The 57,671-nt window shown below is 38.7% G+C and carries 45 protein-coding genes, 16 tRNA genes and 2 pseudogenes (2 of these 63 running past the window's edge); 42 read left to right on the forward strand and 21 right to left on the reverse strand.

The genetic code is table 11. From position 1 onward, the window contains the following. The 7 genes from lon to htpG form a co-directional block, all read right to left on the reverse strand. Window positions 1-1,074 carry the beginning of an endopeptidase La gene (gene lon, locus ACU5DF_RS14500; RefSeq protein WP_446713375.1) on the reverse strand. The gene continues 1,278 nt to the left of window position 1, outside the view, so only the first 1,074 of its 2,352 coding nucleotides appear in the window; its start codon is at window positions 1,072-1,074; the stop codon falls past the left edge of the window. A gap of 133 nt (window positions 1,075-1,207) precedes the next feature. Further along, window positions 1,208-2,494, reverse strand: coding sequence for an ATP-dependent protease ATP-binding subunit ClpX (gene clpX, locus ACU5DF_RS14505; protein WP_045101536.1), 1,287 nt, complete (start codon window positions 2,492-2,494; stop codon window positions 1,208-1,210). Window positions 2,495-2,580: 86 nt separating this feature from the next. Beyond that, on the reverse strand, window positions 2,581-3,204 hold the full coding sequence (clpP, locus tag ACU5DF_RS14510; protein ID WP_045101535.1) for an ATP-dependent Clp endopeptidase proteolytic subunit ClpP: 624 nt from the start codon (window positions 3,202-3,204) through the stop codon (window positions 2,581-2,583). Between the two features lie 105 nt (window positions 3,205-3,309). Continuing rightward, on the reverse strand, window positions 3,310-4,608 hold the full coding sequence (gene tig / locus ACU5DF_RS14515) for a trigger factor (protein ID WP_446713376.1): 1,299 nt from the start codon (window positions 4,606-4,608) through the stop codon (window positions 3,310-3,312). Window positions 4,609-4,959: 351 nt separating this feature from the next. Next, entirely contained in the window at window positions 4,960-5,925 is a 966-nt protein-coding gene (gene hemH, locus ACU5DF_RS14520; protein WP_446713377.1) for a ferrochelatase, read from the reverse strand. Between the two features lie 82 nt (window positions 5,926-6,007). Continuing rightward, entirely contained in the window at window positions 6,008-6,652 is a 645-nt protein-coding gene (adk, locus tag ACU5DF_RS14525; RefSeq protein WP_045101533.1) for an adenylate kinase, read from the reverse strand. A 265-nt stretch (window positions 6,653-6,917) separates the two neighbouring features. After that, complete coding sequence (gene htpG, locus ACU5DF_RS14530; protein ID WP_446713378.1) at window positions 6,918-8,816, reverse strand: molecular chaperone HtpG; 1,899 nt, start codon at window positions 8,814-8,816, stop codon at window positions 6,918-6,920. A 216-nt stretch (window positions 8,817-9,032) separates the two neighbouring features. Here htpG and ACU5DF_RS14535 point away from each other — a divergent pair, with 216 nt between their 5' ends. Together ACU5DF_RS14535 and ACU5DF_RS14540 are read left to right on the forward strand one after the other, a co-directional pair. Then, window positions 9,033-9,899, forward strand: a complete 867-nt coding sequence (locus ACU5DF_RS14535) for a winged helix-turn-helix domain-containing protein (RefSeq protein WP_446713379.1) — start codon at window positions 9,033-9,035, stop codon at window positions 9,897-9,899. Next, window positions 9,890-10,435, forward strand: a complete 546-nt coding sequence (locus ACU5DF_RS14540) for a regulatory protein ToxS (RefSeq protein ID WP_446713380.1) — start codon at window positions 9,890-9,892, stop codon at window positions 10,433-10,435. The genes ACU5DF_RS14535 and ACU5DF_RS14540 overlap by 10 nt, the downstream gene beginning before the upstream one ends. A 64-nt stretch (window positions 10,436-10,499) precedes the next feature. Here the strand turns inward: ACU5DF_RS14540 and yfcE are convergent, their stop codons facing one another. Next, entirely contained in the window at window positions 10,500-11,048 is a 549-nt protein-coding gene (yfcE, locus tag ACU5DF_RS14545) for a phosphodiesterase (RefSeq protein ID WP_446713381.1), read from the reverse strand. A 128-nt stretch (window positions 11,049-11,176) separates the two neighbouring features. Between yfcE and ACU5DF_RS14550 the strand changes: the two genes are divergently transcribed. The 3 genes from ACU5DF_RS14550 (at window position 11,177) to ACU5DF_RS14560 (ending at window position 14,186) form a co-directional block, all read left to right on the forward strand. Further along, on the forward strand, window positions 11,177-12,082 hold the full coding sequence (locus ACU5DF_RS14550) for a TIGR01777 family oxidoreductase (protein WP_446713382.1): 906 nt from the start codon (window positions 11,177-11,179) through the stop codon (window positions 12,080-12,082). Window positions 12,083-12,168: 86 nt separating this feature from the next. After that, entirely contained in the window at window positions 12,169-12,996 is an 828-nt protein-coding gene (locus ACU5DF_RS14555; RefSeq protein WP_446713383.1) for an SDR family oxidoreductase, read from the forward strand. A gap of 335 nt (window positions 12,997-13,331) precedes the next feature. Continuing rightward, the gene (locus tag ACU5DF_RS14560; RefSeq protein ID WP_446713384.1) at window positions 13,332-14,186 is read left to right on the forward strand and encodes a co-chaperone YbbN; all 855 of its coding nucleotides are present in this window, start codon (window positions 13,332-13,334) and stop codon (window positions 14,184-14,186) included. A gap of 30 nt (window positions 14,187-14,216) precedes the next feature. Here the strand turns inward: ACU5DF_RS14560 and cueR are convergent, their stop codons facing one another. Continuing rightward, window positions 14,217-14,618, reverse strand: a complete 402-nt coding sequence (gene cueR / locus ACU5DF_RS14565; RefSeq protein WP_446713385.1) for a Cu(I)-responsive transcriptional regulator — start codon at window positions 14,616-14,618, stop codon at window positions 14,217-14,219. An 85-nt stretch (window positions 14,619-14,703) separates the two neighbouring features. On the opposite strand from cueR, the gene ACU5DF_RS14570 reads away from it, so the two are divergent. Then, window positions 14,704-17,439 (forward strand): cation transporter, encoded by a 2,736-nt coding sequence (locus ACU5DF_RS14570; RefSeq protein ID WP_446713386.1) that lies wholly within the window; start codon window positions 14,704-14,706, stop codon window positions 17,437-17,439. Window positions 17,440-17,523: 84 nt separating this feature from the next. Then, window positions 17,524-17,962, forward strand: a pseudogene (locus tag ACU5DF_RS14575) (DUF411 domain-containing protein). Between the two features lie 47 nt (window positions 17,963-18,009). On the opposite strand, the gene ACU5DF_RS14580 reads toward ACU5DF_RS14575, so the two are convergent. The 4 genes from ACU5DF_RS14580 to ushA all read right to left on the reverse strand — a co-directional run bounded on the left by ACU5DF_RS14580 (window position 18,010) and on the right by ushA (window position 22,357). Beyond that, window positions 18,010-18,201 carry a hypothetical protein gene (locus ACU5DF_RS14580; RefSeq protein ID WP_446713387.1) on the reverse strand — a complete coding sequence of 64 codons (192 nt, stop codon included), beginning with the start codon at window positions 18,199-18,201 and terminating at the stop codon, window positions 18,010-18,012. After that, complete coding sequence (locus tag ACU5DF_RS14585) at window positions 18,173-19,891, reverse strand: GGDEF domain-containing protein (protein ID WP_446713388.1); 1,719 nt, start codon at window positions 19,889-19,891, stop codon at window positions 18,173-18,175. The genes ACU5DF_RS14580 and ACU5DF_RS14585 overlap by 29 nt, the downstream gene beginning before the upstream one ends. 454 nt (window positions 19,892-20,345) lie before the next feature. Beyond that, window positions 20,346-20,422: transfer RNA gene (locus ACU5DF_RS14590), tRNA-Pro, on the reverse strand. 273 nt (window positions 20,423-20,695) lie between these two features. Then, on the reverse strand, window positions 20,696-22,357 hold the full coding sequence (ushA, locus tag ACU5DF_RS14595) for a bifunctional UDP-sugar hydrolase/5'-nucleotidase UshA (protein WP_446713389.1): 1,662 nt from the start codon (window positions 22,355-22,357) through the stop codon (window positions 20,696-20,698). 406 nt (window positions 22,358-22,763) lie between these two features. On the opposite strand from ushA, the gene ACU5DF_RS14600 reads away from it, so the two are divergent. The 6 genes and pseudogenes from ACU5DF_RS14600 to cobA all read left to right on the forward strand — a co-directional run bounded on the left by ACU5DF_RS14600 (window position 22,764) and on the right by cobA (window position 32,451). Then, on the forward strand, window positions 22,764-24,638 hold the full coding sequence (locus tag ACU5DF_RS14600) for a methyl-accepting chemotaxis protein (protein WP_446713390.1): 1,875 nt from the start codon (window positions 22,764-22,766) through the stop codon (window positions 24,636-24,638). 301 nt (window positions 24,639-24,939) lie between these two features. Then, window positions 24,940-27,502, forward strand: a pseudogene (nirB, locus tag ACU5DF_RS14605) (nitrite reductase large subunit NirB). A 16-nt stretch (window positions 27,503-27,518) separates the two neighbouring features. Then, window positions 27,519-27,848: a nitrite reductase small subunit NirD gene (nirD, locus tag ACU5DF_RS14610; RefSeq protein ID WP_446713391.1), complete on the forward strand. Its 330-nt coding sequence runs from the start codon at window positions 27,519-27,521 to the stop codon at window positions 27,846-27,848. 115 nt (window positions 27,849-27,963) lie between these two features. After that, window positions 27,964-28,782: a formate/nitrite transporter family protein gene (locus ACU5DF_RS14615; RefSeq protein ID WP_446713392.1), complete on the forward strand. Its 819-nt coding sequence runs from the start codon at window positions 27,964-27,966 to the stop codon at window positions 28,780-28,782. A gap of 271 nt (window positions 28,783-29,053) precedes the next feature. Then, window positions 29,054-31,495 (forward strand): sensor domain-containing phosphodiesterase, encoded by a 2,442-nt coding sequence (locus ACU5DF_RS14620; protein WP_446713393.1) that lies wholly within the window; start codon window positions 29,054-29,056, stop codon window positions 31,493-31,495. Between the two features lie 170 nt (window positions 31,496-31,665). Further along, on the forward strand, window positions 31,666-32,451 hold the full coding sequence (cobA, locus tag ACU5DF_RS14625; RefSeq protein ID WP_446713394.1) for a uroporphyrinogen-III C-methyltransferase: 786 nt from the start codon (window positions 31,666-31,668) through the stop codon (window positions 32,449-32,451). 87 nt (window positions 32,452-32,538) lie between these two features. On the opposite strand, the gene kdsA is transcribed toward cobA, so the two are convergent. Genes kdsA through hemA form a run of 6 tightly spaced genes read right to left on the reverse strand, consistent with a single transcriptional unit; the run spans window position 32,539 to window position 37,856 of the window. Continuing rightward, window positions 32,539-33,393 (reverse strand): 3-deoxy-8-phosphooctulonate synthase, encoded by an 855-nt coding sequence (kdsA, locus tag ACU5DF_RS14630; RefSeq protein ID WP_045101516.1) that lies wholly within the window; start codon window positions 33,391-33,393, stop codon window positions 32,539-32,541. Between the two features lie 11 nt (window positions 33,394-33,404). Continuing rightward, complete coding sequence (locus ACU5DF_RS14635; RefSeq protein ID WP_045101515.1) at window positions 33,405-34,217, reverse strand: SirB1 family protein; 813 nt, start codon at window positions 34,215-34,217, stop codon at window positions 33,405-33,407. 2 nt (window positions 34,218-34,219) lie between these two features. After that, window positions 34,220-34,603, reverse strand: a complete 384-nt coding sequence (locus ACU5DF_RS14640) for a SirB2 family protein (protein ID WP_045101514.1) — start codon at window positions 34,601-34,603, stop codon at window positions 34,220-34,222. Window positions 34,604-34,606: 3 nt separating this feature from the next. Beyond that, window positions 34,607-35,473 carry a peptide chain release factor N(5)-glutamine methyltransferase gene (gene prmC, locus ACU5DF_RS14645; protein WP_446713395.1) on the reverse strand — a complete coding sequence of 289 codons (867 nt, stop codon included), beginning with the start codon at window positions 35,471-35,473 and terminating at the stop codon, window positions 34,607-34,609. Further along, entirely contained in the window at window positions 35,473-36,561 is a 1,089-nt protein-coding gene (gene prfA, locus ACU5DF_RS14650; protein WP_446713396.1) for a peptide chain release factor 1, read from the reverse strand. The genes prmC and prfA overlap by 1 nt, the downstream gene beginning before the upstream one ends. Before the next feature lie 38 nt (window positions 36,562-36,599). Beyond that, window positions 36,600-37,856 (reverse strand): glutamyl-tRNA reductase, encoded by a 1,257-nt coding sequence (gene hemA / locus ACU5DF_RS14655; RefSeq protein WP_446713397.1) that lies wholly within the window; start codon window positions 37,854-37,856, stop codon window positions 36,600-36,602. Window positions 37,857-38,023: 167 nt separating this feature from the next. Here hemA and lolB point away from each other — a divergent pair, with 167 nt between their 5' ends. From lolB to ACU5DF_RS14755, 20 genes are all read left to right on the forward strand, one after another. After that, window positions 38,024-38,650 (forward strand): lipoprotein insertase outer membrane protein LolB, encoded by a 627-nt coding sequence (gene lolB / locus ACU5DF_RS14660; protein WP_446713398.1) that lies wholly within the window; start codon window positions 38,024-38,026, stop codon window positions 38,648-38,650. Continuing rightward, the gene (ispE, locus tag ACU5DF_RS14665) at window positions 38,647-39,513 is read left to right on the forward strand and encodes a 4-(cytidine 5'-diphospho)-2-C-methyl-D-erythritol kinase (protein ID WP_446713399.1); all 867 of its coding nucleotides are present in this window, start codon (window positions 38,647-38,649) and stop codon (window positions 39,511-39,513) included. Before lolB ends, ispE begins: the two co-directional genes overlap by 4 nt. Window positions 39,514-39,551: 38 nt before the next feature. Continuing rightward, on the forward strand, window positions 39,552-40,499 hold the full coding sequence (locus ACU5DF_RS14670; RefSeq protein ID WP_122036154.1) for a ribose-phosphate pyrophosphokinase: 948 nt from the start codon (window positions 39,552-39,554) through the stop codon (window positions 40,497-40,499). Window positions 40,500-40,678: 179 nt separating this feature from the next. Continuing rightward, a complete protein-coding gene (pth, locus tag ACU5DF_RS14675; protein WP_045101508.1) occupies window positions 40,679-41,269 on the forward strand; it encodes an aminoacyl-tRNA hydrolase in 591 nt (196 codons plus the stop codon). A gap of 19 nt (window positions 41,270-41,288) precedes the next feature. Further along, complete coding sequence (ychF, locus tag ACU5DF_RS14680) at window positions 41,289-42,380, forward strand: redox-regulated ATPase YchF (RefSeq protein WP_045101507.1); 1,092 nt, start codon at window positions 41,289-41,291, stop codon at window positions 42,378-42,380. A gap of 307 nt (window positions 42,381-42,687) precedes the next feature. Then, window positions 42,688-42,764: transfer RNA gene (locus ACU5DF_RS14685), tRNA-Met, on the forward strand. Window positions 42,765-42,863: 99 nt separating this feature from the next. After that, window positions 42,864-42,948: transfer RNA gene (locus ACU5DF_RS14690), tRNA-Leu, on the forward strand. A gap of 50 nt (window positions 42,949-42,998) precedes the next feature. Further along, window positions 42,999-43,073, forward strand: a tRNA-Gln gene (locus tag ACU5DF_RS14695). 129 nt (window positions 43,074-43,202) lie between these two features. Further along, window positions 43,203-43,287: transfer RNA gene (locus ACU5DF_RS14700), tRNA-Leu, on the forward strand. Window positions 43,288-43,319: 32 nt separating this feature from the next. Then, window positions 43,320-43,396 (forward strand) — tRNA-Met (locus tag ACU5DF_RS14705). Between the two features lie 95 nt (window positions 43,397-43,491). Then, window positions 43,492-43,576 (forward strand) — tRNA-Leu (locus ACU5DF_RS14710). A 32-nt stretch (window positions 43,577-43,608) separates the two neighbouring features. After that, window positions 43,609-43,685 (forward strand) — tRNA-Met (locus tag ACU5DF_RS14715). 95 nt (window positions 43,686-43,780) lie between these two features. Beyond that, window positions 43,781-43,865, forward strand: a tRNA-Leu gene (locus ACU5DF_RS14720). A 50-nt stretch (window positions 43,866-43,915) separates the two neighbouring features. Further along, a tRNA-Gln gene (locus tag ACU5DF_RS14725) sits at window positions 43,916-43,990 on the forward strand. Between the two features lie 129 nt (window positions 43,991-44,119). Next, window positions 44,120-44,204: transfer RNA gene (locus tag ACU5DF_RS14730), tRNA-Leu, on the forward strand. 50 nt (window positions 44,205-44,254) lie between these two features. Then, window positions 44,255-44,329 (forward strand) — tRNA-Gln (locus tag ACU5DF_RS14735). 129 nt (window positions 44,330-44,458) lie between these two features. Next, a tRNA-Leu gene (locus ACU5DF_RS14740) sits at window positions 44,459-44,543 on the forward strand. Between the two features lie 50 nt (window positions 44,544-44,593). Further along, window positions 44,594-44,668, forward strand: a tRNA-Gln gene (locus tag ACU5DF_RS14745). A 129-nt stretch (window positions 44,669-44,797) separates the two neighbouring features. Further along, window positions 44,798-44,882: transfer RNA gene (locus tag ACU5DF_RS14750), tRNA-Leu, on the forward strand. A 50-nt stretch (window positions 44,883-44,932) separates the two neighbouring features. Then, window positions 44,933-45,007: transfer RNA gene (locus ACU5DF_RS14755), tRNA-Gln, on the forward strand. Between the two features lie 244 nt (window positions 45,008-45,251). On the opposite strand, the gene ACU5DF_RS14760 is transcribed toward ACU5DF_RS14755, so the two are convergent. Beyond that, complete coding sequence (locus ACU5DF_RS14760; protein WP_446713400.1) at window positions 45,252-46,409, reverse strand: 2-octaprenyl-3-methyl-6-methoxy-1,4-benzoquinol hydroxylase; 1,158 nt, start codon at window positions 46,407-46,409, stop codon at window positions 45,252-45,254. Window positions 46,410-46,624: 215 nt separating this feature from the next. On the opposite strand from ACU5DF_RS14760, the gene miaB reads away from it, so the two are divergent. The 5 genes from miaB to lnt all read left to right on the forward strand — a co-directional run bounded on the left by miaB (window position 46,625) and on the right by lnt (window position 52,303). Further along, window positions 46,625-48,049, forward strand: a complete 1,425-nt coding sequence (miaB, locus tag ACU5DF_RS14765; RefSeq protein ID WP_045101505.1) for a tRNA (N6-isopentenyl adenosine(37)-C2)-methylthiotransferase MiaB — start codon at window positions 46,625-46,627, stop codon at window positions 48,047-48,049. 147 nt (window positions 48,050-48,196) lie between these two features. Continuing rightward, complete coding sequence (locus tag ACU5DF_RS14770) at window positions 48,197-49,270, forward strand: PhoH family protein (RefSeq protein WP_446713401.1); 1,074 nt, start codon at window positions 48,197-48,199, stop codon at window positions 49,268-49,270. 16 nt (window positions 49,271-49,286) lie between these two features. Next, window positions 49,287-49,748: an rRNA maturation RNase YbeY gene (gene ybeY, locus ACU5DF_RS14775; protein WP_045101503.1), complete on the forward strand. Its 462-nt coding sequence runs from the start codon at window positions 49,287-49,289 to the stop codon at window positions 49,746-49,748. Window positions 49,749-49,817: 69 nt separating this feature from the next. After that, window positions 49,818-50,696, forward strand: coding sequence for a CNNM family magnesium/cobalt transport protein CorC (gene corC, locus ACU5DF_RS14780; RefSeq protein WP_446713402.1), 879 nt, complete (start codon window positions 49,818-49,820; stop codon window positions 50,694-50,696). Between the two features lie 101 nt (window positions 50,697-50,797). After that, on the forward strand, window positions 50,798-52,303 hold the full coding sequence (gene lnt, locus ACU5DF_RS14785; protein WP_446713403.1) for an apolipoprotein N-acyltransferase: 1,506 nt from the start codon (window positions 50,798-50,800) through the stop codon (window positions 52,301-52,303). 69 nt (window positions 52,304-52,372) lie between these two features. Here the strand turns inward: lnt and ACU5DF_RS14790 are convergent, their stop codons facing one another. Beyond that, a complete protein-coding gene (locus tag ACU5DF_RS14790) occupies window positions 52,373-52,855 on the reverse strand; it encodes a zinc ribbon-containing protein (protein WP_446713404.1) in 483 nt (160 codons plus the stop codon). Between the two features lie 166 nt (window positions 52,856-53,021). Between ACU5DF_RS14790 and leuS the strand changes: the two genes are divergently transcribed. The 4 genes from leuS to rsfS form a co-directional block, all read left to right on the forward strand. Beyond that, window positions 53,022-55,598, forward strand: a complete 2,577-nt coding sequence (leuS, locus tag ACU5DF_RS14795; protein ID WP_446713405.1) for a leucine--tRNA ligase — start codon at window positions 53,022-53,024, stop codon at window positions 55,596-55,598. Window positions 55,599-55,862: 264 nt separating this feature from the next. Then, window positions 55,863-56,390, forward strand: a complete 528-nt coding sequence (locus ACU5DF_RS14800; RefSeq protein ID WP_446714250.1) for an LPS-assembly lipoprotein LptE — start codon at window positions 55,863-55,865, stop codon at window positions 56,388-56,390. Between the two features lie 2 nt (window positions 56,391-56,392). Further along, on the forward strand, window positions 56,393-57,427 hold the full coding sequence (gene holA, locus ACU5DF_RS14805) for a DNA polymerase III subunit delta (protein WP_045101497.1): 1,035 nt from the start codon (window positions 56,393-56,395) through the stop codon (window positions 57,425-57,427). Window positions 57,428-57,481: 54 nt separating this feature from the next. Beyond that, window positions 57,482-57,671: the 5' portion of a ribosome silencing factor gene (gene rsfS, locus ACU5DF_RS14810; protein WP_045101496.1), read on the forward strand. The gene runs 128 nt beyond the window's last position; only the first 190 of its 318 coding nucleotides appear in the window; it begins with the start codon at window positions 57,482-57,484; the stop codon falls past the right edge of the window.

A 57,671-nucleotide genomic window follows, 5' to 3' on the forward strand; every position in this document is an offset into this window, starting at 1 on the left:
ACCAGGAGGACCAACCAAACATAGAATTGGGCCTTTAAGCTTAGTCACTCGACTCTGAACTGCTAAATACTCAAGAATGCGCTCTTTAACGCGTTCTAAGCCATAATGATCAGAGTTTAATATCTCTTCAGCTTTAGCTAAGTCTTTCTTCACCTTAGAACGTTTAAACCAAGGCACAGCAACCATACAATCAATGTAGCTACGCACTACTGTTGCTTCTGCTGACATCGGAGACATCATCTTCAGCTTCTGTAGCTCTTGCTCTGCTTTTTCTTGGGCTTCTTTTGGCATTTTAGCGTCTGCAATTTTTTTCTGCAGTGCTTCAAATTCATCAGGTGCATCGTCTAAGTCGCCAAGCTCTTTTTGAATAGCTTTCATTTGCTCATTCAAATAGTATTCACGCTGGCTCTTTTCCATTTGCTTTTTAACACGGCCACGGATACGTTTTTCGATTTGCAATAAATCAATTTCCGACTCCATCATTCCCATTAAAAATTCTAAACGAGCAATAACATCCGTTAATTCGAGTACTTCTTGCTTATCAACCAACTTCAACGGCATATGAGCAGCAATGGTGTCAGCAAGACGTGCAGCGTCTTCGATCCCATTCAGTGACGTAAGTACTTCTGGTGGGATTTTTTTATTTAGCTTAATGAAACCTTCAAATTGGTTAATTGCAGAGCGCATAACCACTTCTTGTTCAGCATCATCAATAATAGGTGTAAGTAAAAACTCAGCATCCGCCGTAAAGAAATCAGCTTCTAAAAACTGATGAATTTTCGCTCGCTGCTGACCTTCAACTAAAACTTTAACTGTACCATCAGGTAGTTTCAGTAGTTGCAAAATAGTCGCAATAGTACCAACAGCATGTAAGTCATCCAGTTGTGGTTCTTCTTTCGCGGCTTCTTTTTGTGCCACTAATAGGACTTGTTTATTCTGTTCCATTGCTGCTTCTAAGCAACGAATCGATTTTTCACGGCCAACAAATAATGGGATTACCATATGCGGATATACCACTACATCTCGTAATGGTAGAACTGGTATCTCAATGCGCTCGGAACGCTCCAGGTTCATATTATTCTCTCTTTTCCGTCAGTAACTATTAGAGATAATATGGGGGCAAGTCGCTAAGATTCAACATTATTTCTAATTAAAAATAAAAAAGGAGGCCAAGGCCTCCTTTTTGTCTGTTTATTAGCTAAATACGCTATTCAGCAGATATTGCTTTTGTTTCTGTATTTTCAAACATCAATAGTGGTTCTGATTCGCCATTGATTACAGATTCATCGATAACTACTTTAGATACACCTTCTTTTGAAGGTAATTCATACATAGTATCTAATAATATCGCCTCTAAAATTGAACGAAGACCACGAGCACCTGTTTTACGGTTCATTGCTTTTTTTGCAATCGCTCTCAACGCATCTTCACGGAATTCTAACTCTGCGCCTTCTAAATCAAATAACGCAGCATATTGCTTAGTTAATGCATTTTTAGGCTTGCTTAGAATTTGAATCAACGCTTCTTCGTCTAATTCAGTTAATGTTGTTGTTACTGGTAAACGACCAATAAACTCAGGGATCAGACCAAATTTAACTAAATCTTCCGGCTCAATTTGCTTCAATAAATCACCGACAGTCGCTTTGTCATCTTTAGAACGAACATCAGCAGCAAAGCCAATACCAGTTCCCGTTGCAACTCGTTGTTCGATTACTTTATCTAAACCTGCAAACGCACCACCACAGATAAATAAGATCTTAGAAGTATCTACTTGTAAAAACTCTTGTTGTGGGTGCTTACGACCACCTTGAGGTGGTACTGATGCAATTGTACCTTCAATCAATTTCAATAGTGCTTGCTGAACGCCTTCACCTGACACATCACGTGTGATCGATGGGTTTTCAGACTTACGAGAAATCTTATCAATTTCATCGATATATACAATGCCACGTTCCGCTTTCGCTGGATCGTAATCGCATTTCTGTAGCAGCTTTTGAATGATGTTTTCTACATCTTCACCTACATAGCCTGCTTCTGTTAGTGTGGTTGCATCCGCCATAGTAAACGGAACATCCAAGAAACGAGCTAGCGTTTCAGCAAGTAATGTTTTACCACTACCTGTTGGACCGATAAGTAGAATATTACTCTTACCTAATTCAACGCCATCTTTTGTAGTATCGCCATTACGTAAACGCTTGTAGTGGTTGTATACCGCTACCGCTAATACTTTTTTCGCGTGCTCTTGGCCGATAACATAGTCATCTAAATGCTCACGAATATTTTGCGGTGTCGGTAACTCTTCACTACTCTCTTTTGGAGACAGAGTATTATCTTTTAGCTCTTCGCGAATAATGTCGTTACATAAATCAACGCACTCATCACAAACATAAACAGAAGGACCTGCAATTAGTTTACGAACTTCATGCTGGCTTTTTCCGCAAAAAGAGCAATATAGTAACTTTCCACTATTTTCGTCTTTACGCTTGTCTGTCATTTGCTAACCTCTTAAACGTTGCCTTTATGCTGTAAGTTTATACTAACTTACCTTCTTTGCTGTAAACGTTACTGCTTTTTTATTAATTAGTCACGTTTATTTAACACAGCATCTACAAGACCGTATTTCACTGCATCATCTGCTGCCATGAAATTATCACGATCTGTATCATTTTCGATCACTTCTAGAGGCTGGCCTGTATGCTCAGCAAGTAACGTATTCAATTTCTTCTTAATCGTTAAGATTTCTTGTGCATGAATTTGAATATCTGATGCTTGACCTTGGAAGCCGCCAAGTGGTTGGTGGATCATCACACGTGAGTTAGGCAATACATAACGTTTACCTGGTGCACCACCTGCAAGTAAGAAGGCACCCATAGAACATGCTTGACCCATACATACTGTGCTCACATTTGGTTTGATAAACTGCATTGTGTCATAAATAGACATACCTGCAGTAACTGAACCACCTGGAGAGTTAATGTATAGGAAGATATCCTTATCTGGGTTTTCAGACTCAAGGAAAAGTAACTGAGCAACCACTAGGTTAGCCATGTGATCTTCAACTTGACCTGTTAAAAAGATAACACGCTCTTTTAACAGACGGGAATAAATATCATACGAACGCTCACCACGTGAAGTTTGCTCAACAACCATAGGAACAAGTGCATCCATAATAGAAGGCATTGCATTGTTTTCTTGATAGCTCATAACCGTATCCCTTATAAAATAAATGGTCCGAATGACGCTTCATTCGGACCATTATTAGCAGATCTTGTGAAACTAAGTCAACTAACTACTTAATTAATTTAGAAATTAAGCAGGTTGTTGATTCATTAGTTCGTTAAAGCGCACTTCTTTATCAGAAACTTGTGCTTTAGCAAGAATTGCTTCAACTGCTTGTTCTTCTAGAGCAACATTACGCATGTTGTTCATCATTTGCTCGTTACCTTCGTAATAAGCAACAACTTCAGTTGGATCTTCGTAAGCAGAAGCCATTTCGTTGATAAGTGCTTTCACTTTTTCATCGTCAGCTTTTAGTTCTTCAGACTTGATAACTTCACCAAGAAGAAGACCAACAACTACGCGACGTTTAGCTTGCTCTTCAAACAATTCACGTGGAAGTTCAGGAGCAGTCTCAGCGTTGCCGCCAAAACGTTGAACAGCTTGTTGACGTAAAACTTGAACTTCTTGATCGATAAGAGCAGAAGGAACATCAATGTCGTTTTGCTCAACTAGACCGTTAATTGCTTGTTCTTTGATCTTGTTTTTAACTGCTTGAGCTAATTCACGCTCCATGTTCTTACGAACTTCAGCTTTAAGACCTTCAACACCGCCTTCAGCGCCGAACTTAGTTACGAACTCATCGTTCATTTCTGGAAGTTCACGAGCTTCAACTTTAACTACTGTAATAGCAAATTGTGCAGCTTTACCTTTTAGGTTTTCTGCGTGGTAATCTTCTGGGAAGTTAACATCGATAGTTAGTTCGTCGCCAGCTTTCTTACCTTTGATACCATCTTCAAAACCAGGGATCATACGACCTTGGCCCATTTCTAGAGGGAAGTTGTCAGCTTTTCCGCCTTCAAATTCTTCACCATCGATAGAACCAACGAAGTTGATTGTAGCGCGAGTGCCATCTTCAGCAGCAACGTCAGCATCAGCCCAAGTTGCCTGTTGCTTACGTAGTGTTTCTAGCATTTCTGCTACGTCTTCGTCTTTAACTTCAACTTGTGGTTTTTCAACAACAACTTTGTCTAGACCTTGAAGTTCAACTTCTGGGTAGATTTCAAATGATGCTGTAAATACAAGATCTTGACCTGCAGCAAATTCTACTGGTGCAAATGTTGGTGTGCCAGCTGGATTAATTTTTTCTTTAACGATTGCTTCAATAAAGTGACGTTGCATAACTTCACCCATTTTATCGTTACGTACTGCAGCACCGTACATTTTAGCAACCATCTTCATTGGCACTTTACCTTTACGGAAGCCATCAAAGCGACGATTTTTAGCGATGTTACGAAGTTCTGCATTTACAGCATCTTCAATGTTTGCAGCTGGTACAGTAATAGTTAGAACGCGCTCTAGGCCTTCTTTAGTTTCAACAGTAACTTGCATGTTTATATAAACCTCAAAATCGACTCAGGTTCTCTGAGTTTGCGACAAAAAATACGTGCCGCATCCTTGTGTTACAGGCCTAGTAAAATAGAAACCGTAACCCCTATGATTCGTGATACCAAATTGGGTATCTTCTTTTATCTGCTTATTTTGAATAATAAGTAGATCGCGTATTTTATTAAATAAAACACGGCATTTAGCCAAGTGGCAAAATAAGACGCGATATTGTAGCGATCTGACCCATCTATGTCGAGGCTCACTACTCACGTAGATAATCTTTAATAAGAAATTGGGCAATGAGTTGTACTTTTCAACCCTTATAAATGCTTTTTTTCTAAAAAACAGACGGAATTACTGAGAAAACTTCTTATTAACGATATCCGCCATCATTTCAATATGTAATTGATCGTCATTTAAGCAAGGAATAAAGGTGTATTTTTGACCACCAGCATCCATAAATATCTCTTTACACTCTTCTGCTAACTCTTCTAATGTCTCTAAACAATCTGAAGAAAACGCAGGGCTAATGATATCTAAAGATGCAACGCCCTTTGGCGCCAATTCAGTTAATGTTTCTGACGTATATGGCTGTAACCAAGCTTCTCGTCCAAAGCGAGATTGGTAACTCATACCAATTTGTTCTGACGTCAGATTTAACTCTTTTGCTAGTAATTCTGTTGTACGTTCACAATGCTTTGCATAAATATCACCATTATCGACAAAGCGCTGCGGGATCCCATGATATGAACATAAAACGTAGTCCCCTTTTCCATTTTCTTCCCACGATCGTTTAATCGAATCAGCAAGGGCTTTTATGTAAAGTGGGTGGTCATGATAATTATGAACCAGTGAGAAATCAGGTAAGACCGGTGTGGTTTTATATTGCTTAGCAATTTGATCAAATACTGCTGCTGTTGTTGTTCGGGAATACTGGGGATACAAAGGTAGAATTACGATTTCTTCACATCCTTGTTCCTCTAATTGTTCAATTCCTGATTTAATCGTCGGTTGGCCATAAGTCATTCCTAACGCCACAGGAATGGAAAGATGTTCTTGCAACGCTCTCATTTGGCGCTGTGAATAAACCATTAAAGGCGAGCCCTCATCCATCCAAACACTTTGGTATAACTTTGCTACTTTAGGCGCTCGAATAGGAAGGATCACACCATGAAGCAAGGGACACCAAATAAAACGAGTCATATCGACAACGCGTTTATCATGCAAAAATTCTGACAAGAACGTTTTTACTGCCGATGCCGTTGGCGCTGTTGGTGTTCCAAGGTTAACTAATAGCACCCCTGCTTTTTTATTATTCACAATCATTATCCATTATTTTTATAAAAAAAGGCGACCAATAAGGCCGCCTTCAATATAACAATAAATTGTTCGTTAGGTAAGATTACGAAAGTGCTTTTTCGATCTCTGCGCTAACTTCTGCAACTAACTTAGTGCCGTCAAATTTAAGGTACTGAGTATTACCTGCTTCAGCTTCTTTATTGTAGTAAGCGATAAGCGGTGCAGTTTGCTCATGGTAAACACCTAAACGAGCAAGAACTGTTTCTGGTTTATCATCTTCACGAATAACAAGAGGCTCACCAGTTACGTCATCTTGACCTTCAACTTTAGAAGGGTTAAATGTAACGTGGTATGTACGACCAGATGGAAGGTGTGCACGACGACCAGACATACGCTCAACGATCACTTCGTCAGCAACGTCAAACTCAAGAACGTAATCAATTGATACGCCATTCTCTTTTAAGCCATCAGCTTGAGGAATTGTACGAGGGAAACCATCTAGTAGGAAACCTTTAGCGCAATCTTCTTGAGCAATACGCTCTTTAACAAGACCAAGGATGATCTCATCAGATACAAGTTGACCAGCATCGATTACAGACTTAGCTTGTTTGCCCATTTCTGTGCCTGCTTTAATCGCAGCACGTAACATGTCACCTGTAGATATTTGTGGAATACCAAATTTATCCATGATGAACTGAGCTTGAGTACCTTTACCCGCACCAGGTGCACCTAAAAGGATGATACGCATTGTTTTCCCCTTAAAATTTAATCTTGGAATTTATACCAAACCTTACAAATAGAATTAATCACTATCTATAAACTTAGGTATAAGTTTTATTTCTAAAAATAAGCCGTGAAAGATACACGGAACTGAGAACGCTATCAAGTTTGAGATGAAAATAGCAAAATCTATTGGCTCTAGAATGTAACGAATTCCAATAAAAAACAATGAGACCTTAGTGCACTATTGTCACTCAGATCTCATTCATTTTATTTTTACAGCTATTACTTAATTATTTTGATAATAATTGATTCATAGCACTTAAGAATTGTGATGGGTCATCTAAAGAACCACGTTCTGCTAACATTGCTTGACCAAGTAACATCTCAACCCAACGACCGAACGCTTCTTCATCCGCTTCATCAGCCATTTGCTTAATAAGAGCATGCTCTGGGTTTATTTCAAAAATGTACTTAACTTCAGGAGCAGCTTGACCAGCAGCTTCTAAAAGTTTCGCCATTTGTGTGCCCATTTCAAAGTCATCAGTAACGACAACAGCAGGTGTTGTTGCTAATTTAAACGTAGTACGAACCTCTTTAACTCGATCGCCTAAATAAGATTTAGTGCGTTCAACAACAGATTTAAACTCTTCTGCTGTTTCTTTTTGTTTCTCTTTCTCAGCATCATCTTCAAACTTGCTTAGATCTAAGCCCGCTTTTGTAATTGATTGGAATTGCTTACCATCAAATTCCGTTAAGTAGCTCATCATCCACTCATCGATGCGATCATACATCAATACAACTTCAATGCCTTTTGCTTTAAATTGCTCTAAGTGTGGGCTATTTTTCGCAGCAGCGTAACTATCTGATGTTAAGTAGAAAATCTTATCTTGATCTTCTTTCATGCGCTCAACGTAACCAGCTAAACTCATTGCTTGCTCTGAACTGTCTTTGTCTGTTGAAGCAAAGCGCAGTAAATTCGCAATTTTATCTTTATTTGCAAAATCTTCAGCCATGCCTTCTTTTAGAACTTGACCAAACTCTTTCCAGAAAGTTAGATATTTTTCATCGTCTTTCTTCGCTGTTTTCTCAAGCATACCTAGTACACGCTTAGTACACGCACCACGCAATGACTGAGTCACTTTATTATCTTGAAGAATTTCACGTGATACGTTTAGTGGTAGATCATTTGAGTCAATCAAACCTTTAACAAAACGTAGGTAACTAGGCATAAACTGTTCTGCATCATCCATAATAAAGACACGTTGGACATACAGTTTTAAACCACTTTTATGATCACGATTCATCATATCAAATGGGGCTTTCGCAGGAATATATAGAAGGCTCGTGTAATCATTTTTACCTTCTACTTTATTGTGGCTCCACGTTAGAGGGTCTGCGAAATCATGCGACACATGTTTGTAAAACTCTTGGTACTCTGTATCTTCAATCTCTGATTTGCTACGAGTCCAAAGCGCTTGAGCTTTATTGATTTGCTCCCATTTACCTTCTTTATCTTTTCCTTCTTCGTCTTTTTCAATACTCCAAAGAGAAACAGGAATACCGATATGATCAGAATATTTACCAATCACTTCTTTTAGACGCCATTCACTTAAAAACTCTTTACCTTCTTCACGCATATGAAGAATGATATCGGTACCACGAGTTTCTTTAGTAATGTCTTCAATCGTGTAATCCCCCTCACCTTCAGAGTGCCACTGAACCGCTTGGTCTTTTGCTGTACCCGCTTCACGAGTACGAACCGTTACTGCATCAGCTACAATGAATGCAGAATAGAAACCAACACCAAATTGACCAATAAGTTGAGAATCTTTACTTTGATCGTCTGATAGTTTTGAGAAGAAATCAGCCGTACCTGATTTAGCAATTGTACCTAAATGTTCAATAACATCATCGCGGTTCATACCAATGCCGTTATCAGATATAGTTAAAGTATTCGCTTCTTCATTGAAAGACAGTTTAACGCCAAGATCTGCATTTCCCTCATATAAATCACCATTTGACAGTGCTTTAAAACGTAACTTGTCTGATGCATCTGATGCATTTGAAATTAACTCACGTAAAAAGATCTCTTTATTTGAATACAAAGAATGGATCATTAGATGAAGTAACTGCTTAACTTCTGACTGAAAGCCGCGTGTTTCTTTATTATTAATTGTTTGTTCGCTCATCTATAAACTCCGATATAAAGACAAATGTATTGTTATATATTCACTTTAATAGGGCCTAAAAGATGAAAATCAAGGTAAAGCAATGTAAAAACACTGTTTTTTTTCTTTTTTTATACTGTAATATGATTAATGATAAATTTTGACATAAAATAGACATTCTAAAAATGATACTTAGATATCATCTAATATGAATCACCATTACTGAGTTAACAACCAATGAATATAGAAAATAAAAAAATTATTATTGGCGACCGGTTCCTATTTGATCCAAACGATAATAGTCTCATCGACACATTAAATGATGATGATATTATTCGCTTGGGTGGCAATGAAAGCCGTGTTTTAAGCCTGCTTATTCAAGAACCAGGGAAGGTTGTTAGTCGTCACGAATTACATGAATATGTATGGCGTGATCAAGGATTTGAAGTCGATGATTCCAGTTTAACACAAGCAATTTCTACATTACGGAAAATGCTACAAGATCCTACAAAGCTACCTGTTTATGTGAAAACAGTGCCTAAGCGTGGGTATCAGTTTATTTCAACAGCTGTCGCACAATTGGACCCAGAAAAAGAGGTTGAATCACAAGCTATAAATGAAAATATACCTTCATCTGACACTCGAGAGCCTGTTGTAGAAGCACCAGTTGAGATACCGCAACAAGTTGCTGATCATGTTACATCTACTGGTAAATCATCAAAAGATAGTAATAAATCTCAGGCTCATTTATCCTTATTGGGAACATTAACTCTGATCATAGCGTTTATTTTACCGATCATTGCTTATATTAATCACACGCCTAAATCAGATGCATTTATTCAAGTCGCCAATTACGATGAAACACCTATTTTTGTTCCAGTAAATCATCCAAACATCGATAGATGGAAGTCACTTATTGAGCAATGTACTGTGTACTATAATTCAAACCATATTGATGCATTAAAACCAATAGAAGTGATTGCGACCAGTGGTCAGCCTAACCAAATCACATTGAATTATATTCATAATGAAGAGCACAGTGATCAAAGCATTAGTGTACGTTTGCTGATTGATCAAAAAGAGGTGGATAAAGTATGTGGTTAAATGGCGAACAACTTCCAGTTATAAAACGTTTTTTTCCGATAACCCTTCTTTTTATCTCAATAATAAGCAGTGCTTGGTTTTATTGGGAAAGTGACAGTAAAGTTGAACAACTACTAACATCGAAAGAATGGCAGAGCATGAGTACAGTTCGCATTGATTCTAATTATGAAGATATGGGGCCATTAAAGCGTGCAGACATTAAGTCAAATGTTGTCTATCTACCGAATAAAACTTATTCAAAATCATCAACATTAGTTATCTATAGTGGCCTTCCTAATGAAGCAACCCCTTTAACTATCAATGTAATGGAAACCGGAAATTGGGATTATAGTGGTGACTACTTGTTGATTGATCCAACAGAGTTTAAAGACGTGACTGCAAATGATAATAAAGATTTCTCTGGTTCACAAAAAAAGTTGATTATGCGTGTATTTAGAATGGATGCTCAACAAAGTAAGCGTGTTGATGTCATCAATAATAAAACTCTATTATTGACTAGTTTGAATTATGGCTCTGGCATTCTATTCTCCCATTAATGTCATTGGGGTAACGTTAATATATAAAAGAAGCCTATACTGGCTTCTTTTTTTATATTAGATCTTAACAGTCAATGGTATTAAGAATATTCCCATCAAAGTCATGAACTGACAATCTTTTCCCATCAAGTAAACCATAGCTAGGCTTCCCATCTTCTTTTCGAGGAAACGTAGTTGAGCCTGGATTAAAAATAATTTGGTCTCCCTGCCACTCTGCGACAGTAATATGAGTATGTCCATGCGCAATAATATCGCCCTTCTTTAATAAGGGACGCTTATCTGCATTATAGATATGGCCGTGAGTTAAAAATAACTTTTGTCCTGTCGGTAACAAAACAATATTGTAATCAGACATAATTGGAAAGGACAACAACATTTGATCGACTTCACTGTCACAATTTCCTCTTACTGCAATGATAGACTCTGCGTATTGATTCAATAACTCAGCCACCGCAAGAGGGTTATGCCCTTCTGGTAACGGATTTCTTGGACCAAAATTAATCAAATCACCTAGCAGAATTAAGTGATCCGCTTTAGAGGCTAAGAACGTATCAATAACACGTTGTGTTGCAGGTAAAGAGCCATGCAGATCTGATGCAAAAAATAACTTCACGAAGAATCCTTAAGTTTAAAGAGGTATTTCAAACACAAAGTATAAAGGAAAACATAATGAAAGTTGCCAATCAGTGAACTCAATTTATACTTAGTTAATCAGATATTATATATCTTGCAGGAGACGAGATGAAAATACTTATTACTGGTAGTACAGGGTTAATCGGAAAACAGCTATTGGACCACCTTAAAGGTCACCATTTAGTGTTATTAACTCGCAACATTCAAAAGGCTGAATTAGCACTTAACCATCTAGCACTGCCTCATACTGATTTTATATCAGATCTTTCCTCCTTTAATGATCTTAATGATATTGACGCCATTATTAACTTAGCCGGAGAACCTATTGCCGAAAGAAAGTGGACTAAAAAGCAAAAAGATATAATTATCAATAGTCGCTGTAATCTTACCGATGAGCTTGCTCAACTTTGTTTAAAATCACTCACTCCACCACGCTGTTTTATTTCTGGTTCTGCGATTGGTTATTATGGTAATGCTGGCAGCCAAGATATCAATGAAACAACAGAAATTGTGTCATCAGGTTTTTCCCATCAAGTATGCCAACGGTGGGAAAATAAAGCCTTACAAGCTCAAAATAATCAAACTCGTGTTTGTCTTTTACGCACTGGTATTGTTTTATCACCACTAGGGGGCGCTCTTAAAAAGATGCAATTGCCCTACCAGTTTGGGCTTGGTGGTCCTGTAGGGGATGGAAAGCAATATATGTCATGGATCCATATTGATGATATGGTTCTCGCTATATTACACCTCTTAGATCAAGAGGGTAGCAGTGGTATTTACAACCTAACAGCTCCTCACCCAGTAACTAACCAGACCTTTAGTAAAGCGTTAGCAAAAACACTAAAGCGACCGCACTTCCTATTTACACCTAAAATTCTCATTAAAGGCATTTTAGGCGAAGCTTCCGCCTTGCTTACTGATAGCCAAAGAGTACGACCACAACGTTTAGTTCACGAAGGCTTTAAATTCCGTTATTCACGCATTGAGTCTGCTTTGAAACAGTTATTTAATTAAGCGAGTCATTATCATTTAAAAGAGCCGTTGCAATCACTCACTTTTAGACCCATGATGAATAATCTTTATCATCAAGGCCTCGAAATATGCAACGATATATTTTTATCACAGGCTGCTCTACCGGCATTGGTTATACCGCAGCTCATCAATTACAAAAACAAGGCTTTCACGTTATTGCTTCGTGCCGACAACATGAAGATGTTCAGCGATTGCAAGAAGAAGGCCTTACCTGCTTACATTTAGACTACAGCGATCCCCAAAGCATTACCGATGCCGTAAAAGAAGTCATCCGTCTAACTGATGGGAAATTATACGCATTGTTCAATAACGGAGCATATGGCCAAGCTGGGGCCCTTGAAGACTTACCCAGGGAGGCATTAAAAGAGCAGTTCGAGTCAAACTTCTTTGGATGGCACCAATTAGTCACAGAACTCCTTCCTGTAATGAGAAAGCAAGGCCATGGACGTATCATTCAAAACAGCTCAGTGTTAGGCATTGTCGCAATGAAATATCGTGGCGCTTATAACGCATCAAAATTTGCCATTGAAGGTTGGACTGATACATTACGCTTAGAACTCTCAGAGACAAACATAAAAGTCAGCTTAATTGAACCTGGACCAATAGAAACTGAATTTAGGTCTAATGCATTGAAATCATTTAATAAATGGGTAAACATTGAAAATAGCCCTCATAAAGAGAAATACCTAATTCAACAGCAGAGACTTGAAAATGCACACTCTGGTAGTGCGTTTGTTTTGCCCTCTGACTCACTCATTCCACCGTTATTGCATGCGCTTAATTCATCGAGACCAAAAGCTCGATATCGAGTGACTTTTCCCACACATCTTTTTGCTGTATTAAAACGATTATTACCAACAAAGTGGCTTGATATGATCTTAAATAAGAGTGATTAACCTAACTTTATGCTATCACTACAGTGTAATAATTAAGAAATATGAGAAAAGAGTAATAATGTAATATTAGTGTCATATAAAATAAGTATATTCATTTCTATCCGGTAGATGGTGTTTTTTCGGGGGGAATATGACACTAGGTAAAATCAACTGGATCTGTGTGAGTGTAGCTGTTGCGGTATTCATACTGATCTAGCAGCTACACCTTCGCTTGCGATAGAAAAGCCATTATGTTTTGCATAGTGGCTTTCTTCGTATCTGGCACCTTGAAAACCAAGCCGATACCCCATATAACTGTATATATCTAGAAACAATACTGATTTTAGGAAAAGACCATGCAGCCAGAACACAGCGTTGAACTGAACGAACAAAACTTCCAGCAAATCCTTGAAAGCTCAACACAAACTCCTGTGTTAATTCATTTCTGGGCACCAATGAGCCAAGAGAGTCTTGCCGTTATTCCCGCTCTTCAGCAACTTTCACAACAATATGGTGAGGCGGTAACCCTTGCCCTACTTAACTGTGAAGAGCAACAAGGCCTCGCACAGCAGTTTGGTGTACAAACATTACCAACCATCGCTTTATTTAAAAATGGTCAAGCCGTTGATGGTATGGGCGGTCCTCAAACGATCGAAGCCATTCAAGGAATGTTAAATAAACATCTACCGAGCCAAGAAGAGCTTCAATTAGGCCAAGCATTTAAGTTAGTTGAAGAAGGTGAATTCCAAGCGGCACTCCCAACCCTCCTTACTTTAGTAGAGCATTTTGGGGGCAATGGTCAAATAAAATTGCATATTGCTCAATGTTATATTGAGACTCAAGCCTATGATCAAGCAGAAACCATTCTATCTGAAATTCTAATGCAAGATCAGGATAGTAAATACAAAGAATTAGTAGCAAAACTTGAGCTGCACAAACAAGCCGGTAACACACCAGAGATCCAAGCATTAGAAGATAAATATAATACAGATAAAAATAACACAGAGGTTGCTTTAGAACTTGCTATTCAATACAGCCAAGTGAATCGCCAAGAAGAAGCGTTAGAAATTTTAATGTACATTTTATTAAAAGATCTTAATGCTCAAGATGGGCAAGTTAAAAAAACAATGATGGATATTCTTTCTGCTCTTGGCCAAGGAAATCCAGTTGCAGGTAAATATCGCCGCCAACTATATTCTCTACTTTACTAATTTAAGTACGAATTAAAATTTATCCTGTTGTTACTTTTTATCGTGACAACAGGTTAACCCTTTAATAATTGGACAATCATTGCTTTCATCTCCAGGGCAAGAATTTGCCAACTCAAGTAAGGTTTGTTTCATTCCTTCAAGTTCTTGAATTTTTTCTTCTATCTCTGTTACTTTCTCTAGTGTTTTCTTTTTAACATCAGCACTTCGACGATTGGGATTATTTGATAAGCTCAATAACTCTTGGCACTCTTCTAGACTAAATCCAACCAATCGAGATCGCCTGATCAGTTGTAATTCTTCAACTTGCACTTGCATATATTGACGATAGCCGTTCGCACTGCGATTAGCCTCTCGAATCACCCCTTTACTTTCATAAAACCGAATCGCCTTCGCGGTTAATCCGGTTAACTTAGCCACTTCACTGATATTCATGTTAATTTACTCATTCAACTGCTTGACCTTCCATTTACTGTAAGGTTTATTCTTAACAATATCAAGAATAGTTAATGAGGTTATTATGAGCCAGGAATTCACTCTTCCTTTATCAGGATTAAATTGCGGTCGCTGTGTAGCTAAAGTAGAGCAAGTACTTTCTACCAACACTGGTATCTCTCAATATTCTGTTACCAAAGCAGAGCTGACTCTTACCACTAGCCTTTCTGAACAAAATGTTATCGAGATAATTTCTCAACTTGGTTATTCTGTACCTGAAGAAAAAGTAATAACGCTTTATTTAGCAGGATTAAATTGCGGTAGATGCGTAAAGAAAACAACAGAAGCAGTAGAAACATTATCTCACTCCACTATTCTTTCTATTTCAAAAACAGAGCTTAATCTCAATACCATACACTCAAAAGAAAGTGTGGTATCTCTGATTGAATCCATTGGTTTTCAAGCCTCTGAAACTCCATTTGCCCTTGAAAATAAACCATCATCAAAAGAGTCAGATAACAAAGCCATTACTAACAAACCGGAAAAACCAGAATTCAATACAGAAAAAACAACTCAACTGATTTTATCAGGAATGACTTGTGCTAGCTGTGTTTCCTCTGTTGAGAGCATCATTTCAACTGTCCATAACGTTCAATCTGTTCGCGTGAATCTAGCTGAACGTACCGCCTTAGTAATTGGTGATATTAATGAAGTTGACGTAATCCAAGTGATAGAAAAAGGCGGTTATGGCGCTGAAATTAGCCTAAATGAAGAGCAACGTCGTAAAAGACAAAAAGAACTGTATTTAAAAACCACCACGGCACATAAAAAAAACACCATTCTCTCATTAGCGATTGGCGCACCATTAATGTTGTGGGGAGTGTTTGGTGGCAATATGCAAATCAACACCATAAATGATCAACTTGCGTGGGGAGTCATTGGATTAATTTGTTTAGGTCTATTACTCACTGCAGGTAAACATTTTTTTGTTAATGCTTGGAAAGCTTTCACTCACCACAGAGCGACAATGGATACGCTCGTCGCTCTTGGTACGGGATCAGCTTGGCTTTATTCTATGGCATTGGTTATTTCACCTGAATTTTTCCCTGAACAAGCACGTCATGTTTACTTTGAAGCAACAGCAGTGATCTTAGGTTTAATCACTCTTGGTAATCTGATTGAAACCAAAGCACGTAATCGAACCTCTAGTGCGATTGAAAAACTGTTAAACCTTCAGCCACAAACCGCTACCGTCATTAAAGATGGGAAAGAGATTGAGTTGCCAGTTTCTCAAGTACTTCAAGACATGATTATCAAGATTAAACCCGGAGAAAAAATTCCTGTGGATGGCGTTTTAATCAGTGGTGAAAGCTATCTTGATGAAGCGATGTTAACTGGGGAGCCTCTTCCTAGCTTAAAAAAAATCAATGATACCGTCCATGCAGGAACGATTAATCAACAAGGTAGCTTTACCTTTAAAGCAACCAATGTTGGTGAACACACCATGCTAGCTCGAATTATAACCATGGTACGTAATGCACAAAGCAGCAAGCCGAACATTGCAAAACTGGCCGATAAAATATCAGCAGTATTTGTACCAAGTGTCATGATTATTGCTATTGTCTCCGCACTTATCTGGTACAACCTTGGTCCCGAGCCAACTTCAAGTTATATGTTGGTAGTTGCCACCACTGTACTTATCATTGCCTGCCCTTGCGCTCTGGGTCTTGCTACTCCCATGTCAGTTACCGTCGGGATTGGTAAAGCGGCTGAATTTGGTGCATTAATAAAAAATGCTGATGTACTTCAAACCGCAAGCACCATAGATACCGTTGTGGTTGATAAAACAGGAACATTAACCGAAGGTAAACCGACGGTCAGTAAGGTCACGAGCTTTCATGACTACACAGAACAACAGGTAATCATTTTAGCTGCAGCTGTTGAAAGTCATTCTGAGCATCCATTGGCTCAAGCTGTGATGGCTTATTTAAACCAATACTCATTGGATCTTGTTACTGGTACTGAGTTTAACGCTCAACTAGGGCTTGGGGCTTCGGCAAAAGTAGATGGCAATACTATTTTTATCGGCAATATGACTTACTTATCACAAAATAATATTGCTCTACCTCAAGCTGAACTTTCACCTTCGTCAACACCTCTGTTTGTTGCAACTCATAAACAGTGCATCGGTGTTATCGAGGTCAGCGATGCGATTCGTACCGATTCAGCACTCGCGGTTAAGCAATTTGCTGAATTAGGCATTAATGTCGTTATGCTAACGGGCGATCGCAAAGAAACGGCTGAGCATGTCGCTAAACAGTTAGGTATTACTCAGGTTATTTCAGGGGTATTACCTGATGGTAAAGCACAAGCAATCAAAGATCTTCAATTACAAAATCACAAAGTCGCTATGATCGGCGATGGTATTAACGATGCACCAGCGCTGGCACAAGCTGAAGTAGGAATTGCGATGGGGAATGGCAGTGATGTAGCAATTGAAAGTGCCCACCTCACCTTAATGAATCACTCATTACAAACCGCTGTAGCTGCTATTGAACTTTCTAAAGCCACCATGAAAAATATGAAGCAAAACCTATTTGGCGCATTTATTTATAACATGATAGGGATCCCTATTGCGGCAGGCATTTTATTTCCATTCACAGGGATGTTATTAAGCCCAGTCGTTGCCGGAACAGCAATGGCACTGTCTTCCATTACCGTTGTAACTAATGCCAACCGATTACGGTTTTTTACGACTAGCTATCAATTAAATACCCAACAATCTACTCAGCCACCAGCACAAGGAGCATCGCATGATTAATCTATTTGGTATTGCATTGATTATTGCCATCATCTACTGGTTTTGGCTATCACCTAATTCAAAATAACCTTTGGAAAACCCACTATGAAAAACCTTAAATTTACTTTTGTTTCTTTCGTTTTATTTAGTACTTCAGCGTTCGCCTCAACTGAAGTAACGACTTATAAATCACCTTACTGTGGCTGTTGCACTGAGTGGGTAGAACACATGGAAGACAACGGCTTTACGGTCAAGATTGAAGACCATGAGGACATGAACCCTATTAAAGAGACAGCTAGGTGTCGAACCACCTCTTGCATCTTGCCATACTGCGGTTATTGATGGTTACGTATTTGAAGGTCATATCCCTGCCGATGATATTAAGAAGTTTTTAGCTAACCCTCGTGATTTTAAAGGTCTTGCGGTTCCAGGAATGCCAATGGGATCTCCAGGGATGGAATATGGCGATAAGAAAGATACGTACCAAGTAGTCGCATTTAAAGAGAATGGAAAATTAGCATTATTTAATACGCACAATGAATAACCATTAACACATTAATCGATAGCATATTCAATAAAATGGATATGCTATTACATTAACTTTGAGCAATACATCTTTGAATCTACGACTTTTAAACAATGATCTAGTGATAATTTACCATCGCGTAAATCAGATACTCCAACAGCTAAAGATACAGTTAAAGGTGTCTCACCCGACATAACAACAATCGAACGACTTAAATTCATAAAGTCATCAATCTGCTCTTGTTGTACGTCCCCCATAAGAACAAACTTCATCCCCACCAATACGGTAACTGCCCCCATTCCAATGGTTTTTAATCGTCTTTGCGATCTCTTTTAATACAAGGTCACCAATCAAATGACCGTGAGTATCATTTATCTGCTTGAATTTATTTACATCCAAATAGAGAATTGTTGTTAATCTAGGTACCCCATTACGATATTTTCGGTAAATAGCTCGACGATTTTTCAAACCAGTGAGTTTATCTGTAGAGGCTAATTTATTTAAGTACCATATTATTAGAAAAGCGATGCTCAATATGCTTATAATCAAATATTTCATAAGTGAATTAAAAAGCTGTCTATCTTCCAGCATATTTCGCCAATCAGGTTTAAAATCATACTTTTGTTTAATCTTATGAGCATTAGCTAACAATAACGCTTCACTAAAAATAGGAGCTAATAATTGCCCTTTCTCTGTTTTACGAAAACCAACCGCAATTTCAGCTTCATGAAAAGTACCAATACCTAACTCCTCTTCTATTGCTATTTCAGAGCTATCTCTTAATATCTGATAGTACGTAGCTTGATCAAGCGCAATATAATCAACCTCTTTATTGATTAATGCGTTAATTTCGTCCATCTGATTTTGGTATTCATAAAGTGATTTGTAAGGCAATATTTTCTGGAACAGTACACTAAAATAGTCTCCTTTAACGACGCCTATATTTTCAGATATCATCTGAGAAACATCTGTATAAACCCCACTTTTATACTTCTTTCGTTTCACTAGAATTGAACGAGCTATATAGTAAGGTGCTGTATAATTGACCATGCTCTTTCTATCTTCTGTATAAGTCAAAGGAGCAATAATATCCACCTTCCCTTCTTTAAAGCCCTTCCATAAATCATCCCATGAATCACTTGATTGACTCTTTACATAGCACTCTATAGCTAAGATCTTACAAGCAATAAAGACCATATCAGCACTAACACCTGAGAACTTTTTGTTTTTATAAATAGTATGAGGAAATACATTCTCAAGATATATAGATAACCCAGCAGAAAGATCAAGCGGAAGCTTCGCTACTTGCTCACGTAATGACATTTGTCGCAAGTGGTACTGATAAGACTCAACACTCACTCTTAGCTCTTTTTGAGTCATCTCATCCAGAACTACCCGTCCAATATCATTGAGTAAGACTCTGTGTTTATTATTAGTCGCTGTTGCTATAGAAACGGGAGTTAATGGCAGTTCAGAATTAAGTAAGCGAGCATTCAAGTGTTTTTTAGAAGCGAATTCAAGAGCATTAATCGCATCTATTACACCATCTACAATTCCACTTTCTAACCAGCCAAAGCCTTCAGATAATGAATCATATTCCCAAATACTGATATAGGAAGAATAAGATTCAATAACATTTATGAAAGGAGAGTCTTTTGGGAGAGCAAGGCGTATTACACGATCAAGTGTTGTATTCCCCTTAGAATAAAGGTAAATGTTTTCAACATTGGTCGGCTCTGAAAAGGCTAAAACAGAGGCTCTTTCTTTGGTATAAGTGACATTGGTTACAAAATCAACCGAATGACTTAATACACCTTTAATTGCTGCATCAGTCGTTGGGAAATCGATATACTTAACATCAACATCTAGTTTTTCTTCTACAGCATCAAATAAAATACGTGTCACAAAATCATTATGTACAAGCGCAACAGATATTACAGGCTGCAAAGGGAGTTCCTTAGCGTGACTCGGTAGCCAAAATAGCAAAGCTAAGCACAATGTAATAATCAGAAGATAATGACGCTTCAAAACACAAACCAAATAATTAAGTGGAGTATACAAAACATCATACTACAAAGTCGATAGCACTGTAAATTTATAATATTACCATAAATAAGAGCTTCAACAATAGAGAAGTGCTAATACCATTGCCATTAATTAAATGGTCTATTTATTACGCAGGAAAACCACTTAAGAGCAAGGCAAAAATTCTGATAAGTAGTTATTCTACTTAAATAATTTTTAACGAAGCTATTATGTGATTTAACCAGTAATAATGACTAGAGAATTACTGGAATTGGTATAATTAGGTAGACGCCCTATTATTACGGAAGAAAATCATTTACGAGAAAATATACAGACCGAAAAAAGCCGCATCATTTCTGATGCGGCTTCTTAAAAGTGGTCGGTGAAGAGGGATTCGAACCCCCGACCCTCTGGTCCCAAACCAGATGCGCTACCAAGCTGCGCTATTCACCGAGATATTTCTTTAAGACTTTACATTCTAGAGGGGTACCCTCTGGTCCGCTATTCCTAAAAGCCCGAGATGCGCTACTAAGTTGCGCTATTCACCGAGCTGTTAAACAGAGACTGTGTCCGTGTCAACGAGGGCTATAATACTGTCTGTGAATTTTTTGACAAGCATTATTTTGTTTTTTCTTTCCGTTCGCTTATAAAACCGACAAACTGTTGAATTCATAAACAAAAGCCCCTAAAACAATAACGAATTAGAGGCTTATCTTCTTTTATTGATTATTTATAAGTAATCTCACCACGTGGGGCAAACTTATTTACATCAATTGGGCTGTTTGTTTCTAAGAACTCTTTAAGTACTTCAGCGTCCACAAAACCAGTATTTACATAGCCAGGATGATCAGAGATTTTAGGGTAACCATCACCACCCGCTGCATTATAGCTTGGGATAGTAAAGCGGTATGTATTATCTAGACGTAATTGCTTACCACCGATAAATACATTTGATACTTCGCCATTAGCAACAGTCATTTTTATGCCCGCAAATTGTGCGTAAGCACCAGAATCGATAGGCTTAGTTGCAACAACATTTAGGTAATCCATTACTTCCTTACCTGTCATATCAGCATACGTCACAATATTGCCAAATGGCTGTACTGTTAATACATCTTTATAAGTAACATCACCACCTTCAATTGAATCACGTACACCACCAGAGTTCATTACTGCAAAATCAGCTTTAGCACGAACCATATGAGATGTCGCAATTAAACGACCAAGGTTTGTTTGTTGGAAACGAACCACATTACGATCGCCCTCTAACTTACCGTTAGTTGATGCTATTTTCACATTCAGTTGGCCTTGGCCTTTCTCTTGGAAAGGTTTTAGGAACGCAAGTAATTCTGGATCTTGAGCAATTTCATCTTGAATGAATACACGTTGCTTTTTACCGTCGATTTTTACTTTTTTCTTCAAGTTTACTGGGATCAGGTTATAACTAACCATCTCAAGTTCACCATTACGGAATTCAAAATCAGCTTTACCTACGTATTTACCCCATTCATGAGCCTGAACAATCCAAGTACCATTTTGTTGGTCTGGTTGACACTCATCACCTGGTTTGAAATTTTTCTTCGCAACATTTGGGCCTTCCATACAAACAGGCTCTTGTGAGTGACCACCCACAATCATGTCTAATTCACCCAACTCAAGTGAACGTGCTAATGCAACATCACCAGGAGCATTGATACCACGTTGACCATTCTCATAGTGACCCATGTGAGTTACTGCAAAAATAAGATCTGGCTTTTCATTTGCTTCTAGCTCCGCAATAATCTTTTTCGCTTCAGTTTTTGGATCTCGGAATTCAATGCCACCGATATATTCAGGATTACCAATTTTTGCAGTATCTTCTGTTGTGAAACCAACAACTGCAATTTTAATACCTTGCTTCTCAAAGATTTCATAAGCTTGATACATACGCTTACCTGTTTCTTTGTCGTAGATATTTGCAGAAAGCATTGGGAATTTAGCCCAATCAATTTGCTTTTGAAGTACATCTAATGGATTATCAAATTCATGGTTACCAAGTGCTATTGCATCATAACCAATCTTGTTCATGCCTTTAAAATCTGGTTCTGCATCCTGAAGATCTGACTCTGGTACACCAGTATTAATATCACCACCAGAAAGAAGAAGAACACTACCGCCTTCTGCTTTTACTTCTGCTCGTAGCTCATCAATCAGTGTTTTACGCGCAGCCATGCCGTACTCACCGTATTTATTTTGCCAAAAACGACCGTGATTATCGTTTGTATGTAATACCGTTAGCTTATACGTAGTATCTTCTTGCCATGCATGCTCAGCCGTTGTAGCACAACCAGCAAGAGTTGTTACCAATGCTGCAGCAATTGCTGTTTTCAGAGAAAGACGTTCCATCATGTTTCACCATTAAATTCAAAGGGGATAAATTAGACTATTAAACTCATCAACAGCCAAATACCGGAGCAGTTTAAAAGAATTGTATTCTACTCTCACATCGTTTTCATATATTTGCATGTTGGATCACTAAAAATAGCTCATAGAAAGATAAAAAAGAGTTATTAAAAAGAAAATGACCTCAAAGCATAATCAATCATTCACAAAAAAAACTTACTAATCAGCCCACTCCTCATCATAACTTTCTTAAAAAATACGTTATAGATTGCACTGTTTTATTTCTTTTTATGTAAATTACCATTAAAGATTTCAAGAATTTTCCGATACATTAATGAGAGAATTATAAAATAAAAGACGCACGCCAATATTTAACAAATTCGCCACGAATTCATTACAGTATGGAAAAATAATGAAACTAAAACATAAGCTAATAAGTGCAAGTTTACTCGCTGTCGTTATTACCGCATCTTCCCTAACTTGGCTTGCATCAAACCAGTTATTTGAACAAACTCGTAATGGAGTTTATTCTCGTGCGGAAAGTGTTACTTCCGCAGCCACAACTGGTATTTCAAATTGGATTTCTATCAAAGCAGAAATCGCCCATGCAACAAACGATTACACTCAGAATGAAGATATTGTTTCTTTTCTGAAATTGAGCCGTAAGGCTGGTGGGTTTGATGATATTTTCTTTGGGACAGCTCAAGGCGAAATGCTTCGAGCACTTCCTGAACGAACAAAAGCAGGCTATGACCCACGCCAACGCCCTTGGTATCAAGAAGCACAACGTGAAAATAAGCAAATGATTACCTCTGCTTACCAAGATGCAATTACACAATCTTTGTTGGTAACCATCGCGGAACCAATATATAAAAATGGTACTTTCTTAGGTGTGGTTGGTGCTGATGTGCTTATTGATCAACTTATTGACGATGTTATCAGCCTAGACGCAGGTAAAGATACCATCACCATGCTAATAGATAGTGATGGTACTTTCTTAGCGCACCCAAACAAATCACTGATCAAAAAAGACGTAAATCGTTACTTTTCTGAGATGACTCCACAAAGTATTCAAGAATCAATTGCAACTAAGCGTATTGATATTGCGAATATCAATGGCGAAACTAAACTTGTTTATTTCGCAAAAGTACCAAACACACATTGGACGTTTGCAGTTGAAATGACACAAGAGACTGAAGAAGCTGCACATTCAGCGCTACTTCGTGAAATTATTCTTCTAAGTATTGTATTAACTGTGATTGTTGCCATTGGTGTAACGACACTAGTAAATATTCTATTTAAAGACTTACTACGAGTATCTAATGCCCTTGCTGAGATCTCTTCTGGTGAAGGTGATTTAACTCAACGCCTAGAGCCCCATAGTAACGATGAAGTAGGTCAATTAGCGATTAACTTCAATACCTTTGTGAGTAATATGCACTCAATGGTGTGTCGCTTACGTGATATTTCTACAACTTTAGCTCGCCAAGCAAACTCAACAGCAGAAAGTGCTGAGGAGCGCAACGTTCGCATTCAACACCAAATGGATGAGATAAATATGGTAGCAACGGCAATCAATGAGATGGCTGCAGCAACGCAAGAGATTGCAGGCAATGCTGATAATACAGCTCAAACCGCAGAAGAAACGGTGACGGCATCAAGTCACGGTGCAGAGCAAGTAAGCCAAAGCCAACACTCAATTGATAACTTAGCAAAAGAAGTTGAAACTGCGACAGGTGTTATTGAAGAGCTTCATCACAACGCTCAAAATATCAATACCATTCTTTCAACTATTCAAAACATTGCAGAACAGACTAACTTGCTTGCATTAAACGCTGCAATTGAAGCGGCTCGTGCTGGTGAACAAGGCCGCGGTTTTGCGGTTGTAGCGGATGAAGTACGTATCCTAAGTCAACGTACTCATGCATCAACTCAAGAAATTCAACAAATGATTGAAGCGCTGCAAGGGACAACTCAAAAAGCCGTTGGGATCATGCAAGACAGTCAAACATTAGCTAACACCAGTGTTGAAGATGCTCAATCTGCATCAGCAAGTTTATTACAAATCACTAATTCAGTAACTCAAATCAGCGATATGGCAGCTCAAATTGCAGCTGCAGCAGAAGAGCAATCATCAGTAACTGAAGAGATAACTCGAAATACTGAAGCTGTTCGTGATGTGTCAAATGAACTAACTGAAGAAACAAAGCAATCAGTTATTCAAGCGTCAGAATTATCTGAACTATCAAGTGAACTAAAGCAAGAGATCGACCGATTTAAGTTATAAGCCTTATATCAGTTACTTCTTAATTTAAAAAGACAGAATATTATCTTTATATTCTGTCTTTTTTTTTCAGAATTACTGTTAAAAATAGAGTACCCTTCCGAATATTTCACTATATATTGTAATAAAACAACATACAGACACCACGTGCTACAGGTAATTAATTGATTTTCTGCAACAAAACACCACTACCACCTTTGAACTACCCCTTTGGAGTAGTTTTATTTCGTAATTGATCCACATCATATCGACATATTCATTCATAATTCATCATATATGCATATCAATGATAATAGGAATTCTTATGAGCAAGATGAAGTTAGTCATCATCGGTAATGGCATGGTTGGTCATCGCTATATCGAAGATTTAGTAGATAAGACGGATGTGCAAAACATGGAAGTGACCGTGTTTTGTGAGGAACCTCGTGTCGCTTACGATCGAGTACACCTCTCTTCTTACTTTTCTCATCATACTGCAGATGAACTTTCTCTTGTAAAAGAAGGATTCTACGAAAAGCATAACATCAATGTTTTACTTGGTGAGCGTGCTATTAATATCAACCGCGAAAAACAAACGGTGTATTCAAGTACTGGTCGTGAGATCCAATACGATAAACTAGTTCTTGCTACCGGCTCTTTCCCATTTGTTCCGCCAATTAAAGGTAACGATGGTAAAGACTGTTTTGTTTACCGTACAATTGAAGACCTTAAGTCTATCGAAGCAACAGCAAAAAACAGTAAAAGTGGTGTTGTTGTTGGTGGTGGTCTATTGGGTCTTGAAGCTGCAGGTGCGCTAAAAGCGCTTGGTGTAACCACTCATGTTGTTGAGTTTGCTCCTAAGCTAATGGCTGAACAACTTGATCTTGCTGGTGGTAACCAACTTCGCCAAAAAATTGAGCGTATGGGCGTAAATGTTCATACAAGTAAAAATACCCTTGAAATAGCTCCTGAAGGCAAAGACGCACGTAATGTTATGCGTTTTGCTGATGGTACTGAATTAGAAGCTGATTTCATCGTGTTCTCTGCAGGTATTCGCCCTCAAGACAAATTAGCTCGTCAAATGGGCTTAGGTATCGCACCTCGTGGTGGTATCGAAATTAATAACAACTGCCAAACCAGCGATAAAAACATTTACGCTATTGGTGAATGTGCTTCTTGGAATCAAACTTTCTATGGCCTTGTTGCTCCTGGTTACAAAATGGCGACAGTTGCTGTTGATCATATTCTAGGTAACGACAGTTCGTTTGAAGGTGCAGACATGTCTGCAAAACTAAAACTGCTTGGCGTAAAAGTAGGTTCTATCGGTGATGCGAACGGTCGCACTCCTGGTTGTAAGAGCTACGTTTACCAAAACGAAGAGCAAGAAGTTTACAAACGTCTAATCGTATCTGAAGATAACAAAAAACTGCTTGGTGCAGTAATGGTTGGTGACACCTCTGATTACGGTGATCTTCTACAGCTTATGCTGAATGAAATCGATCTACCAGAACACCCAGACGCACTTATTCTTCCTGCACATGCAGGCGCAGAAAAACCAACACTAGGTGCAGATTCTCTTCCTGAATCAGCGGTTATCTGCTCTTGTTTTGATGTGACTAAAGGCAAAATTGCTCAGGCTGTTGCTGATGGCCATCACACAATGGCTGATATTAAAGCAGTCACGGGTGCAGGTACAGGCTGTGGTGGCTGTATCCCTCTAGTAACTTCCGTCCTTAATGCTGAATTAGCTAAATCGGGTATTGAAGTAAAAAGCGACGTATGTGAGCATTTTGCTTACTCTCGCCAAGAGCTATTCCACCTTATTCGTATCGAAGAAATCAAAACGTTTGATGAACTTTTAGAAAAGTACGGCAAAGGTTACGGTTGTGAAGTGTGTAAGCCACTTACTGGTTCTATTCTTGCTTCTTGTTGGGGTGAGCATATCCTTAAACCAGAGCTAGTTAAACTGCATGACACTAACGATAACTTCCTAGGTAACATGCAAAAAGATGGCACATACTCTGTTATCCCTCGTATGGCGGGTGGTGAAGTAACTCCTCAAGCGTTAAGCGTATTAGCTGACGTTGCTGCTGAATATAATCTTTATACCAAGATTACCGGAGCTCAACGTATTGGCCTATTTGGCGCTCAAAAAGATGACTTACCAGCAATCTGGAAGAAGTTAGTTGCGGCAGGCTATGAAACAGGTCAAGCGTATGCTAAAGCGCTGCGTATGGCGAAAACCTGTGTTGGCTCTACTTGGTGCCGTTATGGCGTACAAGACTCCGTAGGTCTCGGCGTAATGCTAGAAAATCGTTACAAAGGAATCCGTACTCCTCATAAAATGAAGTTTGGTGTATCTGGCTGTACTCGTGAGTGTGCAGAAGCTCAAGGTAAAGATTTAGGTATTATCGCAACTGATGCTGGTTGGAATATGTATGTATGTGGTAACGGCGGTATGAAACCTCGTCACGCAGACTTACTAGCAAGCGACTTAGATCAAGAAACATTAATCAAATATATTGATCGCTACATGATGTTCTACATTCGTACAGCAGCTCCATTACAGCGTACTTCGGTATGGATGGATAACCTTGACAGGTGGTGTTGACTACCTACGTGAAGTTATCGTTGATAATAAGCTAGGCATTAATGAACAACTAGAAGCAGATGTTGCTAAATTAGTTGAAGAATTCCGCTGTGAGTGGTCTGACACCATCAATGATGAAACTCAACTGAAACGTTTTGCTCACTTCATCAATGCTGATGATCGTGATGACAACGTAGTATTTGTGACTGACGGTCGTGAACAACATCGCCCAGCAACCTTTACTGAAAAACACCCAGAAGCAAAGGGTGACATCCTACACGTAGCAGCAACTGAATAAGAGCGAGAGAAAAATTATGACTTCTAAATTCGTAAAAATCTGTCAGCTAGAAGATATCACTCCAGGTACTGGTGTTTGTGCTCTTGTGAATGGTGAGCAAATTGCAGTGTTTCGCCCATCAAAAGGCGATGAAGTACTGGCAATCTGTAATACAGACCCATACTTCCAATCAAACGTATTATCACGTGGTTTAATTGTTGAGCATAAAGGTGAGCTTTGGGTGGCAAGTCCACTTAAAAAGCAACGTTTTAATCTAACAACAGGTGTATGTATGGAAGATGAGCAGTTTAACGTTAAAGCGTATAAAGCCCGTGTTACTAAAGGCACCGTAGAAATCGCAGCTTAATTACTTACGTTAGATTTAATAGCTTAAAGGCTTGCTGCTTCTCAGCTGTAAAGCGAGAAACAGCGAGTCTTTCACTATTCAATTTAAACTTTTAATTTTTTATAAGGACACATTCATGTCTACTATTGACTTTAAACCAGCAGAATTTGTACAAACAATGATTAACGTTGGTGAAGCAAAGGTAAAAACAAGCACTAGAGATCTTCTAATACGAAGCACAATGGCTGGTATTATCTTATCTCTGGCGGTTGTTGTTGCTATCACGACAATTGTTCAAACTGGTGTTGGTATCGTTGGTGCACTTGTCTTCCCTGTTGGTTTTGTTATTTTAAGCGTAATGGGCTATGACCTAGTAACAGGTGTATTTGGCCTTGCACCATTAGCAAAATTCGATAACCGCCCGGGCATTACTTGGGGTCGTATTTTCCGTTGTTGGGGTCTTGTTGGCCTAGGTAACCTTATCGGCTCATTAATTGTTGCTTATCTTGTTGCGATTTCTCTAACTGGCAACTTCTCTCTAGAGCTAAACGCGGTTGCGAAAAAGTTTATCGCTGTATCGACAGGTCGTAGCTTAGGCTTTGAAAATATGGGAATGGATGGTTGGATCACGTGTTTTGTCCGCGCTATTTTCTGTAACCTAATGGTTTGTCTAGGTGTAATTGGCAACATGACAGCTCGTACAGTATCTGGCCGTGTAGCAATGATGTGGTTCCCAATTTTCATCTTCTTCGCACTAGTCTTTGAGCACACAGTCGTAAACATGTTCCTATTCCCACTGGGTATGATTCTTGGTGCTGATTTTGGCATTGCAACATGGTTAAACTTCAATCTTATCCCAACTATTTTAGGTAACATTGTTGGTGGTCTACTATTTACTTGTATACCTCTTTACCTAACTCACGTAAAAACAGCACCATCTCTAAGCTCTAACTAAAAACAAATAACGAAGAGTTAGTTATAACTCATTCAAATTAAATCACTCTTAATCAAGTATTAAGGGTGATTTTTTTATCTAATTATATTTATAAAAGAATATTGTTTAATTCACACTTATAAGATTTTTTATTGATAACCTAAAATTGTAAGCTAAAGTATAAGTAAGATAAAGGGTTGAGATTGTTAGTTATTTTATCATTACACTTAAATATACTATTGAGTAAATAGTTAATTAGATCACCCTAAATATATATTTATAGGGGTTTTCAATGACATCAACTTTAAATCTTACTAAAGAAAACTTTACTAACTCATGCATAGAAAAAGAAGTTTCCTTTACTTGGCATCCTAGCACTAACACTTTTCATATCGATAATAATGTCTTGGAGGAAGTATTAAATATCAAGACTGAGATTAATTCGTTAGAACAATTTCTGAACTTGTTTAGTCAGGAAGATCAACCACAATTCAATTCAATGTTAAATTTACTAAAAGAGGGACATGATACCCCTCCAATTAAAGCATGTATGACTACTGGTAATAACATGACTTTAGGTTTAGTTTCTGCAAAAAAAATTTCGCATGATTTAATAGCTGGTATGGTCATGCCACTATGCCTATCACTAACTAAAGAAGATATGTCTTTATTTTTTCACCAACTTTTCGAAAATGACCATCATGGCATGATTATAACTAACGATAAAACTCAAATACTTGCTTGTAATACGTATTTTGAAAAGATCTCGGGTTATACAATTGATGAACTCCTTGGAAAAAAAACCTCTATTTTCAATGCAGACAAACACGGTAGTATATTTTTCAAAGAAATGTGGCAAAAAGTTAATCAACTTGGTTTTTGGAATGGTGTAATTCTAAGTAAAACCAAATCTGGTATAGCAAAGCCTCAAGAGCTGCTCTTGCAACGAATTACATCAATTAAAAATAATACTTACTATTTAGGCTACACCCTCGATTTATCAGATAAGCTGTATAGGGTTGCCGGAGTTGAACATGGCGGCATAGAATTATTAACTCAGTTACCTAATGAACAAGACTTCTCTGTCAAAGTTCAGCACTTAGCTGAAAGCTTACAAGATAGCCAAGGTTTGTTAGTGATTTCTTTTGTTCCTAAATTTAACAAAAATAATGAATATGAAAGCAAAAAACAGATTGCTAGCGCTTTAGCCTACTATGAAGATAACTTCATCGCGGGTTTCTTAAAAAAAACAGTGTTTAGTAGTGCGATCGTTTACCATCGTTCAAAAAACAAACCTCACTCACTTTCTATTTATGAAGCGATTCGTACTCGCTTTAATACAATAAAAGAACGTGTCAATACAGATGTTTATAAAAAAATAACAGAATGTACAATTGGTGTTTCCGTATTCAGTTTAGATGCATCAAACCCACAAAAATTAATATCGCACTCATTGCAAGCTATGTATGAACACCACTCCTCGAATAATAGTAACATTTGTTTTTTTAACCGTACTCTTCATAACAAGGTAAAACGTCGTGATAACCTTGAAAATATTGTTAAAGAATCAATCCTAAATAAATCAATGGAAGTTTATTTCCAGCCAATTATTTCTACTGAAAGCTGGAAAGTCTGTAAATTAGAAGCTTTATGTCGCTTTACAGATAACGATGGTCATCAACTTGATACTGAAGAGATGGTAAGGGTTGCAGAAGATTTACAATTAGTAACTGAGCTAGATTTAGCCATTGCCGATAAGTCAATTAGTAGTAGAGAAGAGTTAATTAAAATATTTGGCCAAGATATTGAATTAACTATTAATATATCCCTCAATTCAAATAAGACAATCAAACATATTTTGCATAATTTAATCTCTCTTTTTAAGAAACATCGTAAACACTTACCTTATATTACCATTGAACTTACAGAATCCGCTTACTTTGATGGGGAAAAGAAAGATAACAACTTATTATTTGAACTGAGAAAGGAAGGAATAAAAATTGCCATTGATGATTTTGGTACGGGATATTCTTCATTTTCGTACCTAAAGAACGGAAATTTTGATTTATTAAAGATTGACCGCGATTTTATAACAAACCTTGCTATTGGTTCTCATGATTACCACATCGTAAAAATGATCACAGCTCTAGCGCATACATTAAATGTTAAAGTTGTCGCTGAGGGAGTTGAAAATTTTGAAGAACTCTCTATTTTACAAGATTTACAAATTGACTTTATTCAAGGGTTTTACTTTGAAAAACCTCAACCTATATCAAGACTTTCATCCAATCTTAATATAAAAGATAAAATTGCACGCTTAGTTAAGCCAAAAAGAGAAGACGTAGATCTTTTTATTTTACCTCCTCAGCTATCACCAACTCATACACTCGATGATATTAAAAACCTCTTTGATGACAATACTATTAGTACTTTGCCCGTAATTGTTGAAAACAAATGTGTAGGGGTTATTACTCGCGAGCGCTTCAGTTTACATATAACACCATCACTTGGTACTGATAGAGAAACAATGCAGGATTATCGTTCTCTAACAAAAGTAGCTAATAGTATGATGGATGCCACGCTAACTCTAGTTTCTGATAGTATCAACATCAATGAGATCCATGAAAAAATAAGACAAAACTGCCAATTCCCTTGGGTTGGTATTAATTCTGATGGCGATTATTCAGGGATAATAGATAGTAGAAGTATTATCAACTATCTTAATAATCAATAAATAGATATTCGTTTTCTATTTATTGCAATTGATTTAAAGTAATAATGATCAAATACTTAGTAAGACTGATATAATATCGCTAGTCTATTGATAAATAGATAATTCAGTCAAAATAATCAAACGTATATGGTTTGGTATTACATAAAAATTAATTGTGCAGGAACTCCATTATGCCAAGTATTCAAGCTCAATCTGAGCAGAAAAAACAAAACGGACTTGTTTCTCTTGTTGGCGCAGGTCCTGGTGATCCCGAACTACTAACCATGAAAGGTTACCGTTTAATTAAAGAAGCGGATGTTGTTGTATATGACCGTCTTGTTTCTAAAGAAATCTTAGCACTTGCAAACGATGATGCTGAAATGATTTATGTTGGTAAGAAGCTAGACTTCCATTTTGTCCCACAAGATAAAATCAATCAAATACTGGTAGATAAAGCACAAGAAGGTAAACACGTTGTTCGCCTTAAAGGTGGTGATTCATTTATTTTTGGTCGTGGTGGCGAAGAGTTAGAAACTCTAGCTGAGAATGGCGTTAAATTTGAAGTAATTCCAGGCATTACTGCGGCGGCAGGCGCAACCTCTTATGCGGGTATTCCCCTCACCCATCGAGACCATGCCCAAAGTGTTCAGTTTATTACTGCTCATGTTCAAAAAGATGGTGCTGAGATTGAATGGGATGCCTTAGTTCGTTCAAACAATACTTTAGTCTTTTATATGGGGCTGAAACAATCGCCACATATCTCAACTCAATTGATAAAACATGGTTTAGCTGCTGATACCCCTTGTGCCATTATTGAACGCGGTACAACACAAAAGCAGAAAGTATTTACAGGAACGATTTCTGAGTTAGCTCATATGGCAAAAAAAGCCATTAGCCCATCATTAATTGTTGTCGGCAGTGTAACAACACTACACCACAAACTAGATTGGTTTACTCCTGATTCAAACGGTGAATAAGTACATTTCTGGACAAGACATTCAATAAAAAAGCCCAAGAATGAAATTATCTCTCTTGGGCTTTAGTTTATCTAGCTACTCTCAATATTATTTAATATCGATGTGCTCAAAACCTTTAATTAAATCATCTAGCGCTTTCATTTGCTTCAAGAAAGGTTCCAGTTGATCTAATGGCAATGCAGAAGGTCCATCACATAATGCTTTATCTGGGTTTGGATGTGCCTCAATAAATAGACCAGCAATACCTGTTGCTAAGCCTGCTTTCGCAAGTTCAACCGTTTGTGAACGACGTCCACCAGAAGCTTTACCGCTTGGGTCTCGATTCTGTAGAGAATGCGTCACATCAAAGATGATTGGGCTACCATTTGATGCTTTTTTCATTACACCAAAACCAAGCATATCAACCACTAAATTGTCATAACCCATGCATGAACCACGCTCACAAAGAATGATATTTTCGTTACCACATTCTGCAAACTTATCAACGATATTACCTACTTGATCAGGGCTCATGAATTGAGGTTTCTTCACATTAATTACAGCGCCTGTTTTTGCCATTGTCTCAACTAAATCAGTTTGACGAGCAAGGAAAGCAGGTAGTTGAATTACATCCACCACATCAGCAACTGGCTGTGCTTGTGCTTCTGTATGAATATCAGTAATGATTTTAACGCCAAAAGTGTCTTTCAATTCTTGGAAAATTTTTAAACCTTCTTCCATACCAGGACCGCGGTATGAATGAACTGATGAACGGTTTGCTTTATCAAAAGACGCTTTAAATACGTATGGGATACCTAGACGATCAGTGATCTCTACATATGTTTCACACATACGCATAGCCAGATCACGAGATTCTAGTACGTTCATACCTGCAAATAAGGTAAACGGCTTATCATTTGCTACATCAATATTACCAATTTTTACTGTTTTTTGATTTTGCATTATCTTCACTCTTAATGGAGAACGGTAGGGTGTTGTTGTAATAATAGCTGAACTTGCTCTTTCATCAGCCTAACAGAAGGATCATCAGGACATTGCTCTATAAAATATTCTAAATCATTTTTTGCAGCGTCATGACAATGTAATTGCTGATAAATTAAGCCTCTATCCCGAATTTCAAAGGGATCATCTGGCATAATATTTAAAGCCAAATCGCTACAGGTTAAAGCTAATGAAAATTTACGCTCTCGAATACATGCAGCTTTAATCACTGCAAGTAAACGCCCAACTAAAGTCGCGTTATCCACTCCCTCAACATGATGAGGTTTAAGCGTCGCAAGTGGACCACCATAACCAATAAGCCACGCTGTCATTAAATGCTGACTTAAGTATTGACCATCAAATGGATTAAAATATTGTGGCTCTTGATTTGGCCATTCAATCTTCAAAACCAATTGCGTTGGAAAGTTGATAGCACTAACTGGTAAACCGATATGGTGACAAAGATATAAAAAAATAGCCCCTAAAGTAACCGGGATCCCTTTTTTATTTATCAAGACATTATTAATAAATGCATTATCTGAATGGAAATAAGTTTGAGTATCACCATGAAAGCCCCACTCAACATAAAATAGTTGAATAAGCCTCTCTAAACGCTTCTCATCTGTCGCTTCATAAACCAATATCTGCTCAGCATCTAAGCACAGCTGCTCTAATTTACTTTTCACCCAACGCTCATCAGTATCAGCATTAATGGCTAAATTTAGGGCTAATGCACCTTCAACTAAACTCAATTCATCTAAATTATCATCATGTAACTGAAGCATGATTACCCCAAAAATGTTGGTACTTTAGTAACAGCGATCTTTGCAGCAACCATTAACCATCCTAATGCACCAAAAAAGGCAAAGGTCTTGAATACCTTGTTCTTACCGTTATTCAACGTAACAAAAGCCAATGCAATATAGACCATTACACAAGTTATTTTCTCTGTTAGCCAAGGCGCAGAATCGGTAAATGGAATAAAACCAGTAATAAAAATAAGCGCAATACCACTTAATAACATTGCAGAATCAATAACGTGAGGTACGCGCTTCAAAAATGCTTTATTACGAAGATCAGAATTAGCCATCATTAATGCATAACGAACGACAAAAAGTAGTACGCTACAAGCGACCATAAATAGATGAATATGTTTAACTGCGGTATACATGAATTATCCTTTATTCTCTGTGTTTACTGTCCATTGACCTAATGTAACTCGGTCATTGCCAGCATAATCTTGTTCTGTTTTGACATTAACAAAGCCATGCGCTTCAAAATAAGTACGTAATTGCTTACCTTGCTCAAAACCATGTTCCATTAGCAACCAACCATTCTCAACCAAATAAGTACGGCTATGTTCCATAATGTGAATTAAATCAGCGAAGCCTTCTTGCTCCGCAACTAATGCTGTTTGAGGTTCGAACCGTACATCACCTTGAGATAAATGAGGATCATTACCATCAATATAAGGTGGATTGCTCACAATAATAGAAAACTGTTCATCGGATTTAATTGGAGTAAACCAACTTCCCTGACGAAACTCAGTATTCATAATATGATTATCTCTGGCATTACTTTGCGCTAATTCAACCGCATCTTGTTGGTAGTCAACACCGATAACACTAAGCGTTGGTATTTCAGAGGCAATCGCTAATGCTATTGCACCCGTTCCAGTCCCTAAATCCAGTACTTTTGTTGATGATGCATCAAGGTGGTCGAGAGCAACCTCAACAAGACGTTCTGTATCAGGGCGAGGAATTAACGTGGTTGGTGATACTTTTAACGGTAATGACCAAAATTCTCGATAACCTACGATATAAGCAATAGGTTCGCCAGAGAGACGGCGAGAAAGTAGTGATTCAAATGCAGTAAGCTCTGCGTCTATTAACTCTTTTTCAGGCCAAGTCAGTAGATAACTTCTTGGTTTATCTAAAACATGACACAACAGAACAGACGCATCAACTTGAGGAGAATCACTCCCCTCAAGTTGCAGCAATTGAATTGAACGCTTTAATAGCGCATCAATAGATTGGCTCATTAGTTATGTTCAGCTAATGCTGCTAATTGGTCTGCTTGATATTCTAATACTACAGGTTCAATCAACGCAGCTAAATCACCTTCTAATACTTCATTTAAGCGGTAAATAGTTAGGTTGATACGGTGATCAGAAACACGACCTTGTGGGTAGTTATATGTACGAATACGGTCAGAACGGTCACCAGAACCTAGTAGATTACGACGTGTATCTGATACAGCTTCAGCACGACGAGCTTGTTCAGCTTGAATAATACGAGCAGCAAGAACTGACATCGCTTTTGCTTTGTTTTTATGTTGTGAACGCTCATCCTGACACTCAACAACTGTACCTGTTGGTAAGTGAGTAATACGGATTGCTGAATCTGTGGTGTTAACGTGCTGACCACCCGCGCCTGACGCACGGAAGGTATCAATTTTTAGATCTGAGGCTTTAATTTCTGGAAGATCCGCTTCTGGGATCTCAGCCATTACCGCTACAGTACACGCAGACGTATGTACACGACCTTGTGATTCAGTCTCAGGAACACGTTGTACACGGTGACCGCCTGATTCAAATTTTAATACACCATAAGCGCCATCGCCGCTTACTTTTGCAATCATTTCTTTAAAGCCACCTTGCTCAGAAACATTCGAGCTCATGACTTCGATGCGCCAGCCCTTTTTCTCTGCAAAACGAGAATACATACGGAAAAGGTTACCCGCAAAGATACCCGCTTCATCACCGCCAGCACCAGCACGGATCTCTAAGAAACAGTTACGCTCATCATTTGGATCTTTTGGAATAAGCAATACTTGTAATTCGTCAGTAAGACGCTCAATCACAGCTTTTGCTTCTTTAATCTCTTCTTGCGCCATTTCACGCATTTCAGCATCATCTTCTTGCGCCATTTCTTCAGCCGCAACCAAGTCTTCTTGAGCTTGCTCATATGCTTGGAAACACTGTGTCACTTCTTCCAATTGAGAGTATTCACGAGATAAAGCTCGGAATTTATTTTGGTCTCCAATAATTCCAGGGTCACCTAATAAATGCTGAACTTCTTCATAACGCTCAACCAGCGTCTCCAGTTTTACTCGAATTGATGCTTTCATATAATATTTATTCTTTATGTTGGTAGCGAACGCTACACTTAGTTGTCTAGACCAATACTTGAGCGGATTACAGCAAGTTTCTCTGGCTCACCATTTTTGGCGGCCTGCTGCATTGCAAGTGTTGGTGCATGAATGAGTTTATTGGTTAATTTATTACTTAGCTCTGCCAATACTTTTTCTACATTTTGGCCAGAAGCCAAGGCTTGAATACTTTTTTGTAATAATTCAGTTCTGATTGCTTCTGAATTATTTCTATACTGACGAATACTATTAACAGCTTGGCGTGAGCGGATCCAAGTCATAAAGCTAGCGCTCTCTTCGCTGACGATCGCTTCTGCTTGAATCGCTTCAATTTTTCGTTGCTCAATATTGTGATCAATTATTGACTTAAGATCATCTACCGAATACAAATAAGCGTCACTCAACTCTGCAACTTCCCCTTCTATATCTCTAGGGACGGCAATATCAACAAATAACATTGGTTGATGCCTGCGTTGTTTTAATGCGCTTTCAACCATCCCCTTACCAATAATAGGTAATGGACTGGCTGTAGAGCTGATAACAATATCGGCTTTTGGTAGATATTCTGGAATTTCAGGAAGACTAATAACGTCGGCATTAAATTGTTCAGCAAGCCCCATCGCTCTCTCACGAGTTCGATTGGCAACAATAAGTTGTTTACAACCTGCTGCATCTAAGTGCTTAGCAACCAGCTCAATCGTTTCTCCTGCGCCGACAAGAAGAACGGTAGAATCAGCAAGAGACTCAAATATTTGACGAGCCAGAATACACGCGGCATAAGCAACTGAAACGGCGTTACCACCAATATTGGTTTCTGTACGAACCCGTTTTGCTACCGAAAAATCACTTTGAAATAGTTTTTCAACGGTTCCTTCAACTGCATTTCGCTCACGAGCATCAGCAAAGGCTTTTTTTACTTGACCTAATATCTGCGGTTCACCTAATACTAAAGAATCCAAACCACAAGAAACACGCATAAGATGTTTTACTGCCGCTTGCTCTTCATAAACATAAATACTTGGCATCAATATATCTAAAGATACTAGGTGGAACTCAGCAAGCCAGTTAATAACGTAACCACTACTGATCCCTACTTTTACTTCACAGTAAATTTCAGTTCGGTTACACGTAGATAAGATCACACCACTTTGAATTGCATCACTGTTTTTTAATTCGTCTAATGCTCTGGTTAATTTGTCAGGAGAAAAAGCAACTTTCTCGCGCAAATCAACAGAGGCTGACGTATGATTGATTCCAATAACAAGCAATGACATTCGGCAAACTGACCAGTAAAAAATAACAAGGGCGAATTTTACTTGATACGACCGAGTTTTAAAAGGCATCAGGTCACTCTGTCCGAAAATTAGTGATGAATAAACACTATTTAACTCCAAATGTACGAACAATTTGCTACAATCCTAAAATCTATTTCAGATTAAACATGAGATTTTCAATAATGTTTCCTCATTTTATCCGCCTTCCATTTGTGATTCTCATTTTCTCGCTTTTTCTTAGCGCTTGTTCTAGTGTTCCATTAACCCCACAACAATCGACTCATTGGGGTAAGCATCAAGCTCAATTAGAAGCAATAACAGAGTATAAAGTGGCGGGAAAAATTGGCTATCAATCCCCAGAACAGCGTCATAGCTTAAATTTTCAATGGACGCAAAAATCAAGCAATAGCCAGCTTTTACTCACCACATTTTTAGGGCAAACCGTTATAAAAGTTACTATAGATAATGGGCATACCATTATTGAAACCGGTGATGGCCAAATCTTCGAAGGTAGAGATCCCGGTCGACTCATGTATAGCCTGACAGGTCTTAATCTTCCTATTGGCTATTTAAATGACTGGATCAAAGGCTTGCCAACTGATGCAGATAATTTCCAACTCAACGAACTCAACACCGTTGAGCATCTCGCAAAGCAAATTGGCCAAACGAATTGGCATCTGCGCTACAACAGTTATATCGAAAAAGACAACGTACTATTGCCTAATTCAATGAAACTCACTCAACAGAACACCACCATTAAAATCATTGCCTCAAATTGGACTGTTTCTCAATGATAAAAACATCGACTCGCTGGCCCTCACCAGCAAAACTAAACTTATTTCTCTACATTAATGGTCAGCAAGAGAATGGTTATCATGAACTACAAACCCTGTTTCAGTTCATCGATTTATGCGACTACCTTACAATAACTCCCAATCAATCAGGAAAGATCACCCTATATCCTGATATTCCTGGAGTAAAAACAGAAGATAATTTAATTTGGAAAGCCGCAACGCTTCTTCAGCAACATGCTCAATGTTCTTTTGGCGCTCATATTGAAATTGAAAAAATATTACCTATGGGTGGTGGTATTGGAGGTGGTTCATCAAATGCTGCAACCGCCCTAGTTGCTCTAAATTTTCTTTGGGATCTACATTTAAGTAATGAGATTTTAGCCGATTTAGGCGTTAAATTAGGAGCCGATGTACCTATTTTTGTTTACGGTTTTTCCGCCTTTGCAGAAGGCATTGGTGAAAAATTACAGCACGCCACCCCTAAAGAGTTATGGTATGTATTAATCAAACCGAAAGTCAGTATTTCTACGGTTGATGTGTTCACACATCCAGAACTGACCAGAAACACACCAAAACAGTCACTTAGCGCGCTTTTAGAAGCTTCGTACGAAAACGATTGCGAAAAAATTGTCAGAAGTGTGTATCCAGAGGTTGATTACCAACTTTCATGGCTGTTAGAATATGCGCCATCAAGATTGACTGGAACCGGCGCATGTGTTTTTTCTGAATTTAACAGTAAGAAAGATGCACAAGTCGTTTACTCCTTAATCCCTGATAATGCAACAGGATTTATCGCCCGAGGTATGAATACTTCGCCACTCAACCGCCAATTGGAAGAGTATAAATCATTATGCAACATATAAAATTCTCACAATTTGGACGCAACCCTGAGGTTTCCACCGTGCCTGACATGAAGCTATTTGCTGGTAATGCAACTCCTGAACTAGCGCAACGTATCGCTGATCGACTATACATTTCACTAGGTGACGCTACTGTAGATCGTTTTTCTGACGGCGAAGTAGCTGTTCAAATTAACGAAAACGTACGTGGTAGTGATGTTTTCATCATCCAATCTACATGTGCTCCTACTAATGACAATATTATGGAATTAGTAGTGATGATCGATGCACTTCGTCGTGCTTCTGCAGGTCGTATTACTGCGGTTATCCCTTATTTTGGTTACGCTCGTCAAGATCGTCGTGTACGTTCTGCTCGTGTACCAATCACAGCTAAAGTAATTGCCGATATGCTTTCAAACGTTGGTGTTGACCGCGTTTTAACTATCGATCTACACGCAGAACAAATTCAAGGTTTCTTCGACGTACCAGTAGACAACATTTTCGGTACTCCGGTACTGCTTGATGATATGCGTACTCGTGGCCTAGAAAACCCTGTTGTTGTATCTCCAGATTTAGGCGGTGTTGTTCGTGCTCGCGCAACAGCTAAAGCATTAGGTGATGTTGATATCGCTATCGTTGATAAGCGTCGTCCACGTGCTAACGTTTCAGAAGTAATGAACCTAATTGGTGATGTTAAAGGTCGTGACTGTGTTATCGTTGATGACATGATCGATACAGGTGGCACACTGTGTAAAGCAGCTGAAGCACTAAAAGAACGTGGGGCTAAACGTGTATTTGCTTACGCAACTCACGCTGTTTTCTCTGGTTCTGCCGCAGAAAACATCGCAAACTCAGTATTAGACCAAGTGGTTGTTACTGACTCGATTACTCTATCTAAAGAAATGGCAGCAACAGGAAAAGTGACTGAACTTAGCCTTTCTCGCATGCTAGCTGAAGCGATCCGTCGTATCAGCAATGAAGAGTCTATCTCTGCAATGTTTGATCACTAATCAAACCAAATACTATATAAAACGCCCTGCTTATGCGGGGCGTTTTTGTATTTGGGATTCTTGTGGTAATATGGCGCGCCTTTTTAATGGCACATACTAATACCATTAATTGTCTTTAGTTCTATTGGCACTAAATAAGTGTATTAATGATATTAGTATCCAAATAGAGAGATAAGTCTTTGAGCAATCAAATCAAACTTCTTGTTGGACTAGCAAACCCTGGTCTTGAATACAAAAGAACTCGTCATAATGCGGGCGCTTGGGTTGTTGAAGAACTCGCTCGTGTACATAATGTATCCCTGCGAGAAGAATCTAAATTCTTCGGTTTAACTGGTCGTATTCAAACAAATGGTCAGGATCTTCGTTTGTTGATCCCAACAACATTTATGAATTTATCTGGTAAAGCTATTGCTGCTGTAGCTAAGTTTTACCAAATAAAACCAGAAGAGATCCTTGTGGCTCACGATGAGTTAGATCTTCCTCCTGGTGTCGCAAAATTTAAAAAAGGTGGTGGACACGGTGGTCATAACGGCTTGCGTGACACGATTAGTAAATTAGCCAATACGAAAGAATTTTATCGACTTCGTATTGGTATTGGTCATCCTGGCCATAAAGATAAAGTTGCCGGTTTTGTTTTAGGAAAAGCGCCTACCAAAGAGCAAGAGCTAATCGATGCTGCTGTAGATGAGTCTACACGCTGTTTAGATATCTTGCTTAAAGACGGATTAAGTAAAGCACAAAATCGTTTACATACATTCAAAGCTGAATAACAAAGATAAGGTTTACATCATGGGTTTTAAATGCGGAATCGTTGGTCTTCCAAACGTTGGTAAATCAACACTGTTTAACGCACTAACTAAAGCAGGAATCGAAGCGGCAAACTTCCCTTTCTGTACTATTGAACCAAACACAGGCGTGGTTCCGGTTCCTGATCTACGTTTAGATGCATTAGCTAAAATCGTAAATCCACAGCGTATTCTTCCAACTACAATGGAATTTGTTGATATTGCAGGTCTTGTAGCTGGCGCATCTAAAGGTGAAGGTCTAGGTAACAAGTTCCTTGCTAACATCCGTGAAACAGATGCTATTGGTCATGTTGTTCGCTGTTTTGAAAATGAGAACATCATTCACGTTGCTGGAAAAATTTCTCCGATTGATGATATCGAAATCATCAACCTTGAGCTTGCTCTTGCGGATCTTGATTCATGTGAGCGTGCAATCTTCCGTCAAACGAAGAAAGCAAAAGGCGGAGATCAAGACGCTAAGTTTGAAATCGCAGTACTTGAAAAGCTACTTCCAGTTTTCACTGAAGGTGGTATGGCTCGTACGGTTGAGCTTTCAAAAGAAGAGATTGCAGCAGTTTCTTACCTTAACTTCCTAACGTTAAAACCAACAATGTATATTGCTAACGTTAGTGAAGATGGTTTTGAGAATAACCCATTCTTAGATATGGTTCGTGAATACGCAGAAAAAGAAAACAACGTTGTTGTTCCTGTGTGTGCTTCTATTGAATCTGAACTTTCAGAGCTTGACGATGAAGATCGTGAAGAGTTCCTTGCAGATATGGGTATTGAAGAACCAGGTCTAAACCGTGTTATCCGTTCTGGTTATGAGTTACTTACTCTACAAACGTATTTCACTGCTGGCGTAAAAGAAGTACGCGCTTGGACTATTCCTGTAGGGGCGACTGCGCCACAAGCAGCAGGTAAGATCCATACCGACTTTGAAAAAGGCTTTATCCGTGCAGAAGTTGTAGGTTATGACAACTTTATTGAATTTAGCGGCGAGAGCGGTGCTAAAGAAGCGGGCAAATGGCGTCTTGAAGGAAAGGATTACATCGTTAAAGATGGCGATGTAGTGCATTTCCGCTTCAACGTATAATAAAAAAGGCCAGCATATTTGCTGGCCTTTTTATTACTTGTCTATAATTCAATCAGTTAAACTCATTATTATTCTAGCGCTCCCTATTCACTGCATCTTGTTTTCAACTCTTATTCTTATTCTTTTACTCTAACTTCACTCTATTTTGCATATAAAAAGTACGCTTTGATTAAAATCCGTTCGAACAAACAAAGAATTCATATTTTTTTAAAAAAAGTGTTGACGCATAAGCCTCTGGTAAGCATAATGCGCTCCGTCCTCACCGATAAGACGGAAGAGAGACGAGTTAGAAAGAAAGAAACAATTTGGCTACTTAGCTCAGCTGGTTAGAGCACATCACTCATAATGATGGGGTCACAGGTTCAAATCCCGTAGTAGCCACCATACAACTTTTAATTGGTTTACCATTCACCGATTAAAATATAGAATAACTACTCTTTGTAGATTAAGTAACGATTGTTCTTAATTATCAAACAGTAGAACGCGGACGTGGCGGAATTGGTAGACGCACCAGATTTAGGTTCTGGCGCCGTAAGGTGTGAGAGTTCAAGTCTCTCCGTCCGCACCATATTTAAAGATGTATTATCTTAGTTTCATTACTAACGTAATCTTCTCTGTTGGGATATCGCCAAGCGGTAAGGCACCGGCTTTTGATGCCGGCATTCCCTGGTTCAAATCCAGGTATCCCAACCACTATTTACATAATTGATGCAACCTGATTAATTATGACAACGTTAGAAAGACTCTCCAATTCGTCTTCTAACTACAAAAATTTCTACTTTTGTTTGAGTAATAAACTGCTCTCGTAACAAATAGCAGAACGCGGACGTGGCGGAATTGGTAGACGCACCAGATTTAGGTTCTGGCGCCGCAAGGTGTGAGAGTTCAAGTCTCTCCGTCCGCACCATATTTTTGATTGTTTTATTAAAAACACTCATTGGCTACTTAGCTCAGCTGGTTAGAGCACATCACTCATAATGATGGGGTCACAGGTTCAAATCCCGTAGTAGCCACCATACAACTTTTAATTGATTTACCAATCGTCGATTAAAATATAAAAATTTCTACTTTTGTTTGAGTAATAAACTGCTCTCATAACAAATAGCAGAACGCGGACGTGGCGGAATTGGTAGACGCACCAGATTTAGGTTCTGGCGCCGCAAGGTGTGAGAGTTCAAGTCTCTCCGTCCGCACCATATTTTTGATTGTTTTATTAAAAACACTCATTGGCTACTTAGCTCAGCTGGTTAGAGCACATCACTCATAATGATGGGGTCACAGGTTCAAATCCCGTAGTAGCCACCATACAACTTTTAATTGATTTACCAATCGTCGATTAAAATATAAAAATTTCTACTTTTGTTTGAGTAATAAACTGCTCTCGTAACAAATAGCAGAACGCGGACGTGGCGGAATTGGTAGACGCACCAGATTTAGGTTCTGGCGCCGCAAGGTGTGAGAGTTCAAGTCTCTCCGTCCGCACCATATTTAAAGATGTATTATCTTAGTTTCATTACTAACGTAATCTTCTCTGTTGGGATATCGCCAAGCGGTAAGGCACCGGCTTTTGATGCCGGCATTCCCTGGTTCAAATCCAGGTATCCCAACCACTATTTACATAATTGATGCAACCTGATTAATTATGACAACGTTAGAAAGACTCTCCAATTCGTCTTCTAACTACAAAAATTTCTACTTTTGTTTGAGTAATAAACTGCTCTCGTAACAAATAGCAGAACGCGGACGTGGCGGAATTGGTAGACGCACCAGATTTAGGTTCTGGCGCCGCAAGGTGTGAGAGTTCAAGTCTCTCCGTCCGCACCATATTTAAAGATGCATTATCTTAGTTTCATTACTAACGTAATCTTCTCTGTTGGGATATCGCCAAGCGGTAAGGCACCGGCTTTTGATGCCGGCATTCCCTGGTTCAAATCCAGGTATCCCAACCACTATTTACATAATTGATGCAACCTGATTAATTATGATAACGTTAGAAAGACTCTCCAATTCGTCTTCTAACTACAAAAATTTCTACTTTTGTTTGAGTAATAAACTGCTCTCGTAACAAATAGCAGAACGCGGACGTGGCGGAATTGGTAGACGCACCAGATTTAGGTTCTGGCGCCGCAAGGTGTGAGAGTTCAAGTCTCTCCGTCCGCACCATATTTAAAGATGCATTATCTTAGTTTCATTACTAACGTAATCTTCTCTGTTGGGATATCGCCAAGCGGTAAGGCACCGGCTTTTGATGCCGGCATTCCCTGGTTCAAATCCAGGTATCCCAACCACTATTTACATAATTGATGCAACCTGATTAATTATGATAACGTTAGAAAGACTCTCCAATTCGTCTTCTAACTACAAAAATTTCTACTTTTGTTTGAGTAATAAACTGCTCTCGTAACAAATAGCAGAACGCGGACGTGGCGGAATTGGTAGACGCACCAGATTTAGGTTCTGGCGCCGTAAGGTGTGAGAGTTCAAGTCTCTCCGTCCGCACCATATTTAAAGATGCATTATCTTAGTTTCATTACTAACGTAATCTTCTCTGTTGGGATATCGCCAAGCGGTAAGGCACCGGCTTTTGATGCCGGCATTCCCTGGTTCAAATCCAGGTATCCCAACCACTTTAAAGAAAGCTCATCATTAATTTGATGAGCTTTTTTTTCGTCTGTACTATTCCTCTTCAATATCTCTTCTCATATATCCATGTTCACTTTATATCACCCAATGTAAATTCGTAATCCGATAAGTTCGTAGCAAAATTAATTAGATGAACAATCACGTAATAAAAAAGGGTGACCAAATGATCACCCTTTCTTATACAGATTCGTTTTACTCCTCCCTAAGCTCTAGTCCCTGATATTATTTCTATAAGCCCAATGCATATTTCAATGCTTGCGTTTTCAATGCCCCAGATGAATCTGCTAGTTTTAAACCGACATTACGTAAAAATTTAACTGGTGGTAATGAGTTACTAAATAAAGTGTAAAACAGATCCATACTGCTTTGCATGGCTAAGTTATCTATTTTCCGTTTAGATTGATAAGACAATAAGGCTTTATCTGTCTCAGCTCCTTTAGTTTCAATTTCTTCTAACAGCACTTTTACGTCTTTAAAGCCCAAATTAACACCTTGTCCGGCTAAAGGGTTAATCGTATGAGCCGCATCCCCTAATAAAACACAGCGATGATCGACGTATTTTTGAGCATGTCGACGAGTTAAAGGAAATGAGCCAGATTGTTCAACGGTAAATTCTCCCAGCTCCTGTGGAAAATAAGCTTTAATTTCTTTTTCTAACTGAATCGAGTTCATAGAAGAAAGCTGCTTAATCCGTTGAGGCGAGTCATACCAGACTAAAGAGCCTTTATTTCCATGTAGAGGAAGAAATGATCGAGGACCAGAAGGAGTAAACCACTGCCAAGTAATGTCTTGTTGAGCTTCAGCGGTCTCTATATTGATTAACATACAATGTTGACGATAATCCCAAGCCGTAATCCCTATTTTTGCTTTCTGACGAACATAAGAATTAGCACCATCAGCACCGATAACCCATTTTGTTTTAATCTTATCGCCATTTTCTAATGTCAGCACATTGTGGTCAGTAAAAAACTCAAGATCAGCGATTTTTGCAGGAGTAATAACAGTCAGGTTTTCATAAGTAGAAAACATTTGCCATAATCCTAATTGAATAAGACGGTTTTCAACGATAAAGCCAAGCTGCTCCATCTCTAAGGCATCAGAATGAAAACGAGTTCGACATTCTGGGTGCTCCCATGTTTCTAAGCGCTTATAAGGGCATACACGCATTTCTTTTATATATTGCCAAGCACCCAAGACTTTAAGCAGATCAACGGAAGATTGAGAAATAGCAGAAATACGAATATCCATTGGTTGGCTATCAGCAAAAGAAGCTGGCGCTTTATGCTCAATGACAGCAACTTGATATCCTAACTTTGATAAACCGATGGCAGTAGCTGCTCCCACCATTCCACCACCAACGATCGTATAATCATATTCTTTCATCATCCATAGACCTTATATGAGTCAATAATTTCCTTCATTCTACCGTGATTTACGCTGAATCTGAATCACTCAAATAATACCCATAAAATATTCAAGGACGTCTACATCTAGTCATTAAGCGTGGAAAGCAGTACAATACGCGCCCTATCCGTTTTGATTGAGCTTGTCTCTCAAAACTGTACCGAATTCTAGTAATAAAATACGAGTGAAAAAGTTACATGACTAAGAAACTGCTAATCAAAACCTGGGGCTGCCAGATGAACGAATACGATTCATCTAAAATGGCCGATCTTTTAGGTGCCGCAAATGGTTATGAATTAACTGAAGATCCAAAAGAAGCGGATGTTCTGTTATTAAATACCTGTTCAATTCGTGAAAAAGCACAAGAAAAAGTGTTTCACCAGCTGGGCCGATGGAAACATTTAAAAGATAAAAAACCAGACTTAGTTATTGGTGTTGGTGGTTGTGTAGCGACTCAAGAAGGTGATCATATTCGTCAACGCGCTCCTTACGTTGATGTTATTTTTGGCCCTCAAACACTTCACCGTTTGCCACAAATGATCAAACAATCGCTGTCTAATGAAAAAACCGTTATGGATATTTCATTTCCAGAGATCGAAAAGTTCGATAACCTTCCAGAACCAAAAGCGGATGGCGTATCTGCGTTCGTTTCTATCATGGAAGGCTGTTCAAAATACTGTACTTACTGCGTAGTTCCTTATACTCGTGGTGAAGAAGTTAGTCGTCCGTTAGATGATGTGTTATTTGAAATTGCACAGTTAGCAGAGCAAGGTGTACGTGAAGTTAACCTACTAGGCCAAAACGTAAATGCTTACCGTGGTCCAATGTATGATGGTGATATCTGTACGTTTGCAGAATTACTTCGTATGGTTGCTTCAATTGATGGTATCGACCGTTTACGCTTTACAACAAGTCACCCTCTAGAATTTGGTGATGATATCGTAGAAGTTTATGAAGACACGCCTGAATTAGTAAGCTTCCTACATTTACCAGTTCAAAGTGGTTCAGACCGTATTCTGACTATGATGAAGCGTCCTCATACTGCTATTGAGTACAAATCTATTATTCGCAAACTACGTAAAGCCCGTCCTGATATTCTAATCAGCTCAGACTTTATCGTTGCTTTCCCTGGTGAGTCAGAAAAAGACTTCCAAGACACAATGAAGCTAATTAAAGACGTTGATTTTGATATGAGCTACAGCTTTGTCTTTTCTCCTCGTCCTGGTACGCCTGCGGCTGATTATCCATGTGATATTCCAGAGCAAACGAAAAAAGACCGTTTGGCTGAACTTCAACAACAAATTAACTTCCAATCATCACGTTTCTCTCGTCAAATGCTGGATACAGAAGTTCGTGCATTAGTTGAAGGTCCATCAAAACGTAACCCTATGGAACTACGTGCTCGTACTGAAAACAACCGTGTTGTTAACTTTACCGGTAGCCCTGAGTTAATTGGCCAATTTGTTGATATTCATATTACAGAATCATTCACGAACTCACTACGTGGTGAGCTAGTTCGTACAGAAAAAGACATGGGATTACGTGTTGCTGTCTCACCTTCAGAAATGATGGAAAAGACTCGTCGCGAAGACGATCTAGGTGTTGGAACTTTCACACCATAATGTGACATTATCAGTAAAACCAAAGACAAAAAAAGATGATTAAGGTTTCTTGATCATCTTTTTTCTTATTTAGCCTTGAGATAATTCCGTCTTTGCCCAATAAATAATAGATATATCCCATCATTATTTAAATTCTGAGAGGCGACATTGAGCATTAAAACAACCAAATTAGAGTTGACCTTAGAGCCAGCAGATAACCAACGCTTATCCAGCCTTTGCGGTCCATTTGATGACAACATAAAACATCTTGAACGTCGCCTTGGCGTTGAAGTGAATTATCGAGGTAATCTTTTCACCGTTGTTGGTAAACCTCATACTGTTTCAGCTGCAATTGATATTTTAAAAGACCTTTATGTTAGTACTGCGCCAGTTAAAAACCAATATCCTGATATTGAACCAGAGCAAATCCATTTAGCGGTAAAAGAGTCCGGCATACTTGAACAGGCAAAAGAAGATGTATCTACCATTCCTTACGGTAAAGAGATCTTCATTAAAACTAAAAAAGGTCTAATCAAACCAAGAACAGAAAACCAAGCTCAATATGTAACCAATATGGTGACTCACGATATTACTTTTGGTATTGGTCCAGCGGGTACAGGTAAAACATACCTTGCTGTTGCTGCCGCGGTTGATGCATTAGAGCGCCAAGAAGTTCGTCGTATTCTTTTAACTCGACCAGCGGTAGAAGCCGGCGAAAAACTGGGATTCTTACCTGGTGATTTAAGTCAAAAGGTTGACCCTTACCTTCGCCCTCTCTACGATGCTCTTTTTGAAATGCTTGGTTTTGAACGTGTTGAAAAGCTAATTGAACGAAGTGTTATCGAAGTCGCGCCACTGGCTTACATGCGTGGACGAACACTAAATGATGCCTTTATCATCTTAGATGAAAGTCAAAACACCACTGTAGAGCAAATGAAAATGTTCTTAACTCGTATTGGCTTTAATTCTCGTGCAGTGATAACGGGTGATGTTACCCAAATAGATTTACCTCGTGGTACTAAATCAGGCCTGCGCCATGCTACTGAAGTATTATCAGAAGTAGATGAGATAAGTTTCAATTTCTTTATTGCCGATGATGTAGTTCGTCACCCAGTGGTTGCTCGCATTGTCAATGCTTATGAAAAATGGGAAGCAAAAGATCAAAAAGAGCGTAAACTAGAAGAAATACGCAGAAAGCAAGAGCGTGATGCTCGTTTAGCTGACGCTGATAATAATAAGTAATAAATTTAGGTGAACAATGAGCATTGAACTCGATCTACAAATTGCCTGTGAAAATGAAAAAGACCTGCCTTCAGAGAAAGACTTGATGTCTTGGCTAAATGCAGTGCTTCCTCAATTTCAACCACAAGCTGAATTAACCATTCGAATTGTAGATGAAAAAGAAAGTCACGAGTTAAACCATCAATACCGTGGTATGGATAAGCCAACGAATGTATTATCCTTTCCGTTTGAAGCACCTCCTGAGATTGAAATCGATTTATTAGGTGACTTAATCATTTGTCGTCAAGTCGTTGAAAAAGAAGCTGTTGAGCAAAATAAGCCTTTATTAGCACATTGGGCGCATATGGTTGTACATGGTAGTCTTCATCTGCTAGGTTATGACCATATCGAGGATGAAGAAGCCGAAGAGATGGAATCACTCGAAACCGAATTAATGCAAGAAATGGGATTTGAAGACCCGTATCTCGCTGAGAAATAATTGTTGGAATAATCCAATAGTTACCTATGTGAGCTATCCACATTGATAGCAACTACTTTTAAAGAAGCCATGAACGACGAAAATTCACAGAATACAGAAGGCCCGAGTAGAAAGTCCTTCTTAGGACGCCTTTCTCAACTATTCCAAGGAGAGCCTAAAGATCGCCAAGAACTGGTAGATGTATTTAGAGACTCTGAAGAGAATGAAGTTATTGACCACGACACCCGAGACATGCTCGAGGGTGTTATGGAAATATCTGAAATGAGAGTTCGAGACATCATGTTACCGCGCTCTCAAATGGTCACAGTTGAAAAAACTCAAGATCTAGAATCACTGATAGCAACTATCATAGAAGCGTCACACTCACGCTACCCTGTGATCAGTGAAGATAAAGACCATGTTGAAGGAATACTCCTTGCGAAGGACTTATTAAGATACTTAGGCTCAGACTGTGAAGCCTTTGAGATCGAACAAGTTATTCGACCTGCTGTTGTAGTACCAGAAAGCAAACGTGTTGATAAACTTTTAAAAGAGTTTAGAGAAGAGCGTTACCACATGGCTATCGTAGTTGATGAGTTTGGTGGTGTATCTGGTTTAGTTACCATTGAAGATATCCTAGAAGAAATTGTTGGTGATATTGAAGATGAGTTTGATGACGAAGAAGAAAAAGACATCCGTCAGTTAAGCAAGCACACATTTGCTGTGAAAGCCCTAACTGAAATCGATGACTTTAATGACGCTTTTACATCACACTTCAGTGACGACGAAATCGATACAGTTGGTGGGTTAGTGTTAACCAGTTTCGGGCATTTACCTGAAAGTGGAGAAACTATCGAGATCTCTGGTTTTACCTTCAAGGTTACCGCCGCAGACAATCGTCGTATTATTCAGCTTCAAGTGACGATTCCTGATAAAGAGTCGATAAAAACAGAATCTGAAGAAGAATAACAAAATCAGCCACTGATCTTTCAGTGGCTGAACTTTATCTAAATAATAAAGACTAACTCTTTTTGCAATACCACTCATCTTTCTATCAGAGTTAATAAGCCATGCCTTTACTGTCTAATTACCTTTTTCGCATCATCATAGCTTTACTTTCTGGCGCCAGTGCAACATTAGCATTTGCACCTTACTCTTTGTGGATCTTTGCTTATATTGCTCCACTTTGCTTTTTGCTTGTTATTCATCAACAATCAACAAAGAAATCAACTTGGCTAGGCTTCTTCTGGGGTCTTGGTTATTTTGCGACAGGCATCAGCTGGGTACATATTAGTATTGATAATTTTGGTGGCATGCCAATGGCTGCTGGCTTATTCCTTATGATTGGTTTAATCAGCTACCTTGCCTTGTATCCGGCATTATTCGCCTTCCTTCTACAACGTTTTTTTACATCTCACTCCCTAACGAAATACTTACTTGCAGTACCTGCTCTTTGGCTCGTCACCGACTGGCTTCGTGGTTGGGTATTTACTGGTTTTCCTTGGTTATGGTTAGGCTACAGCCAAATAGACAGCCCATTATCAGTATGGGGACCTATTTTTGGTGTTGAAGGGATCACGGCTATTATTCTCATTTCTTCAGGGGCTATTGCTTACGCTCTATTAGAAAAAAAATGGGGCTTATTACTAATACCTGCAATTCTTGCTGCAACCTCTTTTGCGATTAAGCCTTTTGATTGGGTCACCCCTCAGCCAGATAAAGTAACTAAAGTGGCTCTAATTCAGGGTAATATCAACCAAGCCTTAAAATGGTTACCAAGGGAACGTTGGCCAACCATCATGAAATATATGGATTTAACACGTAAGAATTGGAATGCGGATTTAATTGTTTGGCCAGAAGCGGCAATCCCTGCATTAGAAATGGAAATACCAAGTTTTTTACGTAATCTTGATAGTGCTGCCACAATGAATAATAGTACTATTATCACTGGTGTTGTTGGTCAAAGCCCTACTGGTAATTTTTATAACAATATAATTTCTTTAGGGATGAATGGAACTGGTGGTTATGATTATACTGATCAGCCAAGATACAGTAAGCACCACCTTCTTCCTTTTGGTGAATTTGTACCTTTTGAGAAATTACTTCGTCCATTGGCTCCTATCTTTAATCTACCAATGTCTTCATTCAGTCGTGGTGATTACATTCAACCAAATATGGAAGCAAGCGGTACACGCTTAGCTCCAGCATTATGCTATGAAATAGTCTACGGTGAACAAGTTCGAGAAAACATTACCGAGCAAACGGATTACATTTTAACGCTTTCTAATGATGCTTGGTTTGGTACTTCGATTGGGCCACTACAGCATATGGAAATGGCACAAATGCGTGCACTAGAAACAGGCAAACCTGTTATTCGCTCAACAAATAATGGCGTAACTGCGATCACTGATTATCGTGGCAACATTACTCAACAAATCCCACAGTTCACCACTGCGGTATTACGAGGCGAAGTTATCCCTACGACAGGAACAACGCCTTATCGTTACTGGGGTTCAATACCTTTGTATCTGTTAGTGCTTTTATCTTTGCTTATCGCTTGGCGAAAACGAACCTAATTAAATTAGATCTTGGTCTGTATTTCTTAATTGATATACAGACCTCCTACTTTGTTAAACCTGACATCACTATGGTTTCAATGATAAACGAGTAAATTCTTCATTATCGCAATGAGTACAAGGTTGAATAATTTGGGCGTGATTAAACTGCTCACGGTGCCCACATTTTTCACATACTAAAATGCCTAATCCAACCATTTCTCCAACTTGATATACTCCTTGATGCTCTAAATCATCAAATACTTCTTTCCATTCGACTTGTGTTTTGTCTGTTATTTCAAGTAAACCATGCCAAATTGAGTCAGCAATCAACCGATAGAAAGGGGAGTCTGGAAAAGTCGTTTTGCTCTCTTCATAGCTTTGAGCAAACTCTTTAATATCTCGTCTAACATAGTTTGAAATCAACGCTAATTCATCTTTAGTCATATCAGATGCAGCTTCCATCACTTCTTCTGATGATTTAGCCCAATGCTGAAACTCTTCAGGGCTTCTTTCCAATACATTCATAACACGCTCAAAGACAGCGTTATAACCTGTTTTTTGTTTAGACATAAGTCACCTCCAAGGATTCGCTAGATTTATATAGCGAAGAGTGAGTTAAAGGTTATCAGGTCGCTTGAGTATAAGCGCTCCATTAGTTATTCTATGCTGATCAAGTATTATCTGATCAAACCGATCTCACATTTTTTGTGATCCACTGACATAACTGGGTAAATCGATGCAAGAACAATATAATCCACAGGATCTTGAACAGAAGATCCAAAAACATTGGGACGACAACAAAACGTTTGTTGTGACTGAAGACGCAAGCAAAGAAAAATTCTACTGCCTCTCAATGTTCCCATACCCAAGTGGTCGTCTACACATGGGTCACGTTCGTAACTACACCATTGGTGATGTGGTTTCTCGTTACCAACGTCTACAAGGCAAAAACGTAATGCAACCTATCGGTTGGGATGCGTTTGGTCTTCCTGCTGAGAATGCGGCTGTTAAAAACAACACAGCACCAGCACCTTGGACTTACGAAAACATCGAATACATGAAAAACCAACTTAAACTATTAGGCTTTGGTTACGATTGGAATCGTGAGTTTGCAACCTGTACACCTGAATATTACCGTTGGGAACAAGAGTTCTTCACAAAACTGTACAACAAAGGCCTAGTTTATAAAAAAACCTCTTCTGTAAACTGGTGTCCAAACGACCAAACTGTTCTTGCAAACGAACAAGTTGAAGATGGTTGTTGTTGGCGTTGTGATACCCCTGTTGAACAAAAGAAAATTCCACAGTGGTTCATTAAAATTACTGAATACGCACAAGAGCTTCTTGATGATCTAGATAACCTTGATGGTTGGCCAGAAATGGTTAAAACCATGCAACGCAACTGGATTGGTCGTTCTGAAGGCGTAGAGCTATCTTTTGCTGTAAATGACGAAGAAGCTCCTTTAGAAGTATATACCACTCGTCCAGATACGCTAATGGGTGTTACTTACGTTGGCATCGCAGCAGGTCACCCTCTTGCTGAGAAAGCGGCAGCAACAAACCCTGAACTATTCGCATTCACAGAAGAGTGTCGCAATACTAAAGTTGCTGAAGCAGAATTAGCAACGATGGAAAAGAAAGGTATGGATACTGGCCTACGTGCTATCCACCCTCTTAACGGTCGTGAAGTGCCAATTTTTGTCGCAAACTTCGTATTAATGGATTACGGCACGGGTGCTGTAATGGCAGTTCCTGCTCACGATCAACGTGATTATGAATTTGCGACTAAATACAACTTAGACATCATCCCAGTAATCAAGCCTGAAGATGGTTCTGATGTAGACGTATCTGAAGCTGCTTACACTGAAAAAGGCGTTCTGTTTGATTCTGGTGAATTCGACGGTCTTGCTTTCCAAGAGGCATTTGATGCTATCGCTGCGAAATTAGAAGCAGAAGGTAAAGGCAAGAAAACAGTAAACTTCCGTCTACGTGACTGGGGTGTTTCTCGTCAACGTTACTGGGGTGCTCCAATCCCAATGGTAACAACGGAAGATGGTGAAGTTCACCCTGTTCCTGCTGACCAACTACCAGTAATTCTTCCTGAAGATGTGGTAATGGACGGCGTAACTAGCCCAATTAAAGCAGACAAAGAGTGGGCTAAAACCACTTTTAACGGCGAACCTGCACTGCGTGAAACAGATACCTTTGATACCTTTATGGAATCATCTTGGTACTACGCACGTTACTGTTCACCACAAGCTGACGATATTCTAGACCCAGAAAAAGCAAACTACTGGTTACCAGTAGACCAATACGTTGGTGGTATTGAACATGCATGTATGCACCTTCTTTACTCTCGCTTCTTCCATAAGCTTCTACGTGATGCTGGTTATGTAAATTCAGATGAACCATTCAAACAACTTTTATGTCAAGGTATGGTACTTGCTGATGCATTCCACCACACTAACGATAAAGGTACAAAAGAGTGGATCGCGCCAACAGATGTAACTATCGAACGTGACGCAAAAGGTCGCATCGAGAAAGCAGTTGATAACCAAGGCCGCAATGTTGAACACTCAGGCATGATCAAAATGTCTAAGTCTAAAAACAACGGTATTGACCCTCAAGAGATGGTTGATAAATTTGGTGCCGATACGGTTCGTCTATTCATGATGTTTGCAGCGCCTGCTGATATGACTCTAGAATGGCAAGAGTCAGGCGTTGAAGGTGCTAGTCGCTTCCTTAAACGTGTGTGGAAATTAGTTCATGACCACACAACAAAAGGCGCAACAGAAGCATTAGATGTTGCCGCTCTTTCTGGTGACCAAAAAGCATTACGCCGTGATGTTCACAAAACAATTGCAAAAGTAAGTGATGATATTGGCCGTCGCCAAACCTTCAACACCGCTATTGCTGCAATCATGGAATTGATGAACAAGCTAAATAAAGCACCTCAAGGATCAGCACAAGATCGCGCTCTTCTTGACGAAGCATTAAAAGCCGTTGTTGTTATGCTTTACCCAATGACTCCACACGCAAGCTTTGCAATGTGGGATGCATTAGGTGAATCAAACATCGATACTGCAGCATGGCCAACATTTGATGAAAAAGCACTTGTTGAAGATGAGAAAACTATCGTAGTTATGATCAACGGTAAATTGCGTGCAAAACTGATCGTTGCTGCTGATGCAACAGAAGAGCAAGTGAAAGAGCTTGGTCTAAAAGATGAAAACGCACTTAAGTTCCTAGATGGCCTAACTATTCGTAAAGTTATCTATGTACCAGGTAAGCTGTTAAACATCGTTGCTAACTAATATTGCCAATTTACTGGCTTACTAGTTAATATCACATTAGTAGTAAAAAGTAATTTGAACCTTTTTTCTGATTACTTTTCTATTTGAAGCATAAGCGATTTACTCGCTTATGCTTCATTTAACTTTTTTATCTTAGGCATCATACAAAGTTACCTATAGAATAGTTAAATAAGCATTTTTATCACCACTTGAGGGAGTTACTCGGTGAAACGACTTTTATCTCTATTTTCTCTTCGCACAACAATTATTTTAACCCTTTCATTAATGACTTCTGCATGTGGATTTCATTTACGTGGCGATTATTTATTGCCCGAGGAATTGCATGAGATCTCATTATCCACTTTTGATCAATATAGTGATTTAACACGTAATGTCCAAAAGCAACTTCGCATGAATGGAATTAGACAGGTTGCACCAACAGCATTAACACCAAGCTTAAACTTAATCAATGAAAGCATTGGTGAGCGTACGCTATCACTTTACCAAAATAGCCGAGCAGCTGAGAAAGAGTTAACTTATAACGTCAAATATAGTGTATTAATCCCTAATCACGATATAAAAACGTACACGACTACGGTTAATCGTAATTACCTTGATAACCCATTAACCGCATTAGCTAAGTCCGTTGAACGAGATATGATTGAAGATGAGATGCGAACTCAAGCTTCAGAGCAAATTTTACGTCAAATGGCGCGCCTTAAAGCAGATGATGCAGCAACAGATACAACAGATAGCATCACAAATGAGGATGCGACAGAGACAACAATAACAACGACAGAAAACACTCAATAACAATGAGAGTATTTCCAGAACAGTTAGCTCAAAATTTAGAGCGTGGTTTACGACAATGTTATCTTTTATTTGGTAATGAGCCACTATTAAAACTAGAGTGTCTTGACCAAATTCGCCAATATAGTCAAAAACAGGGCTTTGATGAAAAACATCAATTTATCTTAGATAAACAACTTGATTGGGATCAGGTTTTTGATTGTACTCAATCACTTAGTCTATTTTCATCACGACAAGTACTTGAATTTAGCATCCCTGATACTGGATTAACAACGTCACATACCAATAAGATTAAAGAGCTAGTCCCAGCTCTTCACGATGATATTTTATTAGTATTTCAAGGCCCACGAGTCAATAAAAGCCAAGAAAACACGCAATGGTTTAAAGCATTAACCCAACTTGGATTATTTGTTCCTTGTAATACGCCAGACAACCAACAGTTGCCTCGCTTTATTCAAAATCGCTGTAAAAAACTGAAATTAAAGCCAGATAACGAAGCTGTACAAATGTTGGCCCAATGGCATGAAGGTAATTTGCTGGCTCTAGCTCAAAGTCTAGATAAATTAGCACTATTATATCCTGATGGGTTACTAACTTTAATTCGTATTGAAGAAGCATTAAACCGAAATAATCATTTCACCCCATTTCAGTTGGTGGATACGTTATTATTAGGTCAAGCAAAACGAGCACAGCGTGTTCTTCGCCAATTAGAAAGTGAAGGTATGGAAGTGGTTATTTTATTAAGAACACTGCAAAAAGAGTTCTTTTTATTACAAAACTTTCAGCAAGCAATTATTCAAGGTGAATCTATGTTTGTTGTTTTTGACCGTTATAAAGTATGGCAAAATCGCCGTCCTTTATATCAAGCGGCATTACAGCGTTTATCTATGGTACAAATACAGCGCTTAATTCGTTCATTAGCTCAAATGGAAATTGCGACAAAGACCGACTTTGATACTAATTGTTGGCCACTACTTAGCCAGTTGACATTAGATGCCTGTAATATTCACATTTCAGTGACACCCAACTTATCTCATTAAACTAAGTTCACTGGTATACTCTCTTACTACATTATTCATTTCTAGGTGATTACCTTGCAAGATAAAGAACTCCATGATTTTCTCTTCAACAACGTTGATGACATGAAAGCTGAAAACATCATAACGCTTGATGTTCGTGATAAATCAAGTATTACGGATTTTATGATCGTTTGTACTGGCACTTCTAAACGCCACGTTAGCTCTATTGCTCTTAATGTTTCAGATAAAGCAAAAGACGCTGATT

It is taken from the genome of Aliivibrio wodanis, from assembly GCF_052920805.1.

Excerpts from the sequence above, each read along its gene's own strand:
- clpX (WP_045101536.1), bottom strand. The coding sequence starts at position 2,494 with ATGACAGACAAGCGTAAAGACGAAAATAGTGGAAAGTTACTATATTGC.
- clpP (WP_045101535.1), bottom strand. The coding sequence starts at position 3,204 with ATGAGCTATCAAGAAAACAATGCAATGCCTTCTATTATGGATGCACTT.
- tig (WP_446713376.1), bottom strand. The coding sequence starts at position 4,608 with ATGCAAGTTACTGTTGAAACTAAAGAAGGCCTAGAGCGCGTTCTAACT.
- adk (WP_045101533.1), bottom strand. The coding sequence starts at position 6,652 with ATGCGTATCATCCTTTTAGGTGCACCTGGTGCGGGTAAAGGTACTCAA.
- htpG (WP_446713378.1), bottom strand. The coding sequence starts at position 8,816 with ATGAGCGAACAAACAATTAATAATAAAGAAACACGCGGCTTTCAGTCA.
- ACU5DF_RS14535 (WP_446713379.1), top strand. The coding sequence starts at position 9,033 with ATGAATATAGAAAATAAAAAAATTATTATTGGCGACCGGTTCCTATTT.
- ACU5DF_RS14540 (WP_446713380.1), top strand. The coding sequence starts at position 9,890 with ATGTGGTTAAATGGCGAACAACTTCCAGTTATAAAACGTTTTTTTCCG.
- ACU5DF_RS14550 (WP_446713382.1), top strand. The coding sequence starts at position 11,177 with ATGAAAATACTTATTACTGGTAGTACAGGGTTAATCGGAAAACAGCTA.
- ACU5DF_RS14555 (WP_446713383.1), top strand. The coding sequence starts at position 12,169 with ATGCAACGATATATTTTTATCACAGGCTGCTCTACCGGCATTGGTTAT.
- ACU5DF_RS14560 (WP_446713384.1), top strand. The coding sequence starts at position 13,332 with ATGCAGCCAGAACACAGCGTTGAACTGAACGAACAAAACTTCCAGCAA.
- cueR (WP_446713385.1), bottom strand. The coding sequence starts at position 14,618 with ATGAATATCAGTGAAGTGGCTAAGTTAACCGGATTAACCGCGAAGGCG.
- ACU5DF_RS14570 (WP_446713386.1), top strand. The coding sequence starts at position 14,704 with ATGAGCCAGGAATTCACTCTTCCTTTATCAGGATTAAATTGCGGTCGC.
- ACU5DF_RS14580 (WP_446713387.1), bottom strand. The coding sequence starts at position 18,201 with ATGGGGGACGTACAACAAGAGCAGATTGATGACTTTATGAATTTAAGT.
- ushA (WP_446713389.1), bottom strand. The coding sequence starts at position 22,357 with ATGATGGAACGTCTTTCTCTGAAAACAGCAATTGCTGCAGCATTGGTA.
- ACU5DF_RS14600 (WP_446713390.1), top strand. The coding sequence starts at position 22,764 with ATGAAACTAAAACATAAGCTAATAAGTGCAAGTTTACTCGCTGTCGTT.
- nirD (WP_446713391.1), top strand. The coding sequence starts at position 27,519 with ATGACTTCTAAATTCGTAAAAATCTGTCAGCTAGAAGATATCACTCCA.
- ACU5DF_RS14615 (WP_446713392.1), top strand. The coding sequence starts at position 27,964 with ATGTCTACTATTGACTTTAAACCAGCAGAATTTGTACAAACAATGATT.
- ACU5DF_RS14620 (WP_446713393.1), top strand. The coding sequence starts at position 29,054 with ATGACATCAACTTTAAATCTTACTAAAGAAAACTTTACTAACTCATGC.
- cobA (WP_446713394.1), top strand. The coding sequence starts at position 31,666 with ATGCCAAGTATTCAAGCTCAATCTGAGCAGAAAAAACAAAACGGACTT.
- kdsA (WP_045101516.1), bottom strand. The coding sequence starts at position 33,393 with ATGCAAAATCAAAAAACAGTAAAAATTGGTAATATTGATGTAGCAAAT.
- ACU5DF_RS14635 (WP_045101515.1), bottom strand. The coding sequence starts at position 34,217 with ATGCTTCAGTTACATGATGATAATTTAGATGAATTGAGTTTAGTTGAA.
- ACU5DF_RS14640 (WP_045101514.1), bottom strand. The coding sequence starts at position 34,603 with ATGTATACCGCAGTTAAACATATTCATCTATTTATGGTCGCTTGTAGC.
- prmC (WP_446713395.1), bottom strand. The coding sequence starts at position 35,473 with ATGAGCCAATCTATTGATGCGCTATTAAAGCGTTCAATTCAATTGCTG.
- prfA (WP_446713396.1), bottom strand. The coding sequence starts at position 36,561 with ATGAAAGCATCAATTCGAGTAAAACTGGAGACGCTGGTTGAGCGTTAT.
- hemA (WP_446713397.1), bottom strand. The coding sequence starts at position 37,856 with ATGTCATTGCTTGTTATTGGAATCAATCATACGTCAGCCTCTGTTGAT.
- lolB (WP_446713398.1), top strand. The coding sequence starts at position 38,024 with ATGAGATTTTCAATAATGTTTCCTCATTTTATCCGCCTTCCATTTGTG.
- ispE (WP_446713399.1), top strand. The coding sequence starts at position 38,647 with ATGATAAAAACATCGACTCGCTGGCCCTCACCAGCAAAACTAAACTTA.
- ychF (WP_045101507.1), top strand. The coding sequence starts at position 41,289 with ATGGGTTTTAAATGCGGAATCGTTGGTCTTCCAAACGTTGGTAAATCA.
- ACU5DF_RS14760 (WP_446713400.1), bottom strand. The coding sequence starts at position 46,409 with ATGATGAAAGAATATGATTATACGATCGTTGGTGGTGGAATGGTGGGA.
- miaB (WP_045101505.1), top strand. The coding sequence starts at position 46,625 with ATGACTAAGAAACTGCTAATCAAAACCTGGGGCTGCCAGATGAACGAA.
- ybeY (WP_045101503.1), top strand. The coding sequence starts at position 49,287 with ATGAGCATTGAACTCGATCTACAAATTGCCTGTGAAAATGAAAAAGAC.
- corC (WP_446713402.1), top strand. The coding sequence starts at position 49,818 with ATGAACGACGAAAATTCACAGAATACAGAAGGCCCGAGTAGAAAGTCC.
- lnt (WP_446713403.1), top strand. The coding sequence starts at position 50,798 with ATGCCTTTACTGTCTAATTACCTTTTTCGCATCATCATAGCTTTACTT.
- ACU5DF_RS14790 (WP_446713404.1), bottom strand. The coding sequence starts at position 52,855 with ATGTCTAAACAAAAAACAGGTTATAACGCTGTCTTTGAGCGTGTTATG.
- leuS (WP_446713405.1), top strand. The coding sequence starts at position 53,022 with ATGCAAGAACAATATAATCCACAGGATCTTGAACAGAAGATCCAAAAA.
- ACU5DF_RS14800 (WP_446714250.1), top strand. The coding sequence starts at position 55,863 with ATGACTTCTGCATGTGGATTTCATTTACGTGGCGATTATTTATTGCCC.
- holA (WP_045101497.1), top strand. The coding sequence starts at position 56,393 with ATGAGAGTATTTCCAGAACAGTTAGCTCAAAATTTAGAGCGTGGTTTA.